Here is a 40700-nt window from a genome sequence, read left to right as displayed (position 1 = left end):
TTTCGCAGCTGGTCGGCAAGTCGAGCCAGCATATGGAGATCTCCGAGCCGGTGGCTCCACCGGGCGCGCCTGGGCAAGGGTGCGGGCCACCGGCTCGGAGATCTCCATATGCTGGCTCGACTTGCCGACCAGCTGCGAAATGTCCTGCAGCGCCTTGATCTGTTCGGCGACGGCACGCCGCATGGCGGTCGCACTTTCCTTGGCTTCCTCGGGAAGATCGAAGGCGCCGCGCTTCAGCTCGTTGCGGGTCAGGTCCAGTTCCTTGCGGATGTCGATGGCCGACTTGCGGATCTCTTCCGTTGCGCCGGAGAAGCGGCCAAGCGCCTCCTCGACCGACTGACGCACCGCTTCGCGCATGTGGTTGGCAGCGCCATCCGACTTGCGACCGGCCTCTTCGAGGATACGGTCGACATCCGACAGCGAGGCGGACAGGCCGCCCTGCAGCCGCTGGGTCAGCTGCGTGGAGCGCTTTTCCGCATCCGTCAGCGTCTTCTCGATGGCACGATTGGCGTCTTCGCCCGCCGAGATCAGCGCATCGCGCATGGTACCGGCCGTGGCCTGGGCCTTCTTCTCGGTCTCGCCGAGGATCTGGCCGATATCGGTGAACGACGACTGGATGCTCTGGCGCAGGTTTCCAGCCACCTGGCCGGAGCGCTGCTCGGCCCGCTCGAAAGCCGTGTCGACCATATTGGCGAGCGTCTTCATGGTGATTTCGATCTCTTCCGACCGCTTGACGAGGCCGACCGAAAGGTCGCGCAGCGCCTGCTGGCGTTCTTCAAGCGTGCCGGCGAGGTTCGACTGGGCAGCGCCCAACAGCTCGGAGGCCTGGCCAAGCACCTTGGAATGGTCGCCGAAGCGGCTGACGATGCCGGTGACCTGCGCCAGCGCCTCGTTGGAGACGGCCGACAGCTTTTCCAGCTTGCCGTCGAGCAGGCGACCGGAGGTCGATAGCAGGTCGGCTGCCTTCGATGTGGTTTCCGCCAGGCGGTCGGTGGTTGCACCAAACTGCCGGTCGGCGGCATAGAGCGTTTCGGCGGCCTGGTCGACCAGGGCGGTGATGCTTGAATTGCTCTCGGCAAGCCGGTTGATCATGCTGCCGGCACTGGCCGCCAGGCTGTCTTCCGCAGCGCCAAGCTGTTGCGCGGCGTGCGAGGCGCGGGCGGCGATCGCATCGATCATCACGCTGTTCTCGGACCGCAGCCGCTGAGCGCTCTCTTCGGCAGCCGAGGAGATCCGCTCCGCGGCCTCGCGGCCGATATCGGCAAACTCGGCAACGGTCGGCTTGGCCTTCTCGTCGATCAGGCGCGACAGTTCGGCCGAGCGGCTCGACAGCATCGAATTCAGATCGCGGGTCCGCTCGTCGAGTGCCGAACGGATGGCGTTGCCGCGCGCTTCCAGCGCCTTGTCGACAGTCTCGAGCGTGGCATGGATCTCGTCGGTGCTGCCGGACAGGGCGGCGCGAATGGATGCGGCCCTGGCGTCAAGCGCGGTTTCGGCCGCCTCCAGCGTCGAGGCGATCTCGCTCGTGCTGCCGGACAGGGATGCCTTGATCGAGGCAGCCCGCGCTTCCAGTGCCTGTTCGGCGTCGCTGAGCGTGTTGGCAATGCTGGAGACGCGATTGCCGACCAGCGCTTCGGCATCGGCAACCTTGCGCACGATGGCGTCGCCGGCCTCGGAGAAGCTCTGGGCGAGCGCCACGGTCTGGCCGGCCAGACGGCTCTGGGTTTCGGAGATCCGGGCGGAAAGCTCCTGCGAGCGTTCCTCGACCGAGCGGCTGAATTCGGCATGCTTGGCGCCGATCGTGTCGGCGAAATCCGAGCCGGTCTTGTTCAACAGTTCGGCCGACCGCAGCGCCTCGCTGTCGAGCTCCTTGGCGGCATCCGCCACGGCGCCACGCAGGCTTGCGGCAAGACCCGCCGCCTTGCCTTCGATCGTGCTGTTGACGTTCTGCAGGCCGATATTGAGCGCCCGATCCATCGTCGACAGGCGTTCGTCGATCATCGCCGTACGGCTGTCGAAGGTCTCGGCGACGCGCGCCGTTCCGTCGTCGAGCGTCTGGGCGATCCGTGCCGTCGCATCGCCGCTGACGCGCTCGATCTCGGAGACCTTGTCGGCCAGCTTTTCGGCGAATTTTTCCCCGGCATCACCGACGCGGGCATCGACGCCGTCGAGGCCGTTGCGAATGCGCTCCTCGAGCGTGCCGAGGCTGACTTCGATGCGGGTGCTGGTTTCGTCAAGCCGATTGGCCATGCCGCCGACCGAGCCGGCGACGCGGGCCGAGAAGTCCTCGGCCGTCCGGGTGATCTCGGCGGCCGCTTCACCAAGCTGGCCGGTGATGGCGCCGGCGGTGCCGCGCAGGCGCTCGTCAAGGGCCTGGCCGCTGGCGTCGATCGCCAGGCGCAGGGCGTCCTGATGATCTTCCAGCGTCATTTCGAGCATGCCGGTGCTGGCAGCGACGGTGGCGCCGATCGACGTGCCCTGTTCGTTCAGCGTGGTTTCGAGCTGTTCGCGAGCCTCGTTGAGGGCCAGCAGGATGGCACTGCTGCGCTGGTCGAGCGTCGAGCGGATGCGCTCATGGGTATCGCCGAGAGTGCCTTCCAGATGCGAGACGCCAGCCTGAAGGCCGCTCTCGATGCGCTGGATGCCGTCGCCGAGTGCCGTTTCTACTCTCGTGCCGCTGGCATTGAGGGTATTCGACAGATGATCGGCATGGGCCGTGAGCGACAGATCGAGCCGCTCCTGGTTTTCCACATAGGCGCTGCGGATCGCTTCGGCCTTGTTGCTGAACGCCGCTTCGATGCGGTTGTCCGCATCGGCGACCGTCTCGATGATCGCCTGCGCCTTACGGTCCAGCGTCTCGGCCAGCCGGCCTTCGGTGGCCGCCATGGTGTTGACGATGGTGCCGGTGCTGGTGTCGAGGATTTCGGCGAAACGCTCCTGGTTGCCCGACAGCGAATTGAGGATCGCTTCCGAACGGCTGCCCAGGGTTTCTTCGAAGCGGGTCTGGTTGGACGACAGGGCGTGGTAGAGGGCATCGCTGCGCTCGGCGAGGACGATGTCGATCCGCTGATGGGCCGCCGTCAGGTTCTCGCCGATCTCCTGGGTGCTGCGCGCCAGGGTCGTTGCAATCTCATGGGTGCCACGCTCGAGGTTGGCGGCCAGTTCCAAGTTGCTGCGACCAAGGTTTGTCGACAGCTCTTGATTGCCACGATCAAGATTGGCGACCAGTTCCTGGTTGCCGCGGGTAAGATTCGTCGCCACGTCTTCAGCGCCGCGGCCGAGCGTGGTCGCAAGCTCCTGGGTGCTGCGGTCAAGGGCTGTGGCAATTTCCTGGGTGCGCGACGCCAGGACCTCGTCGATGCCGTCCTGGCCGCTGCCAAAGGCCACGGCCAGGGCAAAGGACTGGTCGGTCAGGCTGGAGCCAAGCCGCTCGATGCTGGAATTCAGGATGCCGTCGATCGCCTCGGAACCGCCGCTCAGCGTCTCGTTGATGCGGGCAAGGCTTTCCATCAGCTTGCTGTCCAGCGATCCGGCACGCTGGTCGAAGGCGCTGGCAAATTCTGCGACGCGGTCATCGAAAGCCGTATTGACCTGGCCGATCGTCGCCTGCAGGCGATCTTCGAACAGGCCGGAGCGCAGGTCGAGATCGACGATCGCATCATCGGCGCTCGATTGCAGGCTCTGGCGGAAGGTTGCGCTCTTTTCTTCAAGCGAAGCATTGAGCTTGGACAGAACGCCGTCGAGCGAACCGGTCAGGCTGGCTTCGCCGCTGGACAGGCTGTCGGCGATTTCGCGGGTGCGGGCGATCAGCGTCTCGTTGAGCTGCTTTGCCCGCTCGCTGAGCGCCTCGTTGAGCTTCTCGGTATTGGCGTCGAGCGACGAAGCCCGCGTCTCGAACTGGCTGAGCAGCTCCTGGCCGTGCTGCGACAGGGTCGATGTCAGGCCCTGCAGGCGCGTGTCGAATTCGGTCGTCAGCGAGAAACCGGCAGCGCCGAGCGTCTGCACCAGATCGTCGGTCTTGGCGGTCAGCAGGCTGCCAAGTGCGGTCGCGGCATTATCGGACCGCTCCATCAAGGCTGCGGCGCGCGTATCGATCATCGAGGCAAACGCTTCGCCGGAGGTCGCCAGCCGAACCGAGATTTCCTCGGTTGCCAGCGACAACTCTTCCTTGAGCTGCTCGTGCGCGCCGACGATCGAGGTGCGGATCCGCTCGGCATGATTGACGATGGCGTCCCGTTCCGAGCCCAGTTCATGAACCAGGCCGCGGACGCGCAATTCGTTGTCGGTGTAGCTGCGCTCCAGCGCCGTCACTTCCGAATGCACGAGGGTCTCGAGCTCGGTGGCCCGGGCGATGGTGCGCTCGATGCCTTCGTTCATCGCCGACACTTCGCGACGAACCGCCTGGCCGACGGTCATGATGCGCTCGGAGGCAATGGTCTCGGGTTCGGACAGGCGCAGGGCGACCTCGGCCATGGAGCGGGCGACATTACGCAGGTCCTGGGCGCGCGCCATCATGATGGCGAAGGCGAAGAACAGGAAGACCGGCAGGACCGTGCCGACCAGGATGGCAACGACGCCCGGCATGGCGACGAAATCGGCAACCGTTGCGGCAGCCCAGAACTGGGCGCCGTACAACAATTGCGAAAGACCGACCGCACCGAGCGCCCAGACCACCGAAACCAGCGTGGCATTGCGCAGCGCCGAGCGCATCGATGCGCCTTCGAGCGATTTCAGGATGGCGGAGGAGGAGCGCCGCGAGGCGTCATTGGCGGGGGCAAAGGCCGGGGCCTTCGGAGCAGGCTCCGGTGACAGCGGTCCGCGTGGCGGCGCACTCCGGTTCGCCTGGCGCTGTTCGGTCTGCCGGGCACTGGCAGGGCGCTGATTGGATGTGTCGGACACTTTGGCCTCCGGTGCATCAGGCGCTGGTTTCTTCTCTGGCGCCGGCGTCTCGTCTTCGTCGAATTCGATCCGCAAGGCCGCTTCAAGAGCCTGAAAAGCGCTATCGTCAATCGATTCGCTAATCTTGTTGTTCGCCATAGAGTTACGCCTCGTTACCGTCTACACGGCCGTTCTTGCCACGCTCCCAGAAGCCGCCTGCAGGAGGGGCGCGGCAAATACGGCTAACACTGAAATTCCGCTCCCGCCGCTACGCAGTTCGCAATTTCCCGACAGGATCCAATCCCGGCTTTCCGCTTTCTGCTGCGAAATGATGAAATTTTCATATCACCGTCCGGTCTTGGGGCAAAGCTCTGCGCCTTAAGCCCAATCCATCCGTATCGTAGTGACACATTCGCGATGTTGTTACAATTAACCGACTATGCCAATCCTAAAGGCGTCAGGCACTTGTTAACAATTTTTAAACCCTAAATCTTAGCGAAAAGTCATATTTTAGCGGCATTTAATGGAAATTAACCATGTCGTTAACTTTTCCTGGGGGCTGTTCCCAATTTAACCGGATTCCCACGGTTAAGCGCCAGGATCGCAGCATAAATCAAAACAAGAAAAGGACAACTTGGCCATGGCAGCCCTCAACATCGCCTTCGACGCTCCCGACAATTCCGGCAGCCGTTGCCCCTCAAGAGCACGACCGATCGACCTCGTCCATCTCGCCACCCAGACCATGGGGGACAAGGCGCTGGAAATCGAAGTGCTGCAGATGTTCGCTCGCCAGGCCCGTGGCTGTCTGCAGGGCCTGATCGAAGACAATAGCGACACGGTTCGCGCCACCGCGCACCGCCTGAAAGGTGCAGCCCTTGCCGTCGGTGCGTTCCGGGTGTCCGAGGCTGCCGGTGATGTCGAGGATCGTGGCGGCGACGCTGCAAACCTCGCCGCTGTCGGCGCGGCCGTCATCGAGGCGGAAAATTTCATTCTGAAACTCTGCCGCTGATCGAGCGCCCTGATCGACCACCATGCCAGCGGGCAGGGGCGGCAGGACCGGTCGACAGACCGGACCTGAATGGCCCTTGCCGAACGGCGGCGGACCACCGCGATGCCGGCCTTTTTACCCGGCCTTAAGGTTGACTGGCCTGGGGATTTGTTGGATGACTTCGCCGGTTTTAAATTGGCAAAAGTCTGGATACCGAGTTTATGACACAACTGACCATCGTTGCCTTTGACGGAACGCGTTTCGAACTCGACGCGGCCGTGGGATCAACCGTCATGGAAAATGCGGTCCGCAATTCCGTGCCCGGCATCGAGGCCGAATGCGGCGGCGCCTGCGCCTGCGCCACCTGTCATGTCTATGTCGATGACGCCTGGGTGGCGGCCGTCGGCGCACCGACCCCGATGGAAGAAGACATGCTGGATTTCGCCGTCGATGTCAGGCCGAATTCCCGTCTCTCCTGTCAGATCAAGGTGGCGGCGGGGCTGGACGGCCTTGTCGTGCATGTTCCCGAGCGCCAGGCCTGAGCGCAAAAAAAGCCCCGCTCTCCGTAGGAACGGGGAGCGAGGCAGAGGGGCGCATCGCCATCAGGCGAGGGAGGAACACCTGCGGCACCAGGATGCGCCAGGAGAACTCGGGAAGACAACACAACGGCTGAACTGCTGAATGACACTGTCATGACAGTTGTATTTAAGTTTTTTAGCAAGTGCTACGCTGAGAAATTGCCCGTTATTCACAGGGACTATCGCAAGTTTCGCACAGGTTTCGATGCAACCCGTGTTCCATCTGGTAAATTTTGAGGGTCAGGGCGCCTTGGCGCTCAGCGCGATTGCCGTGAAAGCCGGTATTGCAGTAAGCGCAGCATGCGGTTTTCGAAATTGGCTGATTCGACCCGGTCGAAGCGAATCTGGTCGCTGTCATGGGCTTCGACCGATTTTGCCGTCGCCTCGGCGACCTTGTCCTGCATAATGTCGCAATTGCGCTGCGGGCGCAGCCGCTGCAAGGCGGATTCCAGTTTCCTGGCGTGCTGCCGGGCAATCTCGGCATGACGCTCTTCGTGGCGCTTGATGTCACGCGACAGCGTATCCCAGATCAGGCCCAGGTCCCGGTCGGCCTTCCGGCGGTTTTTCCAACTCGGCAGAATAATCCGGGTTTCCAGCGTCACCTTGATCGAGCCGATCGAACAGCGTCCGTTGCTCTCGACATAGGTCAATTCGCCGCCAAATTTGATCTCGGTCGCGCCGGGATGACGGGAACCGGTGCTCTTGGTGAACGGTCCGTGGCGCTCCAGTTCCCGGTCGAGGTCCTCGGCCGTCCGTCCGCCGATCTGGAAATAGCTGATCGTCTTCTGCGAGATCATTTCGGCGCTGGCGACGGAACTCATGACCGCCAGAAGCGCTGCTGCTGTGATGCTGGCCATAAGGCCGCTCACTCTTGTCATTCTGTGCATCCGCAGTGTTGAATTCGACGTGACCTTGGGGCATAGCCTGCGCAAGTGCAATATCGTAAACGCGACTTTCCTGTTTGGAAGGATGACAATTCGTGACATTCAAGACGGTCGCCTGGCAACTGGCGCATGGACGCGCCCTCGATCTTGGCGCCACGGCAAGGCTGATGGCGATCGTCAACGTCACGCCCGATTCGTTTTCCGATGGTGGCGCCCATGCAAGCGTCGAGCAGGCGGTCGAACACGCCAGGCTGTGCCTGGAAGAAGGGGCCGACATTCTCGACATCGGTGGTGAATCGACCCGTCCCGGCGCCTCGCCCGTCAGTGCGCAACAGGAGCAGGACCGTATCCTGCCGGTGATCGAGCGGCTGGCGCGCGACACCGACGCCCTGATCTCCGTCGATACCTATCGCGCCGAGACGGCCCGCCTTGCGATCGCTGCCGGCGCCCATATCATCAACGATGTCTATGGCTTGCAGAAAGAGCCTGATATCGCCAAGGTCGCAGCGGCGACCGGCGCCGGCGCCTGCGTCATGCATACCGGCCGTGGCCGTCACGCCCTTGCCGATGTGATTGCCGATCAGTTCGACTATCTCAATCGCTCGCTGCAGATCGCACAGGCTGCCGGCATGGCGCCTTCGACCATCGTGCTCGATCCGGGCTTCGGCTTTGCCAAGGAGACGGTCGAGGAGAACCTGCAACTGATGGCCCGCTTCGAGGAGCTGCATGGCTTCGGCTATCCGCTTTTGGCCGGCACGTCGCGAAAGCGGTTTCTCGGCACCCTGACCGGGCGGGCTGCGGCTGAGCGGGATGCGGCGACCGCTGCCACTTCCGCTCTGCTGCGCCTCAAAGGCGCGGCGATTTTCCGGGTCCATAATGTCGCGATCAACCGGGACGCCCTGGCCGTGGCGGATGCTATGATAACAGCGCAATCTCTGGTTCAAGAAGGACGATCCGCATGACCGACCTCTACACGATCACATTGAAGAACTGCGCGTTTTTCGCCCGCCACGGCTTGCACGATGAGGAGGAATTCCTCGGCCAGCGGTTTTTCGTCGACGCCGTCCTGGACGTCAAATCCGGGGGTGCGCTGGAGACGGATGATATCGGAACAACGGTCGACTACGGCATCGCCTTCAAGGTGATCGAGGAGATTGTCACCGGCGCCAGGCGGTTTCTGATCGAGGCGCTGGCGCTCGATATCGCCAAGGCACTGCTGGCCCGTTTCGACGGCATCGAGCGTGCCCGGATCACCGTCAGAAAGCCGAGCGCGCCCGTGCCCGGCATCCTCGATTATGTGCAGGTCAGTGTTGACCATTCCCGCTGAACGACCCTGGAAAAGCGCCGCCCTTGGGCTGGGCGGCAATATCGGCGATCCCGTGCAGGCCATGGCAACAGCCCTTCAGGCGCTGGACGCGCGGGACGATTGCGAAGTGATCACGGTGTCGAGGCTCTACCGGACGCCGCCCTGGGGCAAGACCGACCAGGCGGATTTTTTCAACAGCTGTGCCCTGGTGCGAACCCTCTTGCCGCCGCAGGAGCTTCTGACCGTCTGTCTGGATCTCGAACGGGCGATGAAGCGGGTGCGCCTGGAGCGCTGGGGGCCAAGGACCCTCGATATCGACATCCTGACCTACGAGGGTGTGCAGATGCAGACCGAGACGCTGGTCCTGCCCCATCCGCGCATGCTGGAGCGCGCCTTCGTGCTGATGCCGCTGGCCGACATCGCCCCGGATCTTGAGATCAACGGCCGCCCGGTCGATCTCTGGCTGTCTGAGACAGACCAGGCCGGCATTCTGGTGGCCGATCCTGACGGCGATTGGTGGAAGATGGCGGTGCCGGGCTGAAGCTGAGACCAGGATGTGGCTCCGGGCACACCCGGTTGTGTCTTGTCCCGGAAAGCCATATATTTGGGGCATCGAAGCGGAAAGCGAACGATGTCCGAAGATGCCGAATTTCAGAAACGTCTGATGACCCAGCTTTCGCTCGTCATTGACGGGATGAAGACGCTCAATGAACGCGTTGCTGGCAATCTTGAGTCTGTTGGGCGCTTCGAGGCGGAGTTCCTGAAGCTATCACGGCAGAATATTCAGCTGAGAAGCGACCTACTCGATGTGAAATCTGAGTTGGGGCAGTTCCGAGCCGAAGCCAACCAACGGCTCCAGGCCGTTCTTCATCGAATAGACGAGATCGAGACCGTCGTGGATGGCAATTCCAACCATATCCGGGACTTGCGGATCGAGGCTCGGAGCCAGTATAACGACATTCTGACGGCGATCCAGAGCGGCCTGCAGAACAGCATCTTGTCCCGTGACCTGTCGGAACGTGTCGATGCGTTGGAGCGCCGAGCCGGACTGTGATTGGGCGCCGTCGGTCAGCTAAGAAATCACTTCGAAATCGAGCCGACGGCGATGGGGTCGACCTTGCGGTTGAGCTTCAGGCCGATCACCGGGATCATGCGGTCTTCGACCTTCACGGAAATGGTGATGTGCATGGCCGTTTCGTCGGCAAGACGGGCCACCATGGCGCCGTTCAGCTTGGCGCGGTTGATGCCCATCACGACCTTGTCGCCTGTGACCGAACCCGAGACGATGTCGAGGCCCTTGCCGGCGGCGCCATCGAGGAACTGGCCGCTATAGCTGTTGCCGTTCTGCGAGATGACGGCGGTCATCGGCTGCGAGAACATGCCGACGCGGCAGGTGCCGTCCAGCTTGATGCCGGTCGATTTTCCCTCTGCCGGCTCGCCGGTCAGGTTGCAGGTGAATTTCGTGCCTTTGTACTTGCCGGCGACGATTTCGCCCGGGCCGCTCCACAGCCCGCCAACCGACTCGAAGAATTGCCGATCGCGCGACGACGCATCGGCGACCGAGGCCGGAGCGAGGATGGTGGAAACGATGGCAAGAGTGCCGAAGAGCGGAAACAAGCGATACGACATCGGCTTTCCTTGACGCGGACGACTGAAATACATGCCGCAATATAGGGTTGAAATGGTTAACGCTTCATTGCTGTTAACCATGAAAGCCGCCGCCGACAAGAGTTTCCGCCGCTGATCTCAGCCTTTCGAGGGCTTGGAACCGCCGGAGAGATTGGGTGTGAGGTCGCCGATGAAATCGCCAATTCCGGGTCTTTTCAAGGCCTTGAAGGGCAGGGGGCGGCAAAGATCCATGGCGGCGATGCCGATCCGCGCCGTCATCAGCCCGTTGATCACGCCTTCGCCGAGCCGGGCTGACAGGCGCGATGCCAGGCCATGGCCGAGAATCTGCTGCGCCAGGCCATCTCCGACGGCGATCGAGCCGGTCACCGCCAGATGCGCCACGACACCCCGCAACAGCCGCAGCATGCCGAGCGATCCGGGCCGCCCGCCATAGAGTTCTGCCATCGTGCGAACCAGCCGCACCACTTCGAACAGCACATAGGCGAGATCGACCACGGCGCGCGGGCTGACGGCGGTGACGACCGAAACGCGCTTCGAGGCATGCAGGATCAGGGCGCGGGCCTGGATGTCGAGCGGCTTCAGCAGTTCCCGCTCGGCCAGGTCGATCAGGTGCGGCGCATCGATGATATCGTCTTCGGCGGCCTTCAGCGTGGCGCGGCCCTTGGCGGTCTCGGGGCGGCTGGCGACCAGTCTTTCCAGCCCTTTGACGACGGTGCGCGCCTCGGCCATGCGATTGCCGCTCGCCGCCTTCACCGCATGCTCCTTGATCGTCTGCACCGCCTCCAGGCGATAGAGACCGGCCAGTTCGCGGCCGATCGCAATCATAAGCGCCAGCAGGCCGACCGCGAGAACGCCGATCGCGCCATAGCCGAGCCAGTCGGAGCGGGCAAACAGATCGCGGATCAGGCCGTCGACCCACAAGCTGAGCGCCAGCGAAATCAGGATCGAAAAGGCACCGAAAGCCAGCTTGATGAAGGAGAACCGTTTGCGGCGTGGCGCTGCCACCGGAATGTCCAGCGCCTCCACGTCTTCAGACAGAAAGGGATCGGATTCGTCCGGGATGATGTCGATATGGTCGTCGAAGCTGCGCGGCGCGCGGGATGGGGCTGCAGCCAGGCGCGGTCTTTCCTCCGGCTCGATCGAAAACGAGGCAGGGCGGCGACCGCTGGGCGGCACGGTGGAGGGAGGCTTGCTCATGCCAGACGATCTCCAAACAGGAACTGCAGGGCGCGGTCGAGGCGGATATGCGGCACCGACAGGGTAATGCCGCCGCCGGTCTCTTCGAGCTGCGGCGGACGGAAGCGCACGATGTTGAGATCGGGCAGGTCGGAATGGCGATCCGGATCGTCGAGCGACCGGAACAGCGTCTGCGGATCCTCCGGCAGGTCGCCCGGAAAGACCGCCGTCTTGCGCGTGCCGTCAAAGCGGTCCGGGCCGATCGTCTCGCCGGCCATCGGCGTGCCGACGATAACCGGCAAGGTATGGCCGTCCTGCTTGACATTGGCCTCGCGCGTGGCACGCACCGAGGCCAGCGCCATGACGTCGATGCCGGCGCCGGTCATGCCGATCGTCTGGATGGCCCGGTCGACGAGGCGCCGGGTGATGGCTTCCAGCCGGTCATGGCTTTCGTGATGCAGGTGATCGGCCTTGGTGGCCGCCACCAGCACCCGGTCGATGCGCCGGCCGATCAGGCTCATCAGCAGACTGTTGCTGCCGGGCCGGAAACAGGCCAGCACGTCGGCCAGCGCCCGTTCCAGGTCCTGCACGGCCTCCGGGCCGCGGTTGATCGCCTGCAGCGCGTCGACCAGCACGATCTGCCGGTCGAGCCGCGCGAAGTGCTCGCGGAAGAACGGTTTGACCACCACCGTCTTGTAGGCCTCGTAGCGGCGCTCCATCATCGCTCTCAGCGTGCCCTTCTGCGGCCGCTTCTGCGGATCGGGCATCAGCGGCGCAAAGGTCAGCGCCGGCGAGCCGTCGAGGTCGCCGGGCATCAGGAAGCGGCCGGGCGGTAGCGTCGACAGCGATCGCTCGTCGGATTTGCAAGCCTTGAGATAGGCGGCAAAGGCCGTTGCCAATTCGCGCGCCACCATTTCATCGGCCGGGCCGTCGGGATCCACGGTGGCATTGAGCGAAAGCCAGGCGCGCGCCAGTTCGGCGCGCACGCCCGTCTGTGCCAGCGACAGGGTATTGTCGCTGAAGGTCGCAAAGTCCTGTCCCAGCAGCGGCAGATCGAGCAGCCATTCACCGGGATAGTCGACAATGTCGATCGCCAGCCGGCCGGATGAGAACATGCGGTTCCAGCCGCTGGCGCTCTGATAGTCGATGATCAGCCGCAGTTCGGAAATGGCGCGGGTCGAATCCGGCCAGATACGGTCCTTGACCAGGGCGCGGATATGATCCTCGTACTGGAAGCGCGGCACGGCGTCGTCGGGCTGCTGCTCGAGCCGCACCGAGGCGATGCGGCCGGATTGCAGCGGCTCGAACAGCGGCAGCCGGCCGCCATGCAGCAGATTGTGCACGAGGGACGAGATGAAAACGGTCTTGCCGGACCGCGACAGGCCCGTCACGCCAAGACGGATCGACGGATTGACCAGGTTGGCCGCCCGATCGGACAGGTTGTCCAGGGCGATCAGCGCTTCGTCGGCAAAACTGGTGAGGGATGGGGGCAAATCGACATTCCCGAATGGTGGTTGCCCCGGATATAGGCAAGTGGCTCGCCAAATGAAAGGAGCGGCTGCGGCCTTTGCCGGCCAAGGCACTGGGCCGGCGGATTTGCGAAGGGTCGGCGAAGGGCCGTCAGTGGGTCAGGAAATCGGTGAGCCGCCAGGGTTTTGCGGACCCCGCCGCAGTGTCGGGCGCGTGATCAAGGACGGCAAGCCCTGCCGTCGGATAGCCATCGGGGATCGCCGCCTGCAGTGCCGCAGTGCCGACCAGCGTTTCCAGCACCTCTTCCATCGCCGGATTGTGGCCGATCAGCATGACCGAGCGCACATTGCCGAGCCCGGACAGCACCTCGAAATAGGTGTCGGCCGGGGCGTTGTAGAGTTCGTCGAGGAAGCGGAACGGCATGGATCCCGGCAGATTGCGCTTGATGGCGTCGGCCGTCTGCCGGCAGCGCAGCGCCGTCGAGCTGATCACCAGGTCGGGCCTATAGGCTTTTGCGGCAGCCGTCACGGCGACCATCTCGGCCTCGGCAAAGCCGCTATTGCTGAGCGCGCGGTCGAAATCCCGTTCGCCGGGCTTGGCCCAGTCGGACTTGGCGTGCCGCAGAAGATAGATCCGATAAGGGGGCGGCGATACGAGGTTCATTCGTTCAGGTTCCGCTGCAGAGCTTCCTCCCATTGCACTAGCTTTTGTCCGGGAGCTCCGTCAACCGAAAGCTGGTGCGGATCGCGTCACCGCAGAGGGTCGGGGAGGGGCCGAATATGCCATCTCGGCGGCGCCCAAAGGAAAAATGATGAAAAAATAATCGTTTAGCTGATTTTTGTGACAGATTTAAAAATGCCTTAACGGTGGTCATAAGGCTTGAACGGGACGTTTTGAAAGGATATACACCCGCCAATTGAGATGTTCTTCAGGAGAATCGCGTTGAGTGAGAAGATCAATCTTAGCAACTATGTGCTCTCGGAAGACGATGAGTTCATGAATGCCAATCAGAAGGCATATTTCCGCGCAAAACTGATCGCATGGAAAAACGACATCCTGCGGGAGGCGCGGGAAACGCTCGGCCATCTTGCCGAGGAAAGCGCCAATCATCCAGACCTTGCCGACCGGGCGTCTTCGGAAACCGATCGGGCGATCGAGCTTCGGGCTCGCGATCGCCAGCGCAAGCTGATTTCCAAGATCGATTCCGCCCTGCAGCGCCTTGATGACGGAACCTACGGGTTCTGCGAGGAGACGGGCGAGCCGATCGGTCTGAAGCGTCTGGACGCCCGCCCGATCGCCACCCTGTCGATCGAGGCCCAGGAACGCCACGAGCGCCGCGAAAAAGTCTATCGCGACGAATAATCCGGATCAGGCTTGAGACCGGCGCTTTTCCCTGCAGAGTGTCTGTGGGGAAAGCGGCCGGTTGAAGCTGCCTTGCAGCGAACCGATCCAGCTGTCGCAAAGACCGCGCCGTCCCTTGCAGCCCATAGCAAAGATGCCGTCAGCCATTGCGGCTGGCCGACATCTCGCCAAAAATCCGGGCGATTTCCTTTTGGATGTTCTGCTCTTCGCCAGCGCCTGCAACCGGCGTCGGCTTGGCGTCTGCCGGCGCATATACAGGCACGGGCCCTAGTCCCGACAGGCTCTTGGCCAATCTCGGGTCGGCCGCCATATGGGACGCCATTTCCTCTTCCAGCACCCGTTCGAATTCGCTGAATTCCGGCGTGCGCACCTGAGCAGGTGTGACCGTCGGCGCGGCGTCCGGCTCGAAGCTGGCCGATTGCTCCTGGAAGCGCGAGGCCGAAAAGGGCTCCGGCTGTGGCTGCAGAACTCGGCTGCGGGCCGCATCGAGAATATCGGCGGCATCGCCGATCGGCAGGTTGCCGCTGGCCTGGATGGTGTCCGGCTGATCCATCTCCGGTTCCGTGCGCGCGGGCGGTTCTGGGCGCGCGGGCGGCGAGGTGAAGCGAGACGCCGGGAAAGGCTGGGTCAGAGACGATGGCTGCGGCGCACGTGCCGTGTCATACAGCACAGGCGCTGCAGCGCTTGCCTCGACCCTTACCGGCGGCTCGACCGAAATCCTGGCCGGGGGTTCGACCACAACGGGCTCTTCGGCAACCGGCTGCGGTGTCTGCACCGGCATCACGACGTCGCGAACCGCGGGCGTAGCCACGACAGGTGCTGCAACGGCTGCCGGAACCGGTACCGCAACGGATGTGACCGCTGGTGCCGGGGCCAACGCTGCCGAAGGCGCCGCTGGGGCGGGAGGGGCAGGGGTTGCCGGAGGGGGAACTGCCGCCGGAGAGGCGGCTGCGGCCGTGCGCGGCGCAAGGGCCGGCGGTTCGGCGGGCGGCGTCGCGAGACGCCGTGGCGACGGCTGGGCTGGTGCCCTTGGGCGGGCCGCGGCGCGGACGCTGTCGGGCGCCGGTCTCTCGACGGGCGGCTGCACGGGTGCCGGGGCCAATGGCCGTCTGGCGACAGGCGCCGGTTCGGCCGGCTGCGCGACGGCTTCCGCAAGCGCCTGCGGCATTGTTTCCGGGGCCACCTGCGGCATGCGCTGCTCAAGCACGCCCAGCGTCGGCGCTGGGGACGGTACCGCAAGCGGTTGCGACAGTTCACCGGCGAGATAGGCTTTCGGTTCGCCAATGCCGCTTTCGATGACGATATCGGTCGGCCCGCCGATCATGATCAGATGTTCGATATTGTCGCGCCGGATCAGCACCAGACGGCGGCGGGCATCGACCGCTGCGGCATCCAGCACCTGCAGGCGCGGTTGCCGGTTGCGGCCACCGCGCACGAAGGGAGACGAGGCACGGTTGCGCATCAGCCACAGGACGATGACCAGAACGACAAATGCGACGCAAACGCCGACGGCGGCAAAGATAAAGCGATTGCCGTAGGCGGCCATCAGTTCGTCCAGCATTGTCCCGGGCTCCTATCTCATGTTTATGTACTAGAACGACTTTTCCGTCGTTCAAGCAAGGCAATGCGATCGTTGTCCAGCGATCATTGTATTTGGCACGGGCGAGGCCATTCCAAAGATTCACGCCAAATGCGGCGATCCTATGGGACTGCTTACGTATTGCCTGTGTATTGACGGTCTGTTTGTGCCCTGCCGGAGCTTTTTGCGCCAGTTGCAAATTGCTAAGGGTATTGTGACAAGGCCGATTCCCTTTAATCCGACCATTCGGATCGACAGGGTGCGTATCGGACCACCAGCGAGGGGCGTATGACGACAAAGCGGCAGGCCGACGAGAGTGCAGGGCCACTGGTGGATCGCCGGGCCCGTTCCGGCGCGGCGATGCGCATCATCGTGCTGGCGGTCGTTCTTCTCGCGGCAGCCACCTCCTTCGTGGTCTTCAAGGATTCGCTGGAAAACGAAGTGGTGCTCGGCGTCCTCGGCATCCTGGCCATGGTCGGCATCTTCTTTCTCGTCTCGGCGATCATCGGCTTCATCGAGGTCATGCCGCAGACCCAGACGGACGGGCTTGGCCGCAATTTCCTCGACACCCTGCCGGAAGGTGCGCTGGTGGCCGACGACAAGGGTCGCATCATCTACGCCAATGCCGCCTATGGCCGCATGACGGGGGCCCGCAAGGCGACCGAAGTCCAGACGCTGGAAGCCCTGCTGTCGCGCCACCGCGAGGCCGGCGAGGCACTTTACCGGCTGACCAACAACCTGCGCGAAGGCAAGGAGGGGTCGGAAGAGTTCCGGCTGCTGAAGCCGCTCGGCCTGTTTTCCGACAATGGCTCCGGCGCCCACTGGTACCGCCTGAAGGCGCGGCTCTTGGACGGCGATGCCGCCCATCGCACCCTGCATATCTGGCAGATCGCCGACATCACCTCGGAGCGCGACGACCAGGAGCGCTTCTTCAAGGAATTGCAGAACGCCATCGATTATCTGGATCACGCGCCGGCCGGCTTCTTTTCCGCCGGGCGCAAGGGCGAGATCTTCTATCTGAATGCTACGCTTGCCGAATGGCTGGGCATCGATCTCACCCAGTTTTCGCCGGGCTCGATCTATATCGCCGATCTGGTGGCCGGCGAGGGCATGGCGCTGATCCAGTCGGTGCAGGCCGAACCCGGCCTGTCGAAGACCGAAACCCTCGATCTCGACCTGCGCCGCGTCGACGGCCGCAGCTTTCCGGCACGGCTGGTGCACCGGGTGCGCTCGGCCCGTGATGGCGCGCCTGGCGAAAGCCGGACGATCGTGCTGGCGCGGCAGGAGGGCGGCGCTGCCGACCGCTCGGACTCCGTCGCTTCGATGCGCTTCACCCGGTTTTTCAACAATACCCCGATGGCCATTGCCTCGGTGGACGGCGAAGGCCGGATTCTGAGGACCAATGCGCCGTTCCTGAAACTGTTCTCCGACATCGTATCGCGTGACGACGTCGAGCGCCGCGTCCACCTCGAGGTGATCTTCCACGACAGCGACCGCGAGCGTTTTGCCCAGGCGCTGGCCTCGGCGCGCGACCGTCAGGTCGATATCGCCCCGATCGATTCCCGCCACCCGACCAACGACCTCAGGTATTTCCGCTTCTACGTCAACGCGGTGATCGACCAGAGCGACGAGGCGCCCGAAGAGGCGGCCATCGTCTATGCCGTCGATGTCACCGACCAGAAGGCCCTGGAAACCCAGATGGCCCAGACGCAGAAGATGAATGCTGTCGGCACGCTGGCGGGCGGCATCGCCCATGATTTCAACAATGTGCTGACGGCCATCCTGCTGTCCTCCGATCATCTGCTGCTGCAGGCGCGCCCAGCCGATGCCAGCTTCGCCGACCTGATGGAAATCAAGCGCAATGCCAACCGCGCCGCCGTTCTGGTCCGCCAACTGCTGGCCTTTTCGCGCAAGCAGACCATGCGGCCGACCGTGCTCAATCTGACCGACGTGATCGGCGACCTGCGCATGCTGGTCGATCGGCTGATTTCGGGCACCAATGTCAAGCTGAAGGTCGACTACGGACGGGATCTCTGGCCGGTCAAGGCGGACCTGTCGCAGTTCGAGCAGGTGCTGATCAATCTCTGCGTCAATGCCCGCGACGCCATGCCGGACGGCGGCACCATTACGCTGAGCACCCGCAATGTCAGCCCGCTTCAGGCCGCCGCCTTCAACTATCGGCTGCTGCCGGACGAGGAATTCGTGCTGGTCGAGGTGGCCGATACCGGCACCGGCATCGCGCCTGAAATTCTCGACAAGATCTTCGAGCCCTTCTTCACCACCAAGGATGTCGGCAAGGGCACCGGGCTGGGACTGGCCATGGTCTACGGCATCATCAAGCAGTCCGGCGGCTATATCTTCACCGATTCCGAGGTCGGCAAGGGTACCGCGTTTCGGGTCTTCCTGCCGCGCCATGTGATGGAAGCGGTGCCCGAAGATCGGCTGGGTCCGCTCGATCCGACCACAGAGGCGCAGGCGACACCGGCGATCGCGAGTTCCTCCAACAGCGGTTCGGAAAAGGAACCAGCCGACCTCACCGGCAAATCGGCCGTCGTGCTGTTGGTCGAGGACGAGGAAGCGGTGCGCCGCGGCGGCAAGCGCATGCTGGAGACCCGCGGCTACACGGTCCACGAGGCCGGATCGGGCGTCGAGGCGCTAGAGATCATGGCGGAACTGAACGGCGCGGTGGATATCGTCGTCTCCGACGTGGTGATGCCGGAAATGGACGGCCCGTCGCTGCTGCGCGAATTGCGCAAGGACTATCCGGACATGAAGTTCATCTTCGTCTCGGGCTATGCGGAAGACGCCTTTGCCCGCAACCTGCCGGCCGACGCCAAGTTCGGCTTCCTGCCAAAGCCCTTCTCGCTGAAGCAGCTGGCCGTCGCGGTGCGCGAAATGCTCGACGCCTGAGGCTTTGACATGAAAAACGCCGCGGCGGGTTTCATCCCGTCCGCGGCGCTGGTGTTTGTTCAGGTCTTCCTGTTCGTCAGATCATCGCCACGGCGATTTCGGCGGCCAGGCGCGCATTGTTCTCGACCAGAGCGATATTGGTCTTCAGGCTGCGGCCATCGGTCAGGTGGAAGAGATTGTCGAGCAGATAGGGCGTGACGTCCTTGCCGGTAACGTCTTCGCGCTCGGCATTGGCCAGCGCCCGGCCGATATAGATTTCCATTTCCTCGCGGGCGATCTCGAATTCCTCCGGCACGGGATTGGCAATCAGCATGCCGCCGTCGATGCCGAGCTGGCCGCGGACCTTCTGGAAATTGGCGATCGCTGCCGGGCTTGCCACCGACAGCGGGCTTTTGAGACCCGAGCTGCGCGACCAGAAGGCCGGGAAGTCTTCGCTATCATAGGTGACAACAGGAACGCCGCGCGTTTCCAGAACTTCCAGGGTTTTCGGAATGTCGAGAATGGCCTTGGGGCCGGCCGAAACGACGATGACGGCGGTGCGGGCCAGTTCTTCCAGATCAGCCGAAATGTCGAAGCTTTCCTCGGCGCCGCGATGCACGCCGCCGATGCCGCCGGTCGCAAACACCGAAATGCCGGCCCTGGCGGCGGCGATCATGGTTGCCGCGACCGTGGTGGCGCCGGAGCGCCGCTCGGCAATGGCAAAGGCAAGATCGGCCCGCGAAAGCTTCATCACGTCGGTCATCTGCGCCAGCGCCTTGATGACATCTGGCTCCAGGCCGATATGCAGCACGCCGTCGATCACCGCGATGGTCGCCGGAACGGCGCCCTGCTGGCGAATGATCTCTTCGACGCTGAGCGCCATGTCGAGATTGCCGGGATAAGGCATGCCATGGGTGATGATGGTCGATTCCAGCGCGACGATCGGCGCGCCGCGCGTCTTGGCGGCAGTGACTTCCGCCGAATAGACGATGGGCAGCAGGGGGGAAATGGCTCTGGTCATAGGGTGTCCATGGGTTGCTAGTGGTGTCTCATGACAGCAATTCGGGCTCCGGCACAAGAGCAACTCGGCTTTCGAGCAGGGCCGGCGAAAGGTTTTCGGCCGTGGCATGGCGCGATTCCAGCGTCAGCGCTGCCAGCGCCGCGCCGCGGCGAAGCGCCTGATTGAGCGGCAGGCCGGCCATCAGGCCGGCAATCGTTCCGGCCGCCAGCCCGTCTCCGGCGCCGGTCACATCGGCAATGCACTCCAGCGGCGGCGGGGCCAGGCGGAAGGCCGACGTTTCGTCAAAGGCGATGACGGCCTGTGCACCGCTGGTGATCACGCCGGATCTCAAGCCTTCGGCGCGCAGCAGAGCCGGCCAGCCGCCGGGTTCGTCCGGCCGGCGTCCGGCAAGGGATGCGGCCTCCGCGCCGTTCATGAACAGCAGATCCAGGCCTTCGAGACTGGCGCGGAAATGCAGAACCTTGACCGGCGAGATGGCAATGGCAAACACCGGCATCTGTTCGGCGCGGGCAGCTTTTGTGATCGCCGTCAGCGTGTCGTCCGGAAGATTGGCATCGCACAGGATGGCACCGGCCGCAGACATCGCCTCGCGCACGGCACGCACCTTGAGGCGGCGCGGTGAAAACATCCGGTAGAGATCCATGTCGGCAATGGCGACCACCAGATTGCCGTCACGCTCCAGGATCGCCGTATAGCTCGGCGTGGCCCGGTCGAGAAACACGAAGGGCCGATCGTCGATCCCGGCGCTGAGCGCCGCCGCCGACACCTGCGCACCGGCCGCATCGCCGCCCCTCGGCGATATCATCACGGTGCGGTGTTGAAGCCGTGCGAGCGCCCGGGCGGCATTGAAGGCGCCGCCACCGGGCTCTTCCAGGAAATGACCGGGATTGCTGGCGCCGGGCACGGTCGCACCATGGATCCGGCCCCGTCTGTCGACATGCGCCCCACCGAAAACCAGGATGCCGCCGCTCATCGAAGCCATCCCTGAAGACCATGGAAAATCCGAATCGCGCCCCGTCCCGAGCGCCGATCACCCTCTGCGGGTGGTCCTTGACGACCGCGCTGCGGACCGGTCGAGACGTTTCGTGAACACGCCATGGAATTCCCATTGAAATCAGGGTGTTGATGGGGACTTGCCAAACCGGAACAAATCATGTACAAAACATCCACAGACAGCTTCATTGCCTCCGCGGCTTCAATAACCTAAAGGTGGATCAAATGGCACAAAATTCTTTGCGTCTCGTAGAGGACAAATCGGTGGACAAAAGCAAGGCATTGGAAGCGGCCCTTTCGCAGATCGAGCGTTCGTTCGGCAAGGGGTCGATCATGAAACTCGGTTCGAACGAGAATATCGTTGAGATCGAGACGGTTTCGACCGGCTCTCTCGGCCTGGATATTGCGCTCGGCGTCGGCGGTCTGCCGAAGGGACGTATCATCGAAATCTTTGGCCCGGAAAGCTCCGGCAAGACGACGATGGCCCTGCAGACCATTGCCGAGGCCCAGAAGAAGGGCGGCATCTGCGCTTTCGTCGACGCCGAACATGCGCTCGATCCGGTCTATGCCCGCAAGCTCGGCGTCGACCTGCAGAACCTCTTGATCTCGCAGCCCGATACCGGCGAGCAGGCGCTTGAAATCACCGATACGCTGGTGCGCTCCGGCGCCATCGACGTGCTGGTCATCGACAGCGTCGCGGCACTGACGCCGCGCGCCGAAATCGAGGGCGAGATGGGCGACAGCCTGCCGGGTCTGCAGGCCCGTCTGATGAGCCAGGCGCTGCGCAAGCTGACGGCGTCGATCTCGCGCTCCAATACCATGGTCATCTTCATCAACCAGATCCGCATGAAGATCGGCGTGATGTTCGGTTCGCCGGAAACCACCACCGGCGGCAATGCCTTGAAGTTCTATGCCTCTGTGCGCCTCGACATTCGCCGCATCGGCGCCGTCAAGGACCGCGAAGAGGTGGTCGGCAACCAGACCCGCGTCAAGGTCGTCAAGAACAAGATGGCGCCGCCCTTCAAGCAGGTCGAGTTCGACATCATGTATGGCGAAGGCGTCTCGAAGACCGGCGAACTGGTCGATCTCGGCGTCAAGGCCGGCATCGTCGAGAAATCCGGCGCTTGGTTCTCCTACAACAGCCAGCGGCTCGGGCAGGGGCGTGAGAATGCCAAGATCTTCCTGCGCGACAATCCGGCGCTCGCCGATGAGATCGAGCTGTCGCTGCGCCAGAACGCCGGCCTGATCGCCGAGCGTTTCCTCGAAAACGGCGGGCCGGAGCCCGACGATGGCGACGCTGCCGCGGATATGTAAGTCCGCCGGCATTGGCCGATAAGACCCTGACTTTGATGCTGGCCGGCCATATATCGAGCGATGTATGGCCGGTTTTGCGTGGCGTGGCTGGACAGTGCCGATGGCAGCCGATAAAAGCCATTGATTTTTGACGTCTGTCCGGCATCCGGACGCATAAAAGGGCATGACATGAGCGGCGTAAACGACATCCGGTCGACCTTTCTCGAGTATTTCAAGACCAATGGTCACGAAGCCGTTTCGTCGAGCCCGCTGGTGCCGCGCAACGATCCGACGCTGATGTTCACCAATGCCGGCATGGTGCAGTTCAAGAACGTTTTCACTGGCCTGGAGCAGCGACCCTATTCGACGGCGGCTACCGCCCAGAAATGCGTGCGCGCCGGCGGCAAGCACAACGACCTCGACAATGTCGGCTATACCGCGCGCCATCATACCTTCTTCGAAATGCTCGGCAATTTCTCGTTCGGCGACTATTTCAAGGAGCGCGCCATCGAGCTTGCCTGGAACCTGATCACCAAGGAATTCGGCATCGACCGCAATCGCCTGTCGGTTACCGTCTATCATACCGACGACGAGGCCTTCGATCTGTGGAAGAAGATCGCCGGCCTGCCGGATCACCGCATCATTCGCATCCCGACCAGCGACAATTTCTGGGCCATGGGCGATACCGGCCCCTGCGGTCCCTGTTCGGAGATCTTCTACGACCACGGCGAGCACATCTGGGGCGGACCTCCGGGTTCGCCGGAAGAAGATGGCGACCGTTTCATCGAGATCTGGAACCTCGTGTTCATGCAATATGAGCAGGTGACGAAGGAGCAGCGCGTCGATCTGCCGCGTCCGTCGATCGATACCGGCATGGGCCTGGAGCGCATCGCCGCCGTCCTGCAGGGCGTGCACGACAATTACGACATCGACCTGTTCCGCGCCCTGATCGAGGCATCGGTGGACCTGACCGGCGTCAAGGCCGAGGGCGAGCGCCGTGCCAGCCACCGGGTCATCGCCGATCACCTGCGCTCGGCCGCCTTCCTGATTGCCGACGGCGTGCTGCCGTCCAACGAAGGCCGCGGCTATGTGCTGCGCCGCATCATGCGCCGCGCCATGCGCCATGCCGAACTGCTCGGCTCGCGCGAGCCGATGCTCTACAAGCTGCTGCCGGTGCTGGTCCAGCAGATGGGCCGCGCCTATCCGGAACTGCTGCGCGCCGAAGCGCTGATTTCCGAAACCCTGAAGCTTGAGGAAACCCGGTTCCGCAAGACGCTCGAGCGCGGCCTGTCGCTGCTGTCGGACGCGACCTCCAGCCTGTCGAAGGGCGACAGCCTCGACGGCGAGACGGCCTTCAAGCTCTATGACACCTATGGTTTCCCGCTCGACCTGACCCAGGATGCCCTGCGCGCCCGCGAGATCGGCGTCGACCTGATGGGCTTCAACGATGCCATGCAGCGCCAGAAGACCGAAGCCCGCTCCCATTGGGCCGGCTCCGGCGACAAGGCCACCGAAACCATCTGGTATGAGCTGCGCGAAAAGCACGGCGCCACCGAATTCCTCGGCTACGATACCGAGACGGCCGAAGGCATCGTCCAGGCCCTGGTGCGCGACGGCGTCTCGGTCGACAGCGTCGGTGAAGGCGAGACGGTGCAGATCGTCGTCAACCAGACGCCGTTCTACGGCGAATCCGGCGGCCAGATGGGCGATGCCGGCCGGATCGTTGCCGAAGGTGGCAGCGTGGCGACAGTCTCCGACACCCAGAAGCGCGGCGAAGGGCTGTTCGTGCACATTGCCACGGTTGCCAAGGGCACGCTGAAAGTCGGCGACCCCGTTACGCTTTCCGTCGATCACGCCAGGCGGTCGCGCCTGCGTGCCAACCATTCCGCCACACATCTGCTGCACGAGGCGATGCGCGACGTGCTCGGCAGCCATGTGTCGCAGAAGGGGTCACTGGTCGCCCCCGAACGGCTGCGCTTCGACGTCTCTCATCCCAAGCCGATGTCGGCCGAGGAACTGAAGATCGTCGAGGATATGGCCAACGAGATCATCATCCAGAATGCCGCCGTCACCACCCGCCTGATGAGCGTCGACGATGCCATTGCCGAGGGCGCCATGGCGCTGTTCGGCGAGAAATATGGCGATGAAGTGCGCGTCGTGTCGATGGGCACGGCGGTGCGCGGCGACAAGGCCGGCAAGCCCTATTCGGTCGAACTGTGCGGCGGCACCCATGTCTCGGCGACCGGTCAGATCGGCCTGGTGCGCCTGCTGTCGGAAAGTGCCGTCGGCGCCGGCGTGCGCCGCATCGAGGCGGTGACCGGCGATGCAGCCCGCGCCTATCTCTCCGAGCAGGACGAGCGTATGAAGTCGCTGGCCGCAACGCTCAAAGTTCAGCCGGCCGAAGTGCTGTCGCGCGTCGATGCGCTGATGGACGAGCGCCGCAAGCTGGAGCGCGAACTGGCCGATGCCAAGCGCAAGCTGGCCATGGGCGGCGGCGAGGCGGGGTCAAGCGATGCGACCCGCGACATCAACGGCATAAAATTCCTCGGCCGTGTCGTGGCCGGCGTCGAAGCCAAGGATCTGAAGGCCATGGCCGACGAAGGCAAGGCCGGCCTCGGCTCGGGCGTCGTGGCGCTGATTGCCGTCTCCGAAGATGGCAAGGCCAGCGCCGTGGTGGCCGTGACGGCTGATCTGACCGACCGGGTCAGCGCCGTCGACCTGGTGCGCACCGCCTCGGTGGCGCTCGGCGGCAAGGGCGGCGGCGGACGGGCCGACATGGCCCAGGCCGGCGGTCCGGATGGCACAAAGGCCAGTGAGGCGATCGAGGCGGTGGCCGCCGCCATCGCCGGATAGTTTTCGCGGCGCTGCCGTGCAGGCCTGCGATGGACGATCGATAACAACGCCTTCGACCGACCGGGCGGAGGCGTGTGTTTGATGAAAAGACGTTTAGCCTCTTCGCGTCATCCTCGGCCTTGAGCCGAGGATCCATATCTTTCAACGGGTTATCGATGGTCGGGTCAAGCCCGACCATGACGAAGGGGAGATTGGCGCACTGTGCCGGCAGTCTGATGCCTTTGGCCCACTGGTCGGTGGCGCGTTCTTACTCAGCTGCTGCCGGCCGGCGCATCCGGATGTCGGCGCGCGCCGCTGCAATATCATCCACATAGGTGACCCGCGGTGCCACGACGTCGTGCGCCTCCAGCAGCCGGCGCAGGTCCGCTCCGGCGCCGGCGATATAGACCGCGACGCCTGCCTTTTCCGCCTTGCGGATCGTGCCTTCGATGACATTGGCGGCGGTGGAATCCATGAAGGAGACATTCGAGCAATCCAGCACGAAATTGCGGTACTGGTCGGCGATCCGGTCGAGCACCGAGCCGACAGTGGCGGCCGCGCCGAAGAAGAAGGCGCCGCCGATGCGGTAGATCACGGTATCGCTGTCGGTATTGTCGACGGGCCGCTCCCGGTCTTCGTCTGCTTGCGTCTCGGCCTCATCGTCGGTCTGGCTGTGCGGCGTGACGGTGACGCTTTTTCCCATGCGGTCGATGAACAGCAGCGCCCCCAGCGCGAAACCGACGACGATGCCTTCGGTCAGGTCGCGGAAGATAACCAGCAGGAAGGTGACCAGCAGCACGACCGTATCGCCGCCGGAACTGCGCATCAGGGCGGCAAAGGCGGGCTTTTCCACCATGTTCCAGGCAACGACCGCCAGCACGCCGGCCAGCGCCGACAGCGGGATGAAGCTCGCCAGCGGCGCCGCGATCACCATGAACAGCAGCAGGAAGCCTGCATGCAGCATGCCGGAGACCGGGCTGACGGCGCCGGCCCGCACATTGGTAGCGGTGCGGGCAATGGTGCCGGTGACGCAGATGCCGCCAAACAGCGCCGAGCCGATATTGGCAATCCCTTGAGCCACCAGTTCCATATTGGAGCGATGCCGCCGGCCGGTCATCCCGTCGGCGACCACGGCCGACAGCAGGGATTCGATGGCGCCGAGCAGGGCAAACGCGATGGCATCCGGCAGGACGGCGCTGGCCAGATCCAGGGAAACGTGCGGCAAAGCCGGCACGGGCAGGCCGCGCGGGATGCCGCCGAAGCGCGTGCCGATCGTGTCGACCGGCAGGCCAAGCACGGCAGCGGCAACCGAGGCAAGACCGACGGCGATCAGCAGGCCTGGCCAGCTCGGCCGCAGACGGCGCAGGATCAGGATCGTGCCGATCGTCAGCGCAGCAATGCCAACCGCGGCCGGGTTGACCGTCCGGTAGGCGCCGATGAGCGCCAACAGCTTGTCGATGATCGGTCCCGGCTCCTTTCCCGCCAGCTGCAGACCGAACAGCTCGCTGATCTGGCTGGCAAAGATGATCACCGCGATGCCGGCGGTAAAGCCGACCGTGACGGGGTAGGGGATGAACTTGATATAGGTGCCGAGCCGAAAGAATCCCGCCGCCATCAGCATCAGGCCGGCCATGGCGGTGGCCAGCACCAGCCCGTCGACGCCGTGCCGCGACACGGTGGCGGCCACCAGCACGATGAAGGCGCCGGCCGGCCCACCGATCTGGTGCCGGCTGCCGCCGAGCAGCGAGACCAGGAAACCGCCGACAATGGCGGTGTAAAGGCCGCGATCCGGCGTCACGCCCGAGGCGATGGCAATCGCCATGGAGAGCGGCAGTGCCACGATGGCAACCGTCAGGCCGGCAATCGCATCGGCCCGCAGCCGCGGCAGACTGTATCCTTCCTGGAAAACGCTGACGAGCTTCGGCACAAGAATGGATTGCATGGCGTCAGGCGCCTCGGTTTGCGGGCATCCCGGCAGTCCCCCCGGCCGGTCGGACCATAGGAGCCTGAATCCGGCGATTTGGCAATGCGTCCGGCGGGCTCGACGCGACTGGCGAGGATCGACAACCCATCCTCCTCAGCCATCGCCGACAAACGACCGTGCGGTCTCAATCAGCCGCCAGCCGTCAGCCGGCCACCTGCGCCATGGCCGCATCGTCCAGCGCATTGGCGCGCTTGAAGGCCGGCCGTTCGCTGACCCGTGCCAGATAGTCCACGAAGGCCGGGCGTTTCTCGATGCCGCCGAAGCGCAGGCCCCAGCCGATATGCGAGCCGACATAGACATCGGCGGCGGAAAAGGCCTTTCCCGCCACGTAAGGGTTGGCCGAGACGGCGATCTCCAGGGTGTCCATGACATCCTCGTAGGATCCGTAGCCGATCATGCCTTGTTTGTCGGCCGGCACCTCGAAGCCGAGGCTGCGGTTGGACACGGCAGCTTCGAGCGGCCCGGCCGCGAAGAACAGCCAGCGGTAATAGCTGCCGCGCACCGTGGTCGGCGGCGCCAGGCCCGCGTCCGGGAAGGCATCGGCCAGATAGCTGCAGATCGCCGCACATTCCGTGACGATCACCTCGCCATGGCGCACCAGCGGCACCTTTCCCATCGGGTTGAGACCGCGATAGTTCGCGGCCTTCATCGGCGGGCCAAATGGCAGGATCTCGGCGCGGTATGGCACGCCCACTTCCTCGATCATCCAGCGCGCAATGCGTCCGCGTGACATCGGATTGGTATAGAGGACCAGTGTCTCGGTCATGAGGCCTCCTCGTTATGTTCCCCTTATGTTCCAAAATCACTAACAGCCTTTGATCAACCTATCAAGATTGTTGGGCGAAAATCGCACAAAAAAACCCGGCCGAAGCCGGGTTTCGTGGAAAGCCGAGTGGATGGCGGTTTAAGCGGCCATCGCCTTCTGCAGGTTCTCGTCGACCTTGTCGAGGAAGGCGGTGGTCGACAGCCAGGGCTGATCCGGGCCGATCAACAGCGCCAGGTCCTTGGTCATGAAGCCGGCCTCGACGGTGTCGATGCAGACCTTTTCCAGCGTCGTGGAGAACTTGGCCAGTTCCGCATTGTCGTCGAGCTTGGCGCGGTGCGCCAGGCCACGCGTCCAGGCGAAGATCGAGGCGATCGAGTTGGTGGAGGTTTCCTGGCCCTTCTGGTGCTGGCGGTAGTGGCGCGTCACCGTGCCGTGCGCCGCTTCGGCTTCCACCGTGCGGCCGTCCGGCGACAGCAGGACCGAGGTCATCAGGCCGAGCGAGCCGAAGCCCTGTGCCACCGTGTCGGACTGGACGTCGCCGTCATAGTTCTTGCAGGCCCAGATATAGCCGCCCGACCATTTCAGCGCCGAGGCGACCATGTCGTCGATCAGGCGATGTTCGTAAGTGATGCCGGCGGCTTCGAATTCGGTCTTGAATTCGGCCTGGTAGATTTCCTCGAAGATATCCTTGAAGCGGCCGTCATAGGCCTTCAGGATGGTGTTCTTGGTCGACAGATACACCGGCCACTTGCGCATCAGGCCGTAGTTCATCGAGGCGCGGGCGAAATCGCGGATCGATTCGTCGAGGTTGTACATGGCAAGCGCAACGCCGGCGCCTGGTGCCTTGTAGACTTCCTTCTCGATCACCGCGCCGTCTTCGCCCACGAACTTGATGGTCAGCGTGCCCTTGCCGGGGAATTTGAAGTCGGTGGCCTTGTACTGGTCGCCGAAAGCGTGGCGGCCGACGACGATCGGCTGGGTCCAGCCCGGAACGAGGCGCGGCACGTTCTTGCAGATGATCGGCTCGCGGAAGATCACGCCGCCGAGAATGTTGCGGATCGTGCCGTTCGGGCTCTTCCACATTTCCTTGAGGTTGAATTCCTTGACGCGCTGTTCGTCCGGCGTGATCGTCGCGCACTTGATGCCGACGCCGTGCTTGTTGATGGCATGGGCCGCATCGATGGTGACCTGGTCGCTGGTGGCGTCGCGGTTTTCAACCGAAAGGTCGTAATATTCGATATCCAGGTCGAGATAGGGCAGGATCAGCTTTTCCTTGATGAACTGCCAGATGATGCGGGTCATCTCGTCGCCGTCGAGATCGACGACCGGGTTGGCAACCTTGATCTTGTCCATGAATATCCTCGTCGTGGGTAGGGGGACGGATGTCCCTATGTTGAGTTCAAACCTGTTGCGCTATAGCATTCCACTCCCGGAACGCAAAGCTCTGGCCGGCGCGCATTGCGCCTTTTTGCTGATTTATTGATCCCAAAAATGGACGGCATTGAGGGCCGTGCCGCCATTGTGTTTTGCCGGCCGGCCGGTAAGGTCGCGGCAGTTTTTTTCGTATTTCCGGATGCCCCGTTCATGAAAGCGCTTCTGCTCGTCGCTGCCCTCTGCCTGTCCGCCACCGCCGCGCTGGCTGCCGATCCGACAGGGCCTGTGAAGGAGGTGATCAAGGTCACGGCCGGCAACTGGAAGGCAGAGAACCCGTCGTCCGAAGACATCTTCGACAAGGACCATCTTGGCCGTCTGTTCAGCGCCGATTTTGTCGCCGTCTATACCGAGGCGTCCAAGCATCCGGCCTTCGATCTGCCGGAGGGCGAAACGACCGGCTCGCCCTTCGACTACGACCCGATCGCCGGTGGCCAGGATGGTTGTCCGTTCGAGAACATCCGCGTCGAGGATGATGGCGACGGCCAGGTCACGGCCCTGTTCAACAACCGCAAATGCTTCGGCTCCGATGCCGAATATCAGAAGGACACGGTGCTGATCTTCCACGTCGTGGAGGAGCGCGGCCGGCCTGTCATCGATGACATCTATCCGGTGGTCGACGGCAATTCCGGCAGTTCGATCAAGGACGAGCTGAAGATCATTGCCGCCCAATAAGCGGCCCGCCCAACCACCTTGTCGAGGACCAAGCCATGACGGCGATCTACAAACTGACGATGGCCGGCAGCTTGCTCCTGCTGCTCGGTGCTCCAGCCCAGGCCAACGAACCGGAAGAGCCGGTGAAGCTCCTGGTCGAGATGGCGAGCTACAATGCCGGTGTCGAGCCGAGTGCCAAGGCGGTCTACGACGACTATTTTTCCGCCGGCATGCTGCTCAATTTTTTCAGCCAGGGCTTTACCGAGGCCTATGTGAAGGCCTTGCTGGCATCCAAGCGCGGGAATGACACCATGCTGCTCGACTACGATCCGGTCTTGGGCGGCCAGGAGGGCTGCGTGCCGAAGGATGTCACCTACGGCAAGCCGCAGACCAAGGGCGGCGTGACCGAGGTGCTCGTCGGCTTCAAGCGGAGCTGGTGCTATGACGGCGAGTATGAGGGCAAGAACGAGGTCACGGAAGTCCTCTACCGGCTGGTGCAGGAGGACGACGAGGTCGACGAAAAACGCTACGTGATCGATGACATCCATTTCGTCAACGACGTGCCGCTGCGTGCCGAACTCGAGGCGATGGCAAAATAATCGCGGGCAATGCGGCAGGGGGGCTGGGTATATGAGATTTCGCGTGCTTTTTATGGCGTTGTCCCTGTTCGCCGGTGCCGCCCAGGCGGCCGAGCCGCAGGATCCCGTCGTCACCCTGATGAAGGTCGCCGATGGCATCGAGGGCAATAGTCAGGCGACCGACTATTATGACGAGGTTCTGCTGACATCGATCTACAGCCGAAGCTTTTCGCAGATCTACCGCATGGCGGCGCTGGGCGATGACTTGCTCGACCTACAGGGCGTCATGACCGGGCAGGACGAGGTCGTGGTCAGTCAGGACCCGTGCCCGATGAAGGATCTCAGGATCGCCGCCGGCAAGCCGAAGGGCGATGTCGTCCCGGTTGCCGTCTATTTCGACGTGTCGTCCTGCTGGGGCATCAAGCCCGACAGGACCGAGCCGGCCCTGCGCTTTCATGTCATCGAGGAAGACGGTCGCTACGTGATCGACAATTTCTGGAAGAGCGATTATCGCGATGGCCAGCTCGAGACCTCGGTCAAGGCCAGGTATGCCGATCTGGCGAAAAGCCAGATCGACCACATGCTGAAGGGCTTCGACGGCGAGGAGTAAACCTGCGCACCCTTTGCGTCGGGACATTTTTGTGCCAATGAGCCCCCTCTATCAGTCCAGAGGCGGAAAATGTCAGGCACCAACAGTGAACGCGAACTTCTGACCGAGGGTCCGGCGATCATTCTGGTCGAGCCGCAGCTCGGCGAGAATATCGGCATGGTGGCAAGGGCCATGGCCAATTTCGGCCTGTCGGAATTGCGCCTGGTCAATCCGCGCGACGGCTGGCCGAGCGACAAGGCGCGCTCGGCAGCCTCCAAGGCCGATCATGTGATCGACGGCACGCGGGTTTTCGAGACCCTGGAAGAGGCCATCGCCGATCTCAATTTCGTCTATGCCACCACGGCCCGCGAGCGTTACGGCTTCAAGCCGGTGCGCTCCCCGGTCACGGCGGCATCGACGCTGCGCCACCGCTTCGTCTCCGGCGAGCGCACCGGCATCCTGTTCGGTCGCGAAAAATCCGGCCTGTCGAACGAGGAGGTGGCGCTGGCCGACGAACTCGTGACCTTTCCGGTCAATCCGGCCTTTGCCTCGCTCAACATCGCCCAGGCCGTGCTGCTGATGTCCTATGAATGGATGAAATCCGGCATGGAGGATCTGACCGCCACGGCGTTTCAGCCCCTCGAGCAGCGCCCGGCCCTGAAGGAAGAGGTGCTCGGCCTGTTCGAGCATATCGAGGAAGCGCTCGATGCGCGCGGTTATTTCCGCCCCATCGCCAAAAAGCCGAAAATGGTCGACAACCTCAGGGCCGTGCTGTCGCGTCGCGCCTTTACGGCGCAGGAAGTCGGCGTGTTGCGCGGGGTGATCTCCTCGCTCGACCGCTTCTCCCGCAAAAGACCGCGCGGCAGCGGTGCGCCGGACGACAGCCTTTCAGGCGGTGCCCCGGTTGATGAAGGTGTTGTGGAGCAGGATGACGGCCGGAATGACTCATGACATGAAACCGGTTCTGGTCTTCGACAGCGGCATTGGCGGCCTGACCGTTCTGCGCGAGGCGCGCGTGCTGATGCCGGAGCGCGGCTTCATCTATGTCGCCGACGATGCCGGTTTTCCCTATGGCGACTGGGAAGAACAGCCGCTGAAGGAGCGCATTCTCGACCTGTTCGAAAACCTGCTGAAGACCTATGATCCCGAAGCGGTGATCGTTGCCTGCAACACCGCCTTCACGCTGGCCGGCAGCGATCTGCGCGCCGCCTTTCCCGACAGGCGTTTCATCGGCACCGTGCCGGCCATCAAGCCCGCCGCCGAGCGGACCCGGTCGGGCCTGGTCTCCGTCCTGGCAACGCCGGGCACCGTCAAGCGTGCCTATACCCGCGATCTGATCCAGTCCTTTGCCGGCCAATGCCATGTCCGCCTGGTCGGATCCCAGAACCTGGCGCGGCTGGCCGAGGCCTATATCCGCGGCGAGGGGGCCGACGATGCCGAGATCCTGGCCGAGATCGCGCCCTGCTTTGTCGACAGGGACGGCCGCCGCACCGACATCGTCGTGCTGGCCTGCACCCATTATCCCTTTCTCGCCAATGTCTTCCGGCGACTGGCGCCCTGGCCGGTCGACTGGTTGGACCCGGCCGAGGCGATCGCCCGCCAGGCCCGCCGTCTGGTGCCGCTGACGGAGGGCGCCGAACACCCGGAAGCGTTCGATTTCGCGGTCTTCACCTCCGGCAATCCGGATTTCTCGACGCGGCGCCTGATGCAGGGTTTTGGCCTGCGCATGGCCTGACCATTCCGCTTGCAGTAAAGGCCGAGATCGGATCCGACCGCTCGGTCGGCTTGTATTGCGAAAATCCCGCACTTATTTTGGCAAGCATTGCAAGTCTGTGCTAGAGACGGTTTCAACCGTCGGCAAGACGGCCTTCTGGAGCTTTGAAACACTCGTGTTTGTTGAAATTTTAATCGTCGTTCTCCTGACCATCGTCAATGGCGTTTTGGCCATGTCGGAGATGGCCGTGGTCTCCTCAAGACCGGCGCGGCTCAAGGTGCTGTCCGAACGGGGTAATCGCGGCGCTGAAGTGGCCATCCGGCTGTCGGAGGATCCGGGCAAGTTCCTGTCGACGGTGCAGATCGGCATCACGCTGGTCGGTGTTCTGTCCGGTGCCTTTTCGGGCGCTACGCTGGGCGCCCGGCTCGCCATCTGGCTCGAATCGGTTGGCCTCTCCAATGGTGTTTCGGATGCGCTGGGTGTCGGTTCCGTGGTCGTTGCCATCACCTATCTGTCGCTGATCGTCGGCGAACTGGTGCCCAAGCAGATCGCCCTGCGCAATCCCGAAATGGTCGCCGCCAGCATTGCCCGCCCGATGCTGATGCTGTCGCGCATCGGCGCGCCGCTGGTCTGGCTGCTCGATCGCTCGGGTCGGCTGATCCTCAGCCTGCTCGGCCAGAAGGGCGCATCGGCCGGAACGGTGACGGACGAGGAAATCCGCTCCGTGCTCGCCGAAGCCCAGAGCGCCGGCGTCATCGAGAACGAAGAATCCCAGATGATCACCGGCGTCATGCGCCTTGCCGACCGCACGGCACGCGGCCTGATGACGCCGCGCCGCGATGTCGAGGTGGTCGAGATCGACGACGATTTCGACGTGATCCGCGAAAAGCTGCGCCTCACCCAGCATTCGCGTCTGCCGGTGCGCAACGGCCATTCCGACGAGATCGTCGGCGTGCTGTTCGTCAAGCATGTCTATGACGCCATCTCCCTGTCGCCCGACATCGATATCCGCACCGTGATCAGCGAAGTGCCGATTGTCTCCGACCTGTCGAGCGCCATCGATATCATCAAGGCCATGCGCGCCTCGCCGCTGCATATGGTGCTGGTCTATGACGAGTACGGCCATTTCGAAGGCATCATCACGTCAGGCGATATTCTGGAAGCCATTACCGGCGTGTTCGTCGAACACCAGGAAGAGGAGCCGCAATTCGTGCGGCGCGAGGACGGTTCCTATCTGGTGGCCGGCTGGATGCCGATCGACGAATTTGCCGAGCAGATCCGCCTGCGCATCGAAGACGATCCCGATTACACCACGGTTGCCGGCTTCGTCATTGCCGAGCTGAAGCGCATCCCGGATCTCGGCGACAGCTTCGTCACCCATGGCTGGCGTTTCGAAGTCATCGACCTGGACGGCCGGCGCATCGACAAGCTGCTCGTATCGCCGGTGATCGAAGACGACCACTGAGGCGAAGAGAACCACGTCAAAAAGTGGTAAACTTCCTTTTCGGCGGCGAAATCAGCAGACTGAACGAGCAGGAGCGTGATTCTCCTCCGTGCTGATCGTCTTCCATCCGAAAGAGCGCCGATGTCCCTGCAGAGATTGATCATGGCTGTGTTTTTCCTGCAGCCGATCGCGTTCGGCTGCTGGCTGCCCCGTATTCCGGAAATCCAGGCGCGGCTGGCACTCGGGCCGGCGGATCTGGCCATGGCTCTTCTCGGCCTGCCGGTCGGCACCCTGTTGACCTTGCCGTTCGCCGGTCGTTTGGTGGCACGCATCGGCGGCCGGGCCACGATCCTCTATGGCTTCATGGTCTTTCTGCTTCTGGTCTCGCTGCCGGCCTTCGCCACCAGCATGCCCATGCTGTTCTTCCTGCTGGCGCTGCTCGGCGGGGCGCTCTCGACCGTGGAGCTCGGCCTCAATGTCGAGGCCGATGAGATCGAGACGATGGCGGGTGTGCAGATCATGAGCCGCTGCCACGGCTTCTGGAGCCTCGGCATCATGGCCGGCAGCCTGATCGGCGCGGCGCTCCTGGCGCTGCGACTGCCGCCCGAATGGTCGATCCTGGGCGTTGCCGGCGCCGTCCTGCCGCTGGCGATCCTGGTGAGTGTCAGGCTGCCGCGGCCGCCGGTGAGGGCGCCCGAGACGCTTGCCGTAAAGCCGCCGGGTCTGCATCTGCCGAGCAAGGCCCTGCTGGCCGTCAGCCTGTTCGTCTTCGGCATCACCATGACCGAAGGCGCGATTGCCGATTGGTCGGCGGTCTATCTCAAAGGTATTTTCCAGACGACCGGCATGACGACCGGCATCGGCTATACGATTTTCGCCCTGATGGCGGCCGCCGGACGCTTTGCCGGCGATGCGATGAAGGGCCGGTTCGGCGCCGTGACGACGGCACGCCTCTGTGGATGTTCGTCGCTTATCGGTTTGGGCATTGTTCTGCTGGCGCCAAACGCCACGACCGCGCTGGTCGGCTTTGCCGCCATAGGCTTCGGCGTCTCGGTCGGATTTCCCTTGGCTGTGACCGCATCCGCATCGATCGGCGACCGGCCGGCTGCCGAAAACGTCGCCATCCTGACCTTCATTGCTCTGGCCGGTTTCCTGGTCGGCCCGCCGATGATCGGCTTTGTCGCCGAAGTGTCCAATCTCCGCATCGGCCTGGCAACACTTCTGCCGACCCTCTGCCTCAGCCTGGCCCTGACCCATGTGCTGGCACCCAAGGCCAGCGGCGCACCGAAGCGGATCGTGGTCGGCGAGATCCTCTGAACGCAATTGCTGTCCGCGTCACGGTGCTGCGCTCCCGGAGCGCGCTGTTGCATTATAGCAACGGATTGCCCCTAACCGCTGCAATCGTCAATTGCGCTCTTGTGTCGCATTTAGACTCATGTAATTTTGTGGCCATCCGAAACTCTAGCCGCAGGAGGCGTACGATGCATACTTATATTCGACCGTGCGCCACCATGGCGGATCCGGTGTTTATGATCTCCGCGCATGGCGCCTTGCGATCACGAACCACCAGCTAACGGCTTTTCCGTTCGCGATTCCGCCTTTTTGGCACTTTCTCATTGATTTAACGTGATCGGCTGACCTCGCCTCTGTGCGCCTGGTTCTGCCCGTATCGCCTGTCTTTTTATCTCAGAAGGACCCGGTCGCTTTGCCGCGCCGGGCAGGTAAAACTATGCATAAGGAACAATCATTAGTTGTGGACGATCTGGTCGCCTCGGTCGAGGCGCTGTACCAGAAATTCGGGATGTGGCGGGTCGTCGCCGCCTTTGTCGCGGCAGCGCGGCGGCAGCGGCATACCGCCAATGTGCTGAGCGATCTCTCCCCCCACATGCTGCGCGATATCGGCATGCCGGAGGAGGGGGAGGACTTTCTCCTGCCGCGCAAGCCGTCCCTCTGGGACATCCGGCTTTGATCCTGGGCATGCTCGATTCCGGTGGTATCGCCATCGGAATCGAGTGGCGCGGGCTTAACCGCAACAAAGGGTCGCTGGTTCGATTGGGGTATCGACCCACGATCGCGACCGGCGACCGCTTCTCCTGACAAAAATGTCACCCACCGCGCGATTCCCTGTTGATGGACGGCTATTTCGCTGCGCCGACTCCTGTATTCTTTGCTACAGGTGGCGGCTCGCCTGAAGCGGCGTCAGTAGGAAGAGGTGCATCCAGTGCAGGTCGGAATCGATATGGGAACGGTGACGGGCGGCGCGCCGGCCAAGCTCGATATCGAGGAGCTTTTGGCGACGCGTCTGCTGGTGCAGGGCAATTCCGGTTCCGGCAAGTCCCATCTGCTGCGCCGCTTGCTGGAGCAATCCGCCCCATGGGTGCAGCAGGTGATCATCGATCCGGAAGGCGATTTCGTCACGCTTTCGGAGAAATATGGCCATGTCGTCGTGGATGGTGAACGCACAGAGGCGGAACTGGCCGGCATTGCCAACCGCATCCGCCAGCACCGCGTCTCCTGCGTCCTGACGTTGGAAGGCCTCGATATCGAGCAGCAGATGCGCGCTGCCGCCGCCTTCCTCAACGGCATGTTCGATGCCGAGCGTGAATATTGGTATCCGGTTCTGGTCGTGGTCGACGAGGCGCAGATGTTCGCGCCGTCGGTGGCCGGCGATGTCTCGGAAGATGCGCGCAAAATGTCGCTCGGCGCCATGACCAATCTGATGTGCCGCGGCCGCAAACGCGGTCTGGCCGGCGTGATTGCCACCCAGCGTCTGGCCAAGCTTGCCAAGAATGTCGCCGCCGAAGCCTCCAACTTCCTGATGGGCCGCACCTTTCTCGATATCGACATGGCGCGCGCCGCCGACCTGCTCGGCATGGACCGCCGCCAGGCCGAAATGTTCCGCGATCTGAAGCGCGGCAATTTCGTCGCCCTCGGCCCGGCTCTGTCGCGCCGCCCGCTGCCGATCGTCATCGGCAATGTCGAGACCTCGGCCCGCTCCTCCAGCCCCAAGCTGATGCCGCTGCCGGATGCGCCGCAGGATGTCGAGGATCTGATCTTCACGCCCGACCCGGAAGAGTTCACCCGGCCGATCACCCGCCGCGCGCCGCCGGCACCGCGCCCGACCACCGACATCCTGGCCGAGCTGTCGCGCTCGACGCCGGCCGCCTCCGGCCCGGTTGCCGCCGAGCCGCGCTCCAGCGCGCCGGAAATCTCGGCCGAAGAGCGCGAGGACCGCATGGCGGCAGTGCTGTCGGAAATTCTCGACGATCCGCAGGCCGCCTATCGAACCGATGCCGTGCTCTATCAGGAATTCCTGGTGCGCGCCCGCATGCGCCGCATCGCCGGCCCGCCGATGGCCATGAGCGAATTCCGCCGCCGGGTTGCCGTGACCCGCTCCGGCGTCGATGACGAGACGGCCGCAAGCGAGGCCTGGGCGACGGCGCTGACGCTATCGATCAGCGTCACCGACGACCTGCAGGGCGTGTTCCTGCTGATGGCCAAGGCCGCCATCCGCCAGGAGCCTTGCCCCTCCGACCAGCGCATTGCCAGGGCCTATGGCACCCATTCGGCCCGCCGCGCCCGCCGCCTGCTCGGCTATTTCGAAGAACAGGGCCTGATCGTGTTGCACACCGATTTCTCCGGCAAGCGCATCGTCGCCTTTCCCGATCTGGAGGTCGAAACCCAGCCCGGCGATCCCAATGCCGTGGACATCGACCCGGCGGCGCAATCGGCGGCGGAATAGGTTTGCCTGCGGTCCTGACCGGCACTCAAAGCCTCGCGAGCGTCGCGGGATCAGCCTCACCGTTGTAGAAGCGTGTCAGCACCTGGTCGAAGACGCTGTCGCCATCGCCGGCCTTTGAAAACAGCGTCATCGAGGACCGCAGCTTCAGCACATCCGGAGAACCGAAAATCTCTTCCGCGCTTTGACCGTCAAGGGACAGCAGGATTTCGCAGCAGTCCCGCAATCGGCCCCCGAGCACGGGATGCGCGAGATAGGCCCGCGCCTCGGCAAGCGATGCGATCGCATAGGTCCTGGCCGTCGGGCTGCCGCCCAGTCCCTGGATCTGCGGAAAGATGAACCACATCCAGTGGCTGGCCTTCTTGCCCCGGCGCAGTTCGGCAAGCACGGCGGCATAGACTGGTCGCTGTGCATCGACGAAACGCTGGAGATCGAAGGCTTCGCTCACACCGCTGCCCGTTCCTCCCAGACCTGCACCAGTTCGACGATCGTTTTCACCGCGACCTCCATGTCCTGCACGCTGACCCATTCCAGCGGCGAGTGATAGGCATGGCCGCCGGTATAGATATTGGGGCAGGGCAGGCCCATGAAGGACAGGCGCGAACCGTCGGTGCCGCCGCGGATGCTGTGCAGGACGGGTTCCAGCCCGACGCGGCGCACCGCTTCGGCGAGATTATCGACGATCTCGGGATGCTGGTCGAGCACCTGCTTCATATTGTGATACTGCTGCTTGACCGTGAACGTGTAGGAGGAGCCCGGATAGGCGGTCATTGCCTCCTTGACGATCTGTTCGAGCAGCGCTTCTTTCTCCGCCAGACCTTCGTCGGTGAAGTCGCGGATGATGAATTGCAGATGGGCATGGTCCATCGAGCCGGAGATATCGGTCGGATGGATGAAGCCCTGCCGGCCCTCGGTGGTTTCCGGCGTCTGGTCCTTCGGCAGGCGGGCAACGATGGCGCTGGCGATCTTGATGGCGTTTTCCATCTTGTCCTTGGCATAGCCCGGATGCATGGCAACGCCGGTAATCTCGATCTCCACGCCATCGGCCGAAAAGGTCTCGTTCTCGATCTCGCCGACCGTGCTGCCGTCGAGCGTATAGGCGAATGCAGCGCCAAGCTTGTCGAGATCGACCTTGTCGGCACCGCGACCGATTTCCTCGTCGGTGGTAAAGAGGATCTTGATCGTGCCGTGCCGGATGCCGGGATTGGCGAGCAGCGTCGCCGCCGCCGTCATGATCTCGGCAATGCCGGCCTTGTCGTCGGCACCCAGCAGCGTCGTGCCGTCGGTGGTGACGATGTCATGGCCGATCTGGCCTTTAAGCTGCGGATGATCGCTGACGCGGATCACCTGGGCGGTGTCGCCGGTCAGGCGGATGTCGCCGCCCTGGTAGTTGCGCACGATCTGCGGCTTGACGCCCGTGCCGGTGAAGTCCGGTGCCGTGTCCATATGCGAGCAGAAGCAGATGACCGGCACCGGCTTGTCGGAGGTCGCCGGGATCGTCGCATAGACATTGCCGTGTTCGTCGAGATGGGCATCACCAAGCCCCATCGCCAGCAGTTCCTGCACCAGGATCCGGCCCAGATCCTTCTGCTTTTCCGTCGAAGGCTGGGCTGTCGATGTCGGGTCGGACTGGGTGTCGATGACAACATAGCGGAGAAGGCGGTCGAGGACGGTGTCGGTCATGGGCAAATCCAATCTTTAAAAAGGTTATTGTCCGGACTGCGGGCCCAGATATTTGTTGAACAGGGCCGCCATCTGGTCGTCGCGCTCGGCTGCGCTGTCGCCGCCCAGCACCACGCCGACAACCCGGCGATCGCCATGGCTGGCCGAACTGACGAGATTGTAACCCGAGGCCTTGGTATAGCCGGTCTTGATGCCGTCCGCACCCGGATAGGTGACGAGCAGCCTGTTGTGGCCGCGGAACTTCATGCTGCGAAAGGTGAAACTGGTGGTGGAAAACAGCTTGTACTCCTCCGGATAGTCCCGCATCAGCGCCAGGCCCAGCCGTGCCATGTCGGCAGCCGTGGTCACCTGGTGGGGGTCGGGCAGGCCGGCCGGGTTGGTGAAGACCGTGCTAGTCATGCCAAGCGCGCGGGCCTTGGCGGTCATCATCGCGCCAAAGGCCTGCTCGGAGCCGGCAAGCGTTTCGGCGACCGCCACGGCCGCGTCATTGGTCGACAGCACGATCATGCCCATCACGGCTTCGCGCACGGTGATCTTGTTGCCGGCACCGACTGCGAATTTATACGGTTCCTTGCTTTCGGCATTTTCCGACATCACCAGCCGGTCGTCCCAGTGCAAGCGCTTCTGATGCAGGGCTTCGAAGGTCAGGTACAGCGTCATCATCTTGGTCAGCGAGGCCGGATAGTTGATGACGTCGGCATTCTCGGCGTCGAGCACCTGACCGGTGTTGGCGTCGAGGATCACATGGGCCCGACCGGCGAAAGCCTGGGTCGGTCCGATGGCTGCCAGAACGGCAATGAGGGACGAGAGGAGAAGGGAAGCGTTGCGAGAAGCCATGACAGTCCTGGGCACGATCGAGAATTAAAGCCGATGCTGGCTTTAGACCAGTTTTGCCGAGCTGTCAGCTTCGCAAACCGTCGTCACGATCGTTTGAGTGCAGGCTGATGGAAGGTCGGGGGCGAAAACACGCCGCCCCCGACCGGGTCAGGTCACTGCTCGCTGGCGACCTTGGCGTCACCCTTGCCGAGATGGCGGGTTGCCCAGAGCGAACCGAGGATGCCGGCCGCCAGAATGCCGACCGTGACGCTGAGCGACAGCAGGGGCGGGATTTTGGCCAGCCCCAGCATGTCGGCCACGAAGATCTTCGAGCCGATGAAGATCAGCACCACCGACAGCGCATATTTCAGGTAGACGAAGCGATGGATCAGGGCCGAGAGCGCAAAATAGAGGGCGCGCAGGC

35 protein-coding genes (1 of these 35 only partly in view) are annotated in these 40700 nt (G+C 63.4%); 19 read left to right on the top strand and 16 right to left on the bottom strand.

Annotated features, from left to right (window positions below):
* Positions 1 to 5037, bottom strand: a 5037-nt coding sequence (locus tag HGO38_RS26640) for an apolipoprotein A-IV repeat region-like domain-containing protein (protein WP_250958835.1), incomplete at its 3' end; no start/stop codon positions are given.
* Between the two features lie 481 nt (positions 5038 to 5518).
* Here HGO38_RS26640 and HGO38_RS26635 point away from each other — a divergent pair.
* Positions 5519 to 5887 (top strand): Hpt domain-containing protein, encoded by a 369-nt coding sequence (locus tag HGO38_RS26635; protein ID WP_502941640.1) that lies wholly within the window; start codon positions 5519 to 5521, stop codon positions 5885 to 5887.
* Positions 5888 to 6087: 200 nt separating this feature from the next.
* Entirely contained in the window at positions 6088 to 6408 is a 321-nt protein-coding gene (locus HGO38_RS26630) for a 2Fe-2S iron-sulfur cluster-binding protein (protein WP_250958833.1), read from the top strand.
* A gap of 293 nt (positions 6409 to 6701) precedes the next feature.
* On the opposite strand, the gene HGO38_RS26625 is transcribed toward HGO38_RS26630, so the two are convergent.
* Complete coding sequence (locus HGO38_RS26625; protein ID WP_250958832.1) at positions 6702 to 7322, bottom strand: DUF922 domain-containing Zn-dependent protease; 621 nt, start codon at positions 7320 to 7322, stop codon at positions 6702 to 6704.
* 101 nt (positions 7323 to 7423) lie between these two features.
* On the opposite strand from HGO38_RS26625, the gene folP reads away from it, so the two are divergent.
* From folP to HGO38_RS26605, 4 genes are all read left to right on the top strand, one after another.
* Entirely contained in the window at positions 7424 to 8290 is an 867-nt protein-coding gene (gene folP / locus HGO38_RS26620) for a dihydropteroate synthase (RefSeq protein ID WP_250958831.1), read from the top strand.
* Positions 8287 to 8655, top strand: coding sequence for a dihydroneopterin aldolase (folB, locus tag HGO38_RS26615; protein ID WP_250958830.1), 369 nt, complete (start codon positions 8287 to 8289; stop codon positions 8653 to 8655). Before folP ends, folB begins: the two co-directional genes overlap by 4 nt.
* A complete protein-coding gene (gene folK, locus HGO38_RS26610) occupies positions 8624 to 9175 on the top strand; it encodes a 2-amino-4-hydroxy-6-hydroxymethyldihydropteridine diphosphokinase (protein WP_250958829.1) in 552 nt (183 codons plus the stop codon). Before folB ends, folK begins: the two co-directional genes overlap by 32 nt.
* A 90-nt stretch (positions 9176 to 9265) precedes the next feature.
* Positions 9266 to 9688 (top strand): hypothetical protein, encoded by a 423-nt coding sequence (locus HGO38_RS26605; protein ID WP_250958828.1) that lies wholly within the window; start codon positions 9266 to 9268, stop codon positions 9686 to 9688.
* A 26-nt stretch (positions 9689 to 9714) separates the two neighbouring features.
* Here HGO38_RS26605 and HGO38_RS26600 read toward each other — a convergent pair whose 3' ends face one another.
* The 4 genes from HGO38_RS26600 to HGO38_RS26585 all read right to left on the bottom strand — a co-directional run bounded on the left by HGO38_RS26600 (position 9715) and on the right by HGO38_RS26585 (position 13572).
* Positions 9715 to 10263, bottom strand: a complete 549-nt coding sequence (locus HGO38_RS26600) for a hypothetical protein (RefSeq protein ID WP_250958827.1) — start codon at positions 10261 to 10263, stop codon at positions 9715 to 9717.
* A gap of 117 nt (positions 10264 to 10380) precedes the next feature.
* Positions 10381 to 11460, bottom strand: a complete 1080-nt coding sequence (locus tag HGO38_RS26595; protein ID WP_250958826.1) for a YcjF family protein — start codon at positions 11458 to 11460, stop codon at positions 10381 to 10383.
* Positions 11457 to 12932 carry a YcjX family GTP-binding protein gene (locus HGO38_RS26590; protein WP_250958825.1) on the bottom strand — a complete coding sequence of 492 codons (1476 nt, stop codon included), beginning with the start codon at positions 12930 to 12932 and terminating at the stop codon, positions 11457 to 11459. The genes HGO38_RS26595 and HGO38_RS26590 overlap by 4 nt, the downstream gene beginning before the upstream one ends.
* Positions 12933 to 13059: 127 nt before the next feature.
* Positions 13060 to 13572 carry a SixA phosphatase family protein gene (locus HGO38_RS26585; protein ID WP_250958824.1) on the bottom strand — a complete coding sequence of 171 codons (513 nt, stop codon included), beginning with the start codon at positions 13570 to 13572 and terminating at the stop codon, positions 13060 to 13062.
* 279 nt (positions 13573 to 13851) lie between these two features.
* On the opposite strand from HGO38_RS26585, the gene dksA reads away from it, so the two are divergent.
* Positions 13852 to 14271 carry an RNA polymerase-binding protein DksA gene (dksA, locus tag HGO38_RS26580; RefSeq protein ID WP_168472977.1) on the top strand — a complete coding sequence of 140 codons (420 nt, stop codon included), beginning with the start codon at positions 13852 to 13854 and terminating at the stop codon, positions 14269 to 14271.
* Between the two features lie 139 nt (positions 14272 to 14410).
* Here dksA and HGO38_RS26575 read toward each other — a convergent pair whose 3' ends face one another.
* Positions 14411 to 15832, bottom strand: a complete 1422-nt coding sequence (locus HGO38_RS26575; RefSeq protein ID WP_250958823.1) for a flagellar biosynthetic protein FliO — start codon at positions 15830 to 15832, stop codon at positions 14411 to 14413.
* A 306-nt stretch (positions 15833 to 16138) separates the two neighbouring features.
* Here HGO38_RS26575 and cckA point away from each other — a divergent pair, with 306 nt between their 5' ends.
* Positions 16139 to 18760, top strand: coding sequence for a cell cycle histidine kinase CckA (gene cckA, locus HGO38_RS26570; RefSeq protein ID WP_250958822.1), 2622 nt, complete (start codon positions 16139 to 16141; stop codon positions 18758 to 18760).
* Between the two features lie 76 nt (positions 18761 to 18836).
* Here cckA and HGO38_RS26565 read toward each other — a convergent pair whose 3' ends face one another.
* Both HGO38_RS26565 and HGO38_RS26560 read right to left on the bottom strand, forming a co-directional pair.
* Positions 18837 to 19760: a pseudouridine-5'-phosphate glycosidase gene (locus HGO38_RS26565; protein ID WP_250958821.1), complete on the bottom strand. Its 924-nt coding sequence runs from the start codon at positions 19758 to 19760 to the stop codon at positions 18837 to 18839.
* A 28-nt stretch (positions 19761 to 19788) separates the two neighbouring features.
* Positions 19789 to 20733: a carbohydrate kinase family protein gene (locus HGO38_RS26560; RefSeq protein WP_250958820.1), complete on the bottom strand. Its 945-nt coding sequence runs from the start codon at positions 20731 to 20733 to the stop codon at positions 19789 to 19791.
* 245 nt (positions 20734 to 20978) lie between these two features.
* Between HGO38_RS26560 and recA the strand changes: the two genes are divergently transcribed.
* Entirely contained in the window at positions 20979 to 22067 is a 1089-nt protein-coding gene (gene recA / locus HGO38_RS26555; RefSeq protein ID WP_250958819.1) for a recombinase RecA, read from the top strand.
* 168 nt (positions 22068 to 22235) lie between these two features.
* Positions 22236 to 24899, top strand: coding sequence for an alanine--tRNA ligase (gene alaS / locus HGO38_RS26550; protein WP_250958818.1), 2664 nt, complete (start codon positions 22236 to 22238; stop codon positions 24897 to 24899).
* Between the two features lie 247 nt (positions 24900 to 25146).
* Here the strand turns inward: alaS and HGO38_RS26545 are convergent, their stop codons facing one another.
* From HGO38_RS26545 to HGO38_RS26535, 3 genes are all read right to left on the bottom strand, one after another.
* Entirely contained in the window at positions 25147 to 26820 is a 1674-nt protein-coding gene (locus HGO38_RS26545; protein WP_250958817.1) for a SulP family inorganic anion transporter, read from the bottom strand.
* Between the two features lie 184 nt (positions 26821 to 27004).
* Entirely contained in the window at positions 27005 to 27628 is a 624-nt protein-coding gene (locus HGO38_RS26540; RefSeq protein WP_250958816.1) for a glutathione S-transferase family protein, read from the bottom strand.
* 138 nt (positions 27629 to 27766) lie between these two features.
* Positions 27767 to 28981 carry an NADP-dependent isocitrate dehydrogenase gene (locus HGO38_RS26535; protein ID WP_250958815.1) on the bottom strand — a complete coding sequence of 405 codons (1215 nt, stop codon included), beginning with the start codon at positions 28979 to 28981 and terminating at the stop codon, positions 27767 to 27769.
* Between the two features lie 231 nt (positions 28982 to 29212).
* Here HGO38_RS26535 and HGO38_RS26530 point away from each other — a divergent pair, with 231 nt between their 5' ends.
* From HGO38_RS26530 to HGO38_RS26490, 9 genes are all read left to right on the top strand, one after another.
* On the top strand, positions 29213 to 29734 hold the full coding sequence (locus tag HGO38_RS26530; RefSeq protein ID WP_250958814.1) for a hypothetical protein: 522 nt from the start codon (positions 29213 to 29215) through the stop codon (positions 29732 to 29734).
* A gap of 35 nt (positions 29735 to 29769) precedes the next feature.
* Positions 29770 to 30312 carry a hypothetical protein gene (locus tag HGO38_RS26525; RefSeq protein WP_250958813.1) on the top strand — a complete coding sequence of 181 codons (543 nt, stop codon included), beginning with the start codon at positions 29770 to 29772 and terminating at the stop codon, positions 30310 to 30312.
* 43 nt (positions 30313 to 30355) lie between these two features.
* Positions 30356 to 30901, top strand: coding sequence for a hypothetical protein (locus HGO38_RS26520; RefSeq protein ID WP_250958812.1), 546 nt, complete (start codon positions 30356 to 30358; stop codon positions 30899 to 30901).
* Positions 30902 to 30970: 69 nt separating this feature from the next.
* Positions 30971 to 31831 carry an RNA methyltransferase gene (locus HGO38_RS26515; protein ID WP_250958811.1) on the top strand — a complete coding sequence of 287 codons (861 nt, stop codon included), beginning with the start codon at positions 30971 to 30973 and terminating at the stop codon, positions 31829 to 31831.
* A complete protein-coding gene (murI, locus tag HGO38_RS26510; protein ID WP_502941638.1) occupies positions 31821 to 32615 on the top strand; it encodes a glutamate racemase in 795 nt (264 codons plus the stop codon). Before HGO38_RS26515 ends, murI begins: the two co-directional genes overlap by 11 nt.
* A 154-nt stretch (positions 32616 to 32769) precedes the next feature.
* Positions 32770 to 34059 (top strand): hemolysin family protein, encoded by a 1290-nt coding sequence (locus tag HGO38_RS26505; RefSeq protein ID WP_250958809.1) that lies wholly within the window; start codon positions 32770 to 32772, stop codon positions 34057 to 34059.
* 120 nt (positions 34060 to 34179) lie between these two features.
* The gene (locus HGO38_RS26500; protein WP_250958808.1) at positions 34180 to 35355 is read left to right on the top strand and encodes an MFS transporter; all 1176 of its coding nucleotides are present in this window, start codon (positions 34180 to 34182) and stop codon (positions 35353 to 35355) included.
* A 412-nt stretch (positions 35356 to 35767) separates the two neighbouring features.
* Positions 35768 to 36007 (top strand): YjiS-like domain-containing protein, encoded by a 240-nt coding sequence (locus HGO38_RS26495; RefSeq protein WP_250958807.1) that lies wholly within the window; start codon positions 35768 to 35770, stop codon positions 36005 to 36007.
* Positions 36008 to 36259: 252 nt separating this feature from the next.
* Positions 36260 to 37780: a helicase HerA domain-containing protein gene (locus tag HGO38_RS26490; RefSeq protein ID WP_250958806.1), complete on the top strand. Its 1521-nt coding sequence runs from the start codon at positions 36260 to 36262 to the stop codon at positions 37778 to 37780.
* Positions 37781 to 37805: 25 nt separating this feature from the next.
* Here HGO38_RS26490 and HGO38_RS26485 read toward each other — a convergent pair whose 3' ends face one another.
* From HGO38_RS26485 to HGO38_RS26470, 4 genes are all read right to left on the bottom strand, one after another.
* A complete protein-coding gene (locus HGO38_RS26485) occupies positions 37806 to 38225 on the bottom strand; it encodes a DUF1810 domain-containing protein (protein ID WP_250958805.1) in 420 nt (139 codons plus the stop codon).
* Positions 38222 to 39460 (bottom strand): peptidase T, encoded by a 1239-nt coding sequence (pepT, locus tag HGO38_RS26480; protein ID WP_250958804.1) that lies wholly within the window; start codon positions 39458 to 39460, stop codon positions 38222 to 38224. The genes HGO38_RS26485 and pepT overlap by 4 nt, the downstream gene beginning before the upstream one ends.
* Positions 39461 to 39484: 24 nt before the next feature.
* Positions 39485 to 40297 carry a D-alanyl-D-alanine carboxypeptidase family protein gene (locus tag HGO38_RS26475; protein WP_250958803.1) on the bottom strand — a complete coding sequence of 271 codons (813 nt, stop codon included), beginning with the start codon at positions 40295 to 40297 and terminating at the stop codon, positions 39485 to 39487.
* Between the two features lie 152 nt (positions 40298 to 40449).
* Positions 40450 to 40700 carry the end of a TerC family protein gene (locus HGO38_RS26470; RefSeq protein ID WP_250958802.1) on the bottom strand. Its footprint extends 748 nt past the window's final position, so the window shows 251 of its 999 coding nt (coding positions 749–999); its start codon lies off the right edge, out of view; it ends in the stop codon at positions 40450 to 40452.

This window comes from Rhizobium sp. CG5 (assembly GCF_023701945.1).
Classification (GTDB): Bacteria; Pseudomonadota; Alphaproteobacteria; order Rhizobiales; family Rhizobiaceae; genus Allorhizobium.
This window is presented reverse-complemented; position numbering and strand designations above follow the sequence as displayed.

Coding starts and splice junctions, on each gene's coding strand:
- HGO38_RS26540 (WP_250958816.1), bottom strand. CDS start 27,628: ATGACCGAGACACTGGTCCTCTATACCAATCCGATGTCACGCGGACGC.
- recA (WP_250958819.1), top strand. CDS start 20,979: ATGGCACAAAATTCTTTGCGTCTCGTAGAGGACAAATCGGTGGACAAA.
- HGO38_RS26560 (WP_250958820.1), bottom strand. CDS start 20,733: ATGAGCGGCGGCATCCTGGTTTTCGGTGGGGCGCATGTCGACAGACGG.
- HGO38_RS26535 (WP_250958815.1), bottom strand. CDS start 28,981: ATGGACAAGATCAAGGTTGCCAACCCGGTCGTCGATCTCGACGGCGAC.
- HGO38_RS26545 (WP_250958817.1), bottom strand. CDS start 26,820: ATGCAATCCATTCTTGTGCCGAAGCTCGTCAGCGTTTTCCAGGAAGGA.
- HGO38_RS26595 (WP_250958826.1), bottom strand. CDS start 11,460: ATGAGCAAGCCTCCCTCCACCGTGCCGCCCAGCGGTCGCCGCCCTGCC.
- HGO38_RS26475 (WP_250958803.1), bottom strand. CDS start 40,297: ATGGCTTCTCGCAACGCTTCCCTTCTCCTCTCGTCCCTCATTGCCGTT.
- HGO38_RS26530 (WP_250958814.1), top strand. CDS start 29,213: ATGAAAGCGCTTCTGCTCGTCGCTGCCCTCTGCCTGTCCGCCACCGCC.
- alaS (WP_250958818.1), top strand. CDS start 22,236: ATGAGCGGCGTAAACGACATCCGGTCGACCTTTCTCGAGTATTTCAAG.
- HGO38_RS26605 (WP_250958828.1), top strand. CDS start 9,266: ATGTCCGAAGATGCCGAATTTCAGAAACGTCTGATGACCCAGCTTTCG.
- HGO38_RS26500 (WP_250958808.1), top strand. CDS start 34,180: ATGTCCCTGCAGAGATTGATCATGGCTGTGTTTTTCCTGCAGCCGATC.
- HGO38_RS26565 (WP_250958821.1), bottom strand. CDS start 19,760: ATGACCAGAGCCATTTCCCCCCTGCTGCCCATCGTCTATTCGGCGGAA.
- murI (WP_502941638.1), top strand. CDS start 31,821: ATGACTCATGACATGAAACCGGTTCTGGTCTTCGACAGCGGCATTGGC.
- HGO38_RS26515 (WP_250958811.1), top strand. CDS start 30,971: ATGTCAGGCACCAACAGTGAACGCGAACTTCTGACCGAGGGTCCGGCG.
- HGO38_RS26600 (WP_250958827.1), bottom strand. CDS start 10,263: ATGTCGTATCGCTTGTTTCCGCTCTTCGGCACTCTTGCCATCGTTTCC.
- HGO38_RS26525 (WP_250958813.1), top strand. CDS start 29,770: ATGACGGCGATCTACAAACTGACGATGGCCGGCAGCTTGCTCCTGCTG.
- HGO38_RS26495 (WP_250958807.1), top strand. CDS start 35,768: ATGCATAAGGAACAATCATTAGTTGTGGACGATCTGGTCGCCTCGGTC.
- cckA (WP_250958822.1), top strand. CDS start 16,139: ATGACGACAAAGCGGCAGGCCGACGAGAGTGCAGGGCCACTGGTGGAT.
- HGO38_RS26635 (WP_502941640.1), top strand. CDS start 5,519: ATGGCAGCCCTCAACATCGCCTTCGACGCTCCCGACAATTCCGGCAGC.
- HGO38_RS26625 (WP_250958832.1), bottom strand. CDS start 7,322: ATGACAAGAGTGAGCGGCCTTATGGCCAGCATCACAGCAGCAGCGCTT.
- folK (WP_250958829.1), top strand. CDS start 8,624: ATGTGCAGGTCAGTGTTGACCATTCCCGCTGAACGACCCTGGAAAAGC.
- pepT (WP_250958804.1), bottom strand. CDS start 39,460: ATGACCGACACCGTCCTCGACCGCCTTCTCCGCTATGTTGTCATCGAC.
- folB (WP_250958830.1), top strand. CDS start 8,287: ATGACCGACCTCTACACGATCACATTGAAGAACTGCGCGTTTTTCGCC.
- HGO38_RS26585 (WP_250958824.1), bottom strand. CDS start 13,572: ATGAACCTCGTATCGCCGCCCCCTTATCGGATCTATCTTCTGCGGCAC.
- HGO38_RS26630 (WP_250958833.1), top strand. CDS start 6,088: ATGACACAACTGACCATCGTTGCCTTTGACGGAACGCGTTTCGAACTC.
- HGO38_RS26575 (WP_250958823.1), bottom strand. CDS start 15,832: ATGCTGGACGAACTGATGGCCGCCTACGGCAATCGCTTTATCTTTGCC.